General features: G+C 56.3%; 53 protein-coding genes and 8 pseudogenes (2 of these 61 cut by a window edge). 44 read left to right on the top strand and 17 right to left on the bottom strand.

The annotated features are described in order from the left end of the window. The 4 genes from otnK to otnI all read left to right on the top strand — a co-directional run. Window positions 1-811, top strand: partial view of a 3-oxo-tetronate kinase gene (gene otnK / locus ACA057_RS16160; protein ID WP_497340339.1) — the 3' portion only. Its footprint begins 482 nt before the window's first position; the window shows 811 of its 1293 coding nt (coding positions 483-1293); its start codon lies off the left edge, out of view; the stop codon is at window positions 809-811. Further along, a complete protein-coding gene (otnC, locus tag ACA057_RS16155; RefSeq protein WP_497340337.1) occupies window positions 808-1446 on the top strand; it encodes a 3-oxo-tetronate 4-phosphate decarboxylase in 639 nt (212 codons plus the stop codon). The genes otnK and otnC overlap by 4 nt, the downstream gene beginning before the upstream one ends. A gap of 192 nt (window positions 1447-1638) precedes the next feature. After that, a complete protein-coding gene (locus ACA057_RS16150) occupies window positions 1639-3099 on the top strand; it encodes a GntT/GntP/DsdX family permease (RefSeq protein WP_497340335.1) in 1461 nt (486 codons plus the stop codon). A 101-nt stretch (window positions 3100-3200) separates the two neighbouring features. Next, window positions 3201-3983 carry a 2-oxo-tetronate isomerase gene (otnI, locus tag ACA057_RS16145; RefSeq protein ID WP_497340333.1) on the top strand — a complete coding sequence of 261 codons (783 nt, stop codon included), beginning with the start codon at window positions 3201-3203 and terminating at the stop codon, window positions 3981-3983. 52 nt (window positions 3984-4035) lie between these two features. Here otnI and ACA057_RS16140 read toward each other — a convergent pair whose 3' ends face one another. After that, the gene (locus tag ACA057_RS16140) at window positions 4036-4857 is read right to left on the bottom strand and encodes a DeoR/GlpR family DNA-binding transcription regulator (RefSeq protein ID WP_497340331.1); all 822 of its coding nucleotides are present in this window, start codon (window positions 4855-4857) and stop codon (window positions 4036-4038) included. Between the two features lie 294 nt (window positions 4858-5151). Between ACA057_RS16140 and ACA057_RS16135 the strand changes: the two genes are divergently transcribed. Both ACA057_RS16135 and ACA057_RS16130 read left to right on the top strand, forming a co-directional pair. Then, a complete protein-coding gene (locus ACA057_RS16135) occupies window positions 5152-6675 on the top strand; it encodes a CoA-acylating methylmalonate-semialdehyde dehydrogenase (RefSeq protein ID WP_497340329.1) in 1524 nt (507 codons plus the stop codon). Between the two features lie 110 nt (window positions 6676-6785). Next, a complete protein-coding gene (locus ACA057_RS16130) occupies window positions 6786-7070 on the top strand; it encodes an enoyl-CoA hydratase-related protein (protein ID WP_497340327.1) in 285 nt (94 codons plus the stop codon). Window positions 7071-7152: 82 nt separating this feature from the next. On the opposite strand, the gene ACA057_RS16125 is transcribed toward ACA057_RS16130, so the two are convergent. Then, complete coding sequence (locus tag ACA057_RS16125; RefSeq protein WP_497340325.1) at window positions 7153-7542, bottom strand: tautomerase family protein; 390 nt, start codon at window positions 7540-7542, stop codon at window positions 7153-7155. 125 nt (window positions 7543-7667) lie between these two features. On the opposite strand from ACA057_RS16125, the gene ACA057_RS16120 reads away from it, so the two are divergent. Beyond that, window positions 7668-8606, top strand: a complete 939-nt coding sequence (locus tag ACA057_RS16120; protein WP_497340323.1) for a LysR family transcriptional regulator — start codon at window positions 7668-7670, stop codon at window positions 8604-8606. Between the two features lie 226 nt (window positions 8607-8832). Here ACA057_RS16120 and ACA057_RS16115 read toward each other — a convergent pair whose 3' ends face one another. Next, on the bottom strand, window positions 8833-9255 hold the full coding sequence (locus ACA057_RS16115; RefSeq protein WP_497340321.1) for an MAPEG family protein: 423 nt from the start codon (window positions 9253-9255) through the stop codon (window positions 8833-8835). An 80-nt stretch (window positions 9256-9335) separates the two neighbouring features. Continuing rightward, window positions 9336-10289: pseudogene (locus tag ACA057_RS16110) on the bottom strand (hypothetical protein). Between the two features lie 187 nt (window positions 10290-10476). Here ACA057_RS16110 and ACA057_RS16105 point away from each other — a divergent pair. The 3 genes from ACA057_RS16105 to gbdR all read left to right on the top strand — a co-directional run bounded on the left by ACA057_RS16105 (window position 10477) and on the right by gbdR (window position 14428). Then, a complete protein-coding gene (locus ACA057_RS16105) occupies window positions 10477-11460 on the top strand; it encodes an AraC family transcriptional regulator (RefSeq protein WP_497340319.1) in 984 nt (327 codons plus the stop codon). A 354-nt stretch (window positions 11461-11814) separates the two neighbouring features. Then, complete coding sequence (gene gabP, locus ACA057_RS16100; RefSeq protein WP_497340317.1) at window positions 11815-13221, top strand: GABA permease; 1407 nt, start codon at window positions 11815-11817, stop codon at window positions 13219-13221. Window positions 13222-13336: 115 nt separating this feature from the next. Further along, complete coding sequence (gene gbdR / locus ACA057_RS16095; protein ID WP_497340315.1) at window positions 13337-14428, top strand: choline metabolism transcriptional regulator GbdR; 1092 nt, start codon at window positions 13337-13339, stop codon at window positions 14426-14428. Window positions 14429-14480: 52 nt separating this feature from the next. Here the strand turns inward: gbdR and ACA057_RS16090 are convergent, their stop codons facing one another. Further along, entirely contained in the window at window positions 14481-15377 is an 897-nt protein-coding gene (locus ACA057_RS16090) for a LysR substrate-binding domain-containing protein (protein WP_497340313.1), read from the bottom strand. A gap of 221 nt (window positions 15378-15598) precedes the next feature. Between ACA057_RS16090 and ACA057_RS16085 the strand changes: the two genes are divergently transcribed. The 11 genes and pseudogenes from ACA057_RS16085 to ACA057_RS16035 all read left to right on the top strand — a co-directional run. Continuing rightward, a complete protein-coding gene (locus tag ACA057_RS16085; RefSeq protein WP_497340311.1) occupies window positions 15599-16675 on the top strand; it encodes an ABC transporter substrate-binding protein in 1077 nt (358 codons plus the stop codon). A 69-nt stretch (window positions 16676-16744) separates the two neighbouring features. Next, window positions 16745-17818, top strand: a complete 1074-nt coding sequence (locus ACA057_RS16080) for an ABC transporter ATP-binding protein (RefSeq protein ID WP_497340309.1) — start codon at window positions 16745-16747, stop codon at window positions 17816-17818. Next, window positions 17805-18677: an ABC transporter permease gene (locus tag ACA057_RS16075; protein WP_497340307.1), complete on the top strand. Its 873-nt coding sequence runs from the start codon at window positions 17805-17807 to the stop codon at window positions 18675-18677. Before ACA057_RS16080 ends, ACA057_RS16075 begins: the two co-directional genes overlap by 14 nt. Window positions 18678-18683: 6 nt before the next feature. Next, complete coding sequence (locus ACA057_RS16070) at window positions 18684-19481, top strand: ABC transporter permease (protein ID WP_497340305.1); 798 nt, start codon at window positions 18684-18686, stop codon at window positions 19479-19481. Then, window positions 19478-20620, top strand: coding sequence for an NAD(P)/FAD-dependent oxidoreductase (locus ACA057_RS16065; RefSeq protein WP_497340303.1), 1143 nt, complete (start codon window positions 19478-19480; stop codon window positions 20618-20620). The genes ACA057_RS16070 and ACA057_RS16065 overlap by 4 nt, the downstream gene beginning before the upstream one ends. Next, complete coding sequence (locus tag ACA057_RS16060; protein WP_497340301.1) at window positions 20610-20963, top strand: (2Fe-2S)-binding protein; 354 nt, start codon at window positions 20610-20612, stop codon at window positions 20961-20963. The genes ACA057_RS16065 and ACA057_RS16060 overlap by 11 nt, the downstream gene beginning before the upstream one ends. Then, entirely contained in the window at window positions 20960-22336 is a 1377-nt protein-coding gene (locus tag ACA057_RS16055) for an FAD/NAD(P)-dependent oxidoreductase (RefSeq protein ID WP_497340299.1), read from the top strand. Before ACA057_RS16060 ends, ACA057_RS16055 begins: the two co-directional genes overlap by 4 nt. Continuing rightward, complete coding sequence (locus ACA057_RS16050) at window positions 22329-23507, top strand: NAD(P)/FAD-dependent oxidoreductase (protein ID WP_497340297.1); 1179 nt, start codon at window positions 22329-22331, stop codon at window positions 23505-23507. The genes ACA057_RS16055 and ACA057_RS16050 overlap by 8 nt, the downstream gene beginning before the upstream one ends. A 9-nt stretch (window positions 23508-23516) precedes the next feature. Continuing rightward, window positions 23517-23870: a RidA family protein gene (locus ACA057_RS16045; protein WP_497340295.1), complete on the top strand. Its 354-nt coding sequence runs from the start codon at window positions 23517-23519 to the stop codon at window positions 23868-23870. Between the two features lie 216 nt (window positions 23871-24086). Beyond that, a complete protein-coding gene (locus ACA057_RS16040) occupies window positions 24087-24695 on the top strand; it encodes a dTMP kinase (protein WP_497340293.1) in 609 nt (202 codons plus the stop codon). Between the two features lie 255 nt (window positions 24696-24950). Continuing rightward, window positions 24951-25175 (top strand): annotated as a pseudogene (locus ACA057_RS16035) (bifunctional diguanylate cyclase/phosphodiesterase); the annotation flags it as partial. A gap of 202 nt (window positions 25176-25377) precedes the next feature. On the opposite strand, the gene ACA057_RS16030 reads toward ACA057_RS16035, so the two are convergent. The 4 genes from ACA057_RS16030 to ppk2 form a co-directional block, all read right to left on the bottom strand. Then, complete coding sequence (locus ACA057_RS16030; protein WP_497340291.1) at window positions 25378-25560, bottom strand: hypothetical protein; 183 nt, start codon at window positions 25558-25560, stop codon at window positions 25378-25380. Between the two features lie 118 nt (window positions 25561-25678). Continuing rightward, window positions 25679-25891 carry a hypothetical protein gene (locus ACA057_RS16025; RefSeq protein ID WP_497340289.1) on the bottom strand — a complete coding sequence of 71 codons (213 nt, stop codon included), beginning with the start codon at window positions 25889-25891 and terminating at the stop codon, window positions 25679-25681. Between the two features lie 67 nt (window positions 25892-25958). Then, entirely contained in the window at window positions 25959-26252 is a 294-nt protein-coding gene (locus ACA057_RS16020) for a DUF6388 family protein (RefSeq protein ID WP_497340287.1), read from the bottom strand. 202 nt (window positions 26253-26454) lie between these two features. After that, the gene (gene ppk2, locus ACA057_RS16015) at window positions 26455-27363 is read right to left on the bottom strand and encodes a polyphosphate kinase 2 (protein ID WP_497349928.1); all 909 of its coding nucleotides are present in this window, start codon (window positions 27361-27363) and stop codon (window positions 26455-26457) included. 246 nt (window positions 27364-27609) lie between these two features. Between ppk2 and pstS the strand changes: the two genes are divergently transcribed. From pstS to ACA057_RS15985, 6 genes are all read left to right on the top strand, one after another. Next, the gene (gene pstS, locus ACA057_RS16010) at window positions 27610-28641 is read left to right on the top strand and encodes a phosphate ABC transporter substrate-binding protein PstS (protein WP_497340285.1); all 1032 of its coding nucleotides are present in this window, start codon (window positions 27610-27612) and stop codon (window positions 28639-28641) included. 73 nt (window positions 28642-28714) lie between these two features. Further along, window positions 28715-29680 carry a phosphate ABC transporter permease subunit PstC gene (gene pstC, locus ACA057_RS16005; protein ID WP_497340283.1) on the top strand — a complete coding sequence of 322 codons (966 nt, stop codon included), beginning with the start codon at window positions 28715-28717 and terminating at the stop codon, window positions 29678-29680. Beyond that, window positions 29680-30573, top strand: a complete 894-nt coding sequence (gene pstA / locus ACA057_RS16000; RefSeq protein ID WP_497340281.1) for a phosphate ABC transporter permease PstA — start codon at window positions 29680-29682, stop codon at window positions 30571-30573. Before pstC ends, pstA begins: the two co-directional genes overlap by 1 nt. Window positions 30574-30649: 76 nt before the next feature. Beyond that, complete coding sequence (pstB, locus tag ACA057_RS15995; protein WP_497349926.1) at window positions 30650-31411, top strand: phosphate ABC transporter ATP-binding protein PstB; 762 nt, start codon at window positions 30650-30652, stop codon at window positions 31409-31411. Window positions 31412-31510: 99 nt separating this feature from the next. Beyond that, window positions 31511-32209 (top strand): hypothetical protein, encoded by a 699-nt coding sequence (locus tag ACA057_RS15990; RefSeq protein WP_497349924.1) that lies wholly within the window; start codon window positions 31511-31513, stop codon window positions 32207-32209. Beyond that, on the top strand, window positions 32209-32844 hold the full coding sequence (locus ACA057_RS15985) for a hypothetical protein (protein WP_497340279.1): 636 nt from the start codon (window positions 32209-32211) through the stop codon (window positions 32842-32844). Before ACA057_RS15990 ends, ACA057_RS15985 begins: the two co-directional genes overlap by 1 nt. 256 nt (window positions 32845-33100) lie before the next feature. Here ACA057_RS15985 and ACA057_RS15980 read toward each other — a convergent pair whose 3' ends face one another. Then, window positions 33101-33349: a hypothetical protein gene (locus tag ACA057_RS15980; protein WP_497349922.1), complete on the bottom strand. Its 249-nt coding sequence runs from the start codon at window positions 33347-33349 to the stop codon at window positions 33101-33103. Window positions 33350-33496: 147 nt separating this feature from the next. Between ACA057_RS15980 and ACA057_RS15975 the strand changes: the two are divergent. From ACA057_RS15975 to ACA057_RS15950, 6 genes and pseudogenes are all read left to right on the top strand, one after another. Continuing rightward, window positions 33497-33661, top strand: a pseudogene (locus ACA057_RS15975) (ParA family protein); the annotation flags it as partial. Between the two features lie 173 nt (window positions 33662-33834). Then, window positions 33835-34248 (top strand): arsenate reductase ArsC, encoded by a 414-nt coding sequence (locus ACA057_RS15970; RefSeq protein WP_497340277.1) that lies wholly within the window; start codon window positions 33835-33837, stop codon window positions 34246-34248. 835 nt (window positions 34249-35083) lie between these two features. Beyond that, entirely contained in the window at window positions 35084-35863 is a 780-nt protein-coding gene (gene rimA / locus ACA057_RS15965) for a S6 modification regulatory phosphodiesterase RimA (protein ID WP_497340275.1), read from the top strand. Window positions 35864-36243: 380 nt separating this feature from the next. Further along, entirely contained in the window at window positions 36244-36603 is a 360-nt protein-coding gene (locus ACA057_RS15960; RefSeq protein ID WP_497340273.1) for a hypothetical protein, read from the top strand. 2 nt (window positions 36604-36605) lie between these two features. Continuing rightward, complete coding sequence (locus ACA057_RS15955; RefSeq protein ID WP_497340271.1) at window positions 36606-37895, top strand: sensor domain-containing diguanylate cyclase; 1290 nt, start codon at window positions 36606-36608, stop codon at window positions 37893-37895. Between the two features lie 164 nt (window positions 37896-38059). Beyond that, window positions 38060-38200 (top strand): annotated as a pseudogene (locus ACA057_RS15950) (chemotaxis protein); the annotation flags it as partial. A 207-nt stretch (window positions 38201-38407) separates the two neighbouring features. Here the strand turns inward: ACA057_RS15950 and ACA057_RS15945 are convergent. The 4 genes and pseudogenes from ACA057_RS15945 to ACA057_RS15930 all read right to left on the bottom strand — a co-directional run bounded on the left by ACA057_RS15945 (window position 38408) and on the right by ACA057_RS15930 (window position 40511). Next, a pseudogene (locus tag ACA057_RS15945) lies at window positions 38408-38842 on the bottom strand (PAS domain-containing protein). A 38-nt stretch (window positions 38843-38880) separates the two neighbouring features. Next, window positions 38881-39448 (bottom strand): annotated as a pseudogene (locus ACA057_RS15940) (oxidoreductase); the annotation flags it as partial. 138 nt (window positions 39449-39586) lie between these two features. Continuing rightward, on the bottom strand, window positions 39587-39997 hold the full coding sequence (gene uraH / locus ACA057_RS15935; protein ID WP_497340269.1) for a hydroxyisourate hydrolase: 411 nt from the start codon (window positions 39995-39997) through the stop codon (window positions 39587-39589). A 10-nt stretch (window positions 39998-40007) separates the two neighbouring features. Further along, window positions 40008-40511 carry a GlcG/HbpS family heme-binding protein gene (locus ACA057_RS15930; protein WP_497349920.1) on the bottom strand — a complete coding sequence of 168 codons (504 nt, stop codon included), beginning with the start codon at window positions 40509-40511 and terminating at the stop codon, window positions 40008-40010. 150 nt (window positions 40512-40661) lie between these two features. Here ACA057_RS15930 and ACA057_RS15925 point away from each other — a divergent pair, with 150 nt between their 5' ends. The 4 genes and pseudogenes from ACA057_RS15925 to ACA057_RS15910 all read left to right on the top strand — a co-directional run. Continuing rightward, window positions 40662-41333, top strand: a complete 672-nt coding sequence (locus ACA057_RS15925; protein WP_109631435.1) for a heavy metal response regulator transcription factor — start codon at window positions 40662-40664, stop codon at window positions 41331-41333. Then, the gene (locus ACA057_RS15920; protein WP_497349918.1) at window positions 41330-42700 is read left to right on the top strand and encodes a heavy metal sensor histidine kinase; all 1371 of its coding nucleotides are present in this window, start codon (window positions 41330-41332) and stop codon (window positions 42698-42700) included. The genes ACA057_RS15925 and ACA057_RS15920 overlap by 4 nt, the downstream gene beginning before the upstream one ends. Before the next feature lie 374 nt (window positions 42701-43074). Beyond that, window positions 43075-44637 (top strand): diguanylate cyclase domain-containing protein, encoded by a 1563-nt coding sequence (locus ACA057_RS15915; protein ID WP_497340266.1) that lies wholly within the window; start codon window positions 43075-43077, stop codon window positions 44635-44637. A 569-nt stretch (window positions 44638-45206) separates the two neighbouring features. Next, window positions 45207-46130 (top strand): annotated as a pseudogene (locus ACA057_RS15910) (TerC family protein); the annotation flags it as partial. Between the two features lie 332 nt (window positions 46131-46462). On the opposite strand, the gene ACA057_RS15905 reads toward ACA057_RS15910, so the two are convergent. Beyond that, complete coding sequence (locus tag ACA057_RS15905) at window positions 46463-46927, bottom strand: hemerythrin domain-containing protein (RefSeq protein ID WP_497340264.1); 465 nt, start codon at window positions 46925-46927, stop codon at window positions 46463-46465. A gap of 584 nt (window positions 46928-47511) precedes the next feature. Between ACA057_RS15905 and ACA057_RS15900 the strand changes: the two are divergent. Continuing rightward, window positions 47512-47751, top strand: a pseudogene (locus ACA057_RS15900) (DUF3429 domain-containing protein); the annotation flags it as partial. Window positions 47752-47892: 141 nt separating this feature from the next. On the opposite strand, the gene ACA057_RS15895 reads toward ACA057_RS15900, so the two are convergent. Further along, the gene (locus tag ACA057_RS15895) at window positions 47893-48417 is read right to left on the bottom strand and encodes a cupin domain-containing protein (protein WP_497340262.1); all 525 of its coding nucleotides are present in this window, start codon (window positions 48415-48417) and stop codon (window positions 47893-47895) included. Between the two features lie 274 nt (window positions 48418-48691). After that, entirely contained in the window at window positions 48692-50119 is a 1428-nt protein-coding gene (gene arcD, locus ACA057_RS15890) for an arginine-ornithine antiporter (RefSeq protein ID WP_497340260.1), read from the bottom strand. A gap of 386 nt (window positions 50120-50505) precedes the next feature. Here arcD (ACA057_RS15890) and arcD (ACA057_RS15885) point away from each other — a divergent pair, with 386 nt between their 5' ends. From arcD (ACA057_RS15885) to ACA057_RS15860, 6 genes are all read left to right on the top strand, one after another. Beyond that, window positions 50506-51933 (top strand): arginine-ornithine antiporter, encoded by a 1428-nt coding sequence (arcD, locus tag ACA057_RS15885; protein ID WP_497340258.1) that lies wholly within the window; start codon window positions 50506-50508, stop codon window positions 51931-51933. Between the two features lie 34 nt (window positions 51934-51967). Then, window positions 51968-53224 (top strand): arginine deiminase, encoded by a 1257-nt coding sequence (gene arcA / locus ACA057_RS15880; RefSeq protein WP_497340256.1) that lies wholly within the window; start codon window positions 51968-51970, stop codon window positions 53222-53224. A gap of 71 nt (window positions 53225-53295) precedes the next feature. After that, entirely contained in the window at window positions 53296-54306 is a 1011-nt protein-coding gene (locus ACA057_RS15875) for an ornithine carbamoyltransferase (RefSeq protein ID WP_497340254.1), read from the top strand. A 182-nt stretch (window positions 54307-54488) separates the two neighbouring features. Beyond that, window positions 54489-55418, top strand: a complete 930-nt coding sequence (gene arcC, locus ACA057_RS15870) for a carbamate kinase (RefSeq protein ID WP_497340252.1) — start codon at window positions 54489-54491, stop codon at window positions 55416-55418. 66 nt (window positions 55419-55484) lie between these two features. After that, a complete protein-coding gene (locus ACA057_RS15865) occupies window positions 55485-55847 on the top strand; it encodes a DUF5064 family protein (RefSeq protein ID WP_497340250.1) in 363 nt (120 codons plus the stop codon). A gap of 321 nt (window positions 55848-56168) precedes the next feature. After that, window positions 56169-57070, top strand: the 5' portion of a protein-coding gene (locus ACA057_RS15860; protein ID WP_497340248.1) for a DUF3300 domain-containing protein. 556 nt of this gene lie beyond the right edge of the window; only the first 902 of its 1458 coding nucleotides appear in the window; it begins with the start codon at window positions 56169-56171; its stop codon lies off the right edge, out of view.

Genomic DNA, 57070 nt, shown 5'->3' with positions numbered 1-57070 from the left:
TCTGGTGCGCGTGCTGCAATCGCAGACTCAATTGAATGTCGGCCTGTTGCGCTACGACACCATTGCCCTCGGTACCGAGCAGGTACGTGCGCGAATCGCCGAGTTGAAATCGCAAGGTGTCGGCATGGCCATCGCGGATGCCTTGTCGGACAGCGATCTGTACACCCTCGGCACCGCTTGTGCCGATTTGCCGCTGTTGACCGGTGGTTCGGGTCTGGCTTTGGGCCTGCCGGAAAACTTCCGTCGCGCCGGCAAGCTGCGCAACCTCGATGCTTCGAAACTTCCGACAGTGTCCGGTGGGGAAGTGGTATTGGCGGGCAGTGCTTCGATCGCCACCAATGGGCAAGTGGCCGCCTGGCTCGAAGCCGGTCGCCCGGCGTTGCGCATTGATCCGTTGGCCTTGGCGGCAGGTGAACCGGTGGTGGCGCAAGCCTTGACCTTCGCCCGTGATAACCCACACACCGTATTGATCTACGCCACCAGTTCACCGGATGAGGTCAAGTCGGTGCAACAGCAACTGGGTGTCGAGCAGGCCGGCAGTCTGGTGGAAAACGCCTTTGGCGAAATTGCCCAAGGTCTGCGCGACAGCGGCGTGCGCCGCTTCGTCATTGCCGGCGGCGAAACCTCGGGCGCGGTGGTCAAGGCGCTCGGCGTGCACCTGCTGCAGATCGGCGCGCAGATCGATCCGGGTGTGCCCGCGACCGTCAGCAGCACTGACGAGCCTTTGGCGCTGGCACTCAAATCGGGCAATTTCGGTGGTCGGGATTTCTTCAGCAAGGCCCTGAATCAACTCGCCGGAGGTGTGCAATGAGTAACGAAAACGCCCTGCGCGAAGAAATCTGTGAGGCTGGCCGCAGCCTTTATCAGCGCGGCTACACCGTCGGCAGCGCCGGCAATATCAGTGCGCGCCTGGACGACGGTTGGTTGATTACGCCGACTGACGTCTGCCTGGGGCGACTCGATCCGGCGACCATCGCCAAGGTCAATCTGGCCGGCGAATGGGTCTCTGGTGACAAGCCTTCGAAGACTCTTGCGCTGCATCGCCAGGTCTACGACCGCAACCCGAGTGTCGGCGGCGTGGTGCATACCCATTCCACCCACCTGGTGGCGTTGACGCTGGCCGGTGTCTGGCGGCCGGACGACATTTTGCCGCCGCTGACGCCGTATCAGGTCATGAAAGTCGGGCATATCCCGTTGATCACCTACCAGCGACCCGGTTCGCCGAAGGTGGCTGAACAGGTCGCCCAACTGGCCAACAGCGTGCGCGGCGTGATGCTTGAGCGGCTGGGCCCGGTGGTCTGGGAAAGTTCGGTGTCCCGGGCCAGCTACGCCCTGGAAGAACTCGAGGAAACCGCGCGGCTCTGGCTGATGAGCAACCCCAAGCCCGAACCGCTCGATCAGGCGGCGCTGGACGAGTTGCGAGAGACCTTCGGCGCGCACTGGTAACGCGCAGGCGTCACACGATACATCGATCACTCAGGCATTACCCGGGAGACGCGCAACGACTCTCGACGGCCCCGGCTTGCCTGAAAAAACAATAACAACAGGACCTCCCAGCATGATTTTTTACCTCCACGGCGGCATTTTCAGATCCAGTGGCACAACCCCTTCGTTTACCCGGCGTGGAGGGCAGCTGAAATGAGCCCGTTCATCCTGATGATTACCGCCGGGGTGGGCATCGCGCTGTTGTTGTTCCTGGTGCTCAAGTACAAATTCCAACCCTTCGTCGCCTTGATGCTGGTGAGCATTCTGGTGGCGCTGGTCGCCGGCGTGAAACCGGCCGATCTGGTCGCCACCATCGAAGGCGGCATGGGCAAGACCTTGGGCCATATCGCGATCATCATTGCCTTGGGCGCGATGATCGGGCGGATCATCGAGCTCTCCGGCGGCGCCGAGGCGCTGGCGAAGACACTGATCAGCCGCTTTGGTAATCGGCGTACGCCCCTGGCGTTGACGATTGCCGGTTTCATGGTCGGGGTGCCGGTGTTCTTCGAGGTCGGTGTGATCATCCTGATGCCACTGGCTTACAGCGTCGCTCGCAGTGCGCGCAAGCCGCTGCTGGTATTCGCACTGCCAATGTGTGCGGCCTTGCTGACCGTTCACGCCTTTCTGCCGCCGCACCCCGGCGCCGTTGCCGCGGCCAGTCAGTTGGGCGCGGACCTGGGTCGCGTGTTGATGTTCGGTCTGCCGATCACCGCGTTCCTTTGCTATGTCGGCTACCGCGTGGCGGGGCGCATGACTCGTCGGGTGTACCCGATGACCGACGATATTCGTGCCGAGGTTTATGGCCCGCATGTCACCAATGAAGATCTGGCCGCCTGGGCCAATGGCAACGACACGAACACCGCGCAAGCGGCCGTGGCCGTCTCGCACATGGGCCTGGAAGAATCCACCAGCAGCATCGTTTCCAAGCTGCCGCCGGCACCCGCTCCGGGTTTTGGCCTGATTGTCAGCCTGATCCTGCTGCCGATCATTCTGATTCTGCTCGGCACGCTGTCGACCTCGTTGCTGCCTGCCGAATCGGTCCTGCGCGGCATCATGACCGTGCTCGGTGCGCCGTTGGTGGCGTTGCTGATCGACACCTTGCTGTGTGCCTGGTTGCTGGGTTCGCGTCGGGGCTGGAGCCGCACTCAGGTGTCTGATGTGATCGGTTCAGCGTTGCCTGGTGTGGCCATGGTGATCCTGATTGCCGGTGCCGGCGGAGTATTCGGTAAGGTGCTGGTAGACACCGGAATCGGTGCCGTGGTGTCCGATTTGCTGCGCACCACCGGTCTGCCGGTGCTGGCGCTGGGCTTTCTGTTGACCATGCTGTTGCGCGCGGTGCAGGGTTCGACCACGGTGGCGTTGGTGACCACGGCCGGCATCATCAGCCCGCTGATCGTGACCCTCAATCTCACCCCGAACCATATGGCCTTGTTGTGTCTGGCCATGGGCGGTGGCGGGTTGGCCATGTCGCATATCAACGACGCCGGCTACTGGATTTTCACCAAGCTGGCCGGCCTGAACGTGGCCGACGGCTTGCGGACCTGGACGGTATTGACCACGTTGCTCGGTACGTTGGGTTTCTGTATTACCCTGCTGATCTGGCCCTTTGTCTAACGAACTGTAGGCGCATGGCTTGCTGGCGATGGCGTATTTGAGATCGCCTTCGCGAGCAAGCTCTGCTCCTACAAACAAAAAAGCCATCTATAGGAGCTACCATGCCTCGTTTTGCTGCCAACCTCAGCATGCTTTACCCGGAACATGAGTTTCTGGACCGTTTCGCCGCCGCGGCGGCCGATGGGTTCGAAGCGGTGGAATTTCTGTTCCCCTACGACTACAGCGCTGAAGCACTCAAGCAACGCTTGAACGACAACGGCCTGGTGCAGGCCCTGTTTAACGCGCCGCCCGGAGATTGGGCGGCGGGCGAGCGGGGCACCGTATCGTTGCCGGGTCGGGAGGCTGAATTTCGCAGTGGTTTTGATCGCGCCCTGGAATACGCCGGCGTGTTGGGCAACACACGCCTCCATGTCATGGCCGGCCTGTTGCCCTCCGAAAACGATCGGGCGCGGCACCACGGCATCTACCTGGAAAACCTCGCCTACGCCACCGCGCAGGCGGCCAAGGTCGGCATCACGGTATTGCTCGAACCGATCAATACGCGGGACATGCCGGGCTTTTTCCTCAACCGTCAGGATCAGGCCCAGGCCATCTGCAAAGAAGTCGGCGCCAGCAACCTGAAGGTGCAGTTCGACTGCTACCACTGCCAAATCGTCGAGGGCGACCTGGCCACCAAACTGCGTCGGGACTTCGACGGCATCGGCCATATCCAGATCGCGGGCGTACCGGATCGGCATGAGCCGGATTTGGGCGAAGTGAACTATCCCTATCTGTTCGAGCTGATCGACCAGTTGGGGTACGACGGCTGGGTAGGGTGCGAGTATCGGCCGCGCGGCAACACGTCGGCGGGCTTGCAGTGGTTGCGCGACTGGAAAGCACGCTAGGAAACCTGTAGGAGCGAGCTTGCTCCTACAGATCAGGCCAGTAGCCGTCGTTTCAGGCCGAAGCAGTGTCAGACGGCAGCATCAATTCGACACCCTGCTTGCGAATGCCATCGGCCGCGGCAGGGGTCAGCGCGTCGTCGCTGAGGATGATGTCGAACTGCTCCAGCCCGGCGATCCTGTACATGCTGAAGGTGCCGTACTTCGAACTGCTTGCCACCAGCACCACTTGCGAAGCCGATTCCATCGCCGCTTGTTTGACTTCCACCTTCAGCGCCGAAGGCGTGGTGAGACCGCGACGCAAATCCCAGGAACTGGTCGATATGAACGCGATATCGGTGACGACCTGACGCAAGGTGGCCACCGCCAGGCCGCCCACGCACGATTGGTTGGAATGATCCAGCTGCCCGCCGGTATGAATCACCGTGACATGGGGCGCGTCGATCAGTGCCTGGACAATACCGAAGTCGTTTGTCACCACGGTCATGCCGGACAGCGCCTTGATATAGGGGACGATTTCCAGTGTGCTGGTTCCTGCGTCCAGGTAAACCGTCATGTCGGCATGCAAAAGCTTTGCGGCAAGCTTGGCCATGGCCTGCTTCTGCGGCAACTCGACCACCGCCTTGAGCTGATGACTCGGCTCACTGTGCAGCTGGCTGGCGATCCGCACCCCACCCGTTACCGAATAAGCACGACCTTCCTGCTCCAGCAACGCAATGTCGCGGCGGATGGTCATGTGCGAACAGTCGAACATTTCCATCAATTGATGAACGCTCAGCACCTGATGCTTGCGCAATTGTCGCAGCATCAATTCACGGCGCTGCTCAGGAATCATCGGTGCGCCGCTGTCGGCGGCGATGTCCTTGGGACTAGGCATTCGGGCTCCAAATCAAGGAAAGCTGACGGTAAGGGTAACGGTCAAACATAGTAGCGAATCCGTGGCGGGATCAGTAGCAGCGACACACTCTTTGTAGCGGCTGGCGAAGCCTGCGTTCGGCTGCGAAGCAGTCGTGAAATCAGGCAATGCGGTGTGTCAGTCCTGCTAGTGTCCGGAACTCCTGATTGTTCGCTATAGCGAACAATCAATTCAGGTTTTTGCCGTAGTCAGGGCGATGACCGCTGCCTACTCTGGGGGTGAAATTTACCTTCCTTCACCGCAGCGAGACCTGTCATGACCATTGCCAGCGACAACCAAGAAATTGCCCAGTACATCCACGGCGTCCACGTCGCCGGCAGTGGTGTGCGCACCCAACCGATTTACAATCCGGCCACCGGCGCTGTCACTCGCTATGTGCGCCTGGGTAACTCGCAGGACGTAGACGCCGCAGTGGCGTCCGCCGAGGCTGCCTTTCCCGCTTGGTCGAACACGCCGCCGATTCGCCGCGCCCGGGTATTGTTCAAATTCTTGGAGCTGTTGAACCAGCACAAAGACGAACTGGCGCACCTGATCACTGCCGAGCATGGCAAGGTCTTCACCGATGCCCAGGGCGAAGTGGCCCGAGGGATCGACATCGTTGAGTTCTCTTGTGGCATTCCGCAGTTGCTCAAGGGCGACTTCTCCGATCAGGTGTCCACCAACATGGACAACTGGACACTGCGTCAACCCTTGGGTGTCGTCGCCGGCATCACGCCGTTCAACTTCCCGGTGATGGTACCAATGTGGATGTTTCCGGTGGCCATCGCGGCGGGCAACACCTTCATTCTCAAGCCAAGCCCAACCGATCCTAGCGCCAGCTTGTTCATGGCTGATCTGCTGAAGCAGGCCGGTCTGCCGGACGGTGTGTTCAACGTGGTGCAAGGCGACAAAGAAGCAGTTGATGCGCTGCTGGTTCACCCGGATGTGAAAGCGGTGTCCTTCGTCGGCTCCACGCCAATCGCCAACTACATCTACGAGACCGGTGCCCACCACGGCAAACGCGTGCAGGCCCTGGGCGGCGCGAAAAACCACATGGTGGTCATGCCTGACGCGGACATCGATCAGGTGGTCGACGCACTGATCGGCGCTGGCTATGGCTCGGCAGGCGAACGCTGCATGGCGATCTCGGTCGCGGTGTTGGTTGGCGACGTGGCAGACAAAGTCATACCCAAACTGCTGGAACGCACCAAGACCTTGAAGGTGCTCAACGGCACCAACCTGGCGGCTGAAATGGGCCCGATCGTCACCCCGGCCGCTCATGCCCGCATCACGGGCTACATCGAACAAGGCATCAAGGAAGGCGCGCAATTGCTGGTGGATGGCCGTCACTTCAATGCCGCGGACGCTGGCGAAGGTTGCGAGGAAGGTTTCTGGATGGGCGGCACGCTGTTCGACCACGTCACCCCGGACATGCGCATCTATAAAGAAGAAATCTTCGGCCCGGTGCTGGCCTGCGTACGCGTGCCTGATTTCGCCACCGCGGTGCAATTGGTCAACGACCACGAATTTGGCAACGGCGTGGCCTGCTTCACCCGCGATGGCAACGTCGCACGCGAATTCAGCCGTCGCATCCAGGTCGGCATGGTCGGCATCAACGTACCGATTCCGGTGCCTATGGCCTGGCAGGGCTTTGGCGGCTGGAAAAAAAGTCTGTTTGGTGACATGCATGCTTACGGAGAAGAAGGCGTGCGGTTCTACACCAAGCAAAAATCGATCATGCAGCGCTGGCCGGAAAGCATCGGCAAAGGCGCCGAGTTTGCGATGCCGACCGCGAATTAAAACCACTGTCTCAATAAGAGGGAGGCGAGCGTGGGAAATCAGTTGATTTATAAAAGACGATCAGTCTATTAATCGGCGCATGACGAACATGACTGCTATCCCTCGCAAGCGTGGTCGCCCGGCGAAAGCCGTCGGCGACTGGGCTGGTTGCCCGAGTCGTGCCTTCAGCTGACCTGCTGCAAACCGCACTCGAGGCTGCACACACCATCGCCGGCTACAACGCCCCGGCCGTGCGAATGGCCAAAGAAGCAGTCAATCGCGCCCAGGAACTGAGCCTGGCCGAAGGCATGCTGCATGAGCGCAGATTGTTCCAGGCGGCATTTGCAACGGATGGACAAAAGGAAGGCATGCAGGCGTTTCTCGCCAAGCGGGCTCCGGTTTTTCGGCATCGTTGAAGGGGTGGGAAGAGGGTTTTGCGCAGGAGGAGAGCGGGCTGCAAAGCCCGCTACACCGAGAGGAGACCGTGGCGGGTGAACCTTACAGTTCGCCCGTCAGGAACTGCGCGCGTCCGTTGCCGAAGCTCCAGTCGGCATCGTCATTGATCACAATGGAAACCATCACATCGCTGGGCTGGATGTTGCAATGGGCCTGTAGCTCTTGAGTGAGCAGCTCGTAGAATTTGATCTTCGAGGCTTCACTGCGCGGTCTGCTGGTGACGCTGATGATGATCACGTCTTTGGTTCTTGGAATATCCAGACCGGTATCTTCGACGATCATGCGGCTGGGACGGTGTTCGTTGACGATCTGATAGCGATCACGTTCGGGCACTTCAAACGCAACGACCATCGCACGATGCGCCGCATCCAGTAGGGCTTTGAGCTGCGTGTCGTCACGACCTTCTACGACATCGAATTTCATCAGAGGCATGTGGGTAATCTCCAGTGGATAGGTTGCCTGCATCGCAGGTCCTGAGGCCCACACTAAGCCTTTGCTTTGTTCATGACGAGGTGCAAAAATCGAATTCATTGTTTCCATACAAGAACAATCAGATCATGCCTAAAGTAGAAATCGAAAGACTCTGGACCCATGTGCACTGGCTGGCGATCCTTGCAGAGCAGGGCACGTATACCGCGGCAGCGATCAGGCTCGGGGTGAGCAAGTCAGCGGTGAGCCAGCGCATTGTCGAACTGGAAAAGGCCACGGGCCTGAGCCTGGTGCAGCGCACGACTCGTAGCGTGCGACTGACCGATGCGGGCAACGCTCTGGTGCGTGACGTGCGCAGTGCCTATGAGCAAATCTCCCGGAGTTTTTCCGATGTTCGAGACTCTGCAGGCGTCGCTCGGGGCCTGCTACGGCTGACGGCGCCGGTCGCATTTGCCCGTCAGCAACTGGTTCCGGTGCTGGCCGGTTTCTTCAACGACTATCCCGAAGTCCGGGTGCAGCTAGACGTTTCCGATCAGATTTCCGCCATCGCATCGGAGGGTTTTGACCTGGCGGTTCGGCACAGCAATCAGATCCCGGACACCCATGTCGCCTGGAAATTATGCGCGACGCATTCCGTGCTGGTTGCGACTCGCAGCTACCTGGACAAGTTCGGTGAACCCAAACGTCCAGAGGATCTCGCGGAACACAACTGTCTCTATTACCCGCGAGGCAACGACATGCCGGCCTGGGCTTTCGAAGCCCCCGACAGCTGCGAAGTGACGGGGAAACGGCTGACGGTTCCGATCAAAGGCACCTTCGCCACCAACAATAGCGAGGCGTTGCGTGACGCGGCGCTGACTGATTTGGGCATCGCGCTCTTGCCCGATTTCAGCGCCCAAGCCGGACTGAAGAACGGAAGCCTGGTGCCGGTGTTGCCGACGTGGAGATTGGTCGGCGCCTTCCCTGAGCACATTTACCTGGTGCGTCCTTATTCCACCCATGTGCCGAGAGCCGTCAGCGTTTTTGTCGACTACCTGCGAGGGCGGTTCGTGGCTGGTTTTAGCTGATACGCGTAGGTGCCCACTACTGGCACGTCGCTCGCGAGATCAGGCGGGTCTTTCCAGTTTCACGTTGGGTGCGCGATGGCGTCACGCTGTTCGCGCCAAAGTGTTTGGCGAGTCTGAAGGACATGGTGCCGAGTGAGTCGGTGGCGCTAAGCATTGCAGACCTGGGCGAGCCTGACGGTGGTCGGCAAGTTTGCCAACTTGATGGGTTTGACCTCTATTTGAGTATTCAGACGCCGTAACTGGCGGCTATCACAATGAGTGCGAGAAAACAGACCAACTGTACGAAAAAGAAGGCAAATCGAACCGCCACGAACGTATCGGTTTGCACATGGGCTACGTGGACCAGGGACTGGCACACGCGAGCGATCAGCACGACTATGGACACGTAGCTCACTGCAGGGCCGTCGATCCCAAGGGCTGAAATCACGAACACGATGACGCCAAAAACCGGCAGATTTTCCACACAGTTTGCGTGTGCCCTTGTCCCGCGCCGATACCAATCCTCGCCTTCGAGCTGATCGCTTTGGAAGGAGGCAATCGGAACATTCGAGAACAGGATTCTGATCCAGCGATACACCCCGACGGTGGCCATCAACAGCAGCAAAGTCCAGGTTGCAAATCCAAGCAACATCCACATCGGAATCGTCATGGCTGCCATCCTCAATCAAGCATGTTCAGCACGTTTTCCCACCGTAGTGCGACTGACGCGCGGTCGGTCGCCCCTACCGATCAATTGCTCATGATGGGTACCAATGCGGTCTGAATCCTGGACATCTGTGCTGGCGTTGTCATGCGCGTCAGCAGCCGGCCAAAGTGTGGATGCTGCACGCCCGAGATAATGTATTGCCAGCGGTAGGCGCTCAGCACGCAGGCCTTGATTTGCGCCGTCTCATCGACACTGAACGATCGTGAAGCATTGCGTATGAAGTAGTCCGCATCGGATGCTGATTGTGCCTGCAGGATGGCGTCGAGGGCCGCCACCAGCGCAATTAGATCGTTGACTCCCTCGTCGCGCTCGGCTGGCGAAAGTTTTGCGTGCTCCGCGTTCCACTACAGTTCATCGAGCACGACATGCCGGCTTTCATCCTTCCAGTGAAATTTGAAGACATCCTTGAACAGTGGGCACAGCTCCTCGCGCGGGGCGATGCTTTGCACGTAGTGCGTCTGAACAAACAGCTCGATATGACAGGTCAGCGCCAGTACCGACCAGGTGCTGGACGCCAGCACTGCGCGAGCCACTTCGTTGGGATCGGCTACTTGTCGATATCCGGCGGGCAATTGAGTACCCATCATCGTTTCGATGCGCCGGAACAGCTCCTGATGCTTGATCTCGTCGTTGGAAAATCGCACCAGCGCTTCGAGTGCGAACTGATCGTCAAACACATGGGCCCGACCTTGATCGAGCATTTTGGCACTGATAAAACGCTCGACCAGGCCAAAGAGATACGCATAGGTTCGGCCCTGAATCTGGCTAAGCAGGCGTGCCTCGTCCGCGGCGAGAAAGGTCAGGCGGTCGATCCGCGACAGTCCGTCGGGCAAGAATTTTCGCGAGAAGTCGAAGCGACGGTCCTGTAGCAAATCGCGATCGATCTGCCATTCCGCTTTCTTCGATGATCTGACGATTTGCGCATAACGGGCGATGTTGCCCGAATCCGGGCTGGGGAGGGTCGCGGCGGTGTTCATAGTGATCTCCGGCTTCCGTGGTCGAGTGGGAATGGGCCAATGGCGGCTGACGCGGGAGTCAATGACCCTCGGTGAAGCGTTCGATCACTGAGTCCACGTTGGTGCTAATCTAGGCCTCGCCGTTCAGGCGTTGAATGATCCGTGCGCCTGATTACATGCTCCGGACTCCGGAAAGGAGGGCTGGCCATTGTTAGATGCGCTTTCTGATGTTTTGCGTGTGATTCGGCTGTCTGGAGGAGTCTTCCTCGAGGCGGAATTCACCGCGCCCTGGTGCGTCAGCGGAAGAATCTCTGCAGACGATTGCAAACCGTTCCTGGCGGCACCCAGGCATATCATTGCGTCGCATTTTGTCGCGGCGGGGCACATGCAATTGCGCATCGACGAGGGTGCCACCCTCGACGTACGGGCAGGCGAGCTCATCCTGCTGCCTCGCAATGACGTTCATACGTTTGGCAGCGATCTACGTGTTGCGCCCATGTTGGCGCGCGAAGTCATTCAGCCGCCGGAAGTCGGCGGCATTTCACGAATCAAGTACGGCGGGGGCGGCGAATCCACGCAGTTATTGTGCGGATTCCTCGGCTCTGAAACACCGTTCAGTCCGTTGCTTTCGTCGCTGCCCTCCTTATTGAAGTTAGATGTGCGCGCGACGGCCTCGGGAGCCTGGATTGAAAGCTCATTCCGTTTCGCTGTCAGTGAGATCGCGGCGGGGCGCGTCGGCTCGACAACGGTCATCGCCAAGCTGTCCGAATTGCTGTTCGTCGAAGCCGTCAGCCAGTATGTCGCGAACCTCCCCACTGAGCAGCGCGGGTGGCTGGCGGGTTTGCGAGATCCGCCTATCGGGCGGGCACTGGCGCTGCTCCATGCGCGTCCAACCGAGGGCTGGACGGCAGAAGCGCTGGCGCTCGAAGTGGGCATGTCGCGCTCAGTGTTTGCGGAGCGATTCACGACAGTTGTTGGACAGCCACCGATGCAATACCTGACGCTCTGGCGTATGCATGTGGCGGCTCAACACCTGCGCGAAGGTCGCGGTAATGTGGCGCAAATCGGCTTTGCAGTTGGCTATGAATCCGAAGCTGCATTCAGTCGCGCCTTCAAGCGCCAGTTCGGCACATCGCCCGGCACCTGGCGCAGACAATCGGGCCCAGCGTCAGTCCCGGTCAGTGACCAATGAGCGAAGCACCCCCCGTTGAACGCCCTTGATCAGTGCCTCCGTCCTCGACTCATTGCCGAGTGGTCCCAGCACCGTTTCATTGGAGCATGGCTCGCACGGCCGCCACCGTGATATTTGCACGGGTGAATGTCGAGATCAGACGCGAAGGTGGCGCGCTCAGGCTACTTTCGTTACGGGTGAGACGCGTAAGGTGGCGCGTCATTCCCTGACAGTGAGCCGTTGTGAAGCCTGATGGGGAATGCTCAGAAGCGCTGAGGTTCGCCGCTTTCGATAAGAGGCAACAGGAAGGAATGATGATCGCCTGACCCTCAGTCAGCAGCTCTAACGTCGATCACCAGAGAACAAAAAAAAACAATGGATAGCCTGAACTCCAAAGATTCGAACGGTCAGTTGGCGCAGGGTTTCAAGCCGCGTCACGTCACAATGCTTTCTATCGCGGGGATTATTGGCGCGGGTTTATTTGTTGGCTCCGGTCATGCCATCGCTGCTGCCGGCCCAGCGGTATTGTTGGCTTATTTATGCTCCGGCCTGTTGGTCGTATTGGTCATGCGCATGCTGGGCGAAATGGCCGTGGCCAACCCGGACACCGGTTCCTTTTCTACCTATGCCGACCAGGCGATCGGGCGTTGGGCCGGCTTCACCATCGGCTGGCTTTACTGGTGGTTCTGGGTGTTGGTCATACCGATCGAAGCGCTCGCCGCCGGGCATGTCTTGAATCAATGGTTTCCCCAGATCGACACCTGGCTGTTTGCCTTGTCTTCCATTGTCCTGTTGGTCGTGACCAACCTGTTCAGCGTGTCCAAATATGGCGAGTTCGAATTCTGGTTTGCGATGGCCAAGGTCGTGGCGATCATCGGCTTTATCGGCCTTGGTTTTGCGGTGCTGATGGGTTGGATTCCCGAGCGGGAAGCCAGCGGGTTGAGTCGACTCATGGAGGAGCATGGCGGGTTTGCGCCCAACGGCTTGTCAGCGGTCGTAGGCGCGTTCATCACCATCATGTTCAGCTTCATCGGGACAGAAGCGGTGACCATCGCAGCCGCCGAATCCAGCAACCCCGCGCAGAACATCGCCAAAGCCACACGTTCGGTGATCTGGCGCATCGGCGTGTTCTACTTGCTGTCCATTTTCGTGGTCATTTCCGTGGTGCCCTGGAACGACCCGATGCTGGCGTCGGTAGGCTCTTATCAGCGGGCACTTGAGCTGATGAACATTCCCCATGCCAAGTTGCTGGTGGATATGGTGGTGTTGATTGCCGTGGCCAGCTGCATGAACTCGTCGATCTATATTTCCTCGCGCATGTTGTTTTCCTTGGGCAAGCGCGGTGATGCTCCGAAGCCGTTGAGGGTAACGTCGTCGGCGGGCGTGCCGAGGGCGGCGGTGATTGCCAGCACCGTACTGGGTGCCGGTGTGACCTTGTTCAGCTACTTCATGCCCGCTGGTTTATTCCAGTTTCTGCTCGCCAGTTCCGGTGCCATTGCGTTGCTGGTGTACCTGGTGATCGCCGTGTCGCAATTGCGCATGCGCAAGATTCTGCGTCGGCAGAACGTCACGCTGACCTTCAAGATGTGGTTGTTTCCCTGGCTCACCTGGTTGGTCATCGCCTTCATCTGCGCAGCGTTGGCGGTGATGATGGTGACGCCAGAGCACCGTCTGGAAGTGTCTTCAACCATCGGCCTGGCGTTGGTGATTTCTTTCATCGGCCTTGTGACCACGCGTCACCATGGGCGACCGCAGAGGGCGGTGTCGGCGCAACGTGCGTAGTCGTCATATTCCGCGCAAAAACCTGCTTGCGCTCTGATCAGTGCGCGAGCAGCGGCGGGGCGGTTAACACCGCCTGCGCCACGGGTCCTTACCGTTCGCTGCGAGAGTAACTTCGATGGCATACGACACCTCCAAGCCCGCACACCCCCAAACCATTGGCTTTTTGCTGCTGGATCAATTCACGTTGATCTCGCTGGCGTCTGCGGTTGAGCCTCTACGAATGGCCAATCAGTTGACCGGTCAAGAACTGTATCGCTGGCACACCTTCAGCTTGGGAGGCGAGCGGGTATGGGCAAGCGACGGCATGCCGATCACGCCGGATTCGTCGACGCATAACACAGCGATGCTTGATACGGTGATCGTCTGCGGTGGCATTGGCATTCAAGGCGCGGTGACTCGGGAGCACGTGACCTGGTTGCGATCCCAGGCGCGGCGCACGAAACGCATCGGGGGTGTGTGCACTGGTAGCTGGGCCTTGGCCCAGGCGGGGTTGCTGGATGGTTTCGACTGCAGCGTGCACTGGGAATTTCTGGCTGCCATGCAGGAAGCTTTTCCGCGCGTGAACCTCAGTTCCAGTCTATTCACCCTCGACCGTGACCGCTTCACCTGCTCTGGTGGAACCGCCCCCATGGACATGATGCTGCATCTGATCAGTCGCGATCATGGTCATGAACTGGCAGCGGCCATCTCCGAAATGTTTGTCTACGAGCGCATCCGTAACGAGCAGGATCACCAGCGAGTCCCCCTCAAGCACATGCTCGGCACCCATCAACCGAAGTTGCAGGAAATCGTCGCACTGATGGAGGCCAATCTGGAAGAACCGATCGAATTGGACGAACTGGCAAATTATGTCGGCTTGTCCCGTCGACAACTCGAGCGGTTGTTTCAGAAGTACTTACAGTCCTCGCCTTCGAGGTATTACCTCAAACTGCGCCTTATCCGCGCGCGTCAGTTGCTCAAGCAAACACCGATCTCCATCGTAGAGTTGTCTGTGGTGTGTGGTTTTGTGTCGACACCGCATTTTTCAAAGTGCTATCGCGAGTGTTTTGGCATTCCTCCCAGCGACGAGCGCTTGGTGACGCAAACGCTGCGGCAAGTGACAGTAAGGCAAACGACGCAGGCATTGCCATCGACACGGCCGATGAGCTTGCTGGATCAGGCACGTGATGAATCGACATTCGCAAGTGTCAAAATCGTGAAGTCCTGAACGATTCGGTGATCAGGGCCGGTGGGCTTTCGGCGGAGTGATCCGGGTCGAGCTAAACGGCATCCACCGCGTCTCGGTAGTACGCCTTCAGCGTATCGACGAACTCCTCGGCCAGTTGCGTCCTCGTTTGTGCGTTCGGCCAGATCACGTAGGTGGGAAAGAGGATGTCGGGTCTGAACGGTCTGATCACGATATCCCGATGCCGATAATCCTTGGCCACCAACGGATGGGCGAGGGTGACGCCCATGCCGAGTGCGACCATTTCGCAGTTGATCGCGCTGTATTGCGCTTCCACCGCCATCACCCGCTCGACGCCTGCCAGCTCGAACAAGCCATCCACCAGCGAGCGTGTGCCATCCCCGTGACAGAGCGAAACGAACGCTTGCCCTTCGAGGTCTTCGAAGGTGATCTGCGATCGTTCCGCCAGCGCATGTGAGCGAGGCAACACGCACACGGCTGCTATCTCGGCGAGCAACTCGACCTGTTGACTGTTGACGTCGCCGGGATGAACCACGATGCCGATGTCGCAGAACTGCGATTTCACCCATTGCTCCACCGTCGGCGAGGAGTTCACGTGCAACGACATCGTGAGTTCCGGGCGCGAGTCGGTGAAGGTCTTGATGACCCCGGGCAGCACGCTCATGCCGGTCGACGGGACGGCCGCCACACGCAAACGTCCGGTGCCCAGATTGCGGATGTTCTTCGCCGAATGCTTGAGGCTGTCGAGGCCGACATAAGCACGTTCCACTTCATGAAAGAACGCCTGACCTTCCTGGGTCGGGATCAGCCGCACGCCCGCGCGTTTGAACAGGGTCAGCCCGGTGCTCAGTTCCAGCTGTGCAATCAGCCGGCTGACATTGGGCTGCGAGGTGTACAGCACTTCCGCCGCCGCGGTCATCGAGCCCAATCGCATGACGCTGCGGAACGCTTCTATCTGCCTGAGATTCATGCCGACCATCCATATCAAATATGAATAACTAACCCGGATATTGTGATTTGACCCTATGGATAGTGCCTCGCAATACTTCAAACCAGCAACCCATAGCGCACATGAAGATGCGCCATCCCGTGATGTATTCGCCGGGACATGCACTGCGGTGCATGGCTTCGATTGACGCCGAAGCGACTGACGCATTGTTCGATCTGCCCCACGCACTTCGGAGATAGTCTGTGAATAGCCATAACTCGACCTCAGCAACACCGCCGTTTCGCCCTCTGAGCCGCATTACCACTGCTGTCGCTGTCGCCCTTGTCGGGCTGGGCAGTGGCGCCGCGTTTGCCGAGCCGACGCTGTATGTCGCCGGTGTCGGCGGTTCCACCGAGCAGATGTACAAGACCAAAGTCATCCCCGCGTTCGAGAAACAGCACAACGTCAAAGTGGTCTACGTCGCCGGCAACTCCACCGAAACCCTGGCCAAACTCCAGGCTCAGAAGGGCCGTCAGCAGATCAACGTGGCGATGATGGACGACGGGCCGATGTACCAGGCGCTGCAATTGGGCCTGTGCGAAAAACTCAGCGATGCCCCGGTCTACAAAGACCTCTATCCGCTGGCGCGCATCAGCCCTGAAGCCACCGGTGTCGGCATGGTCGCCACAGGCATCGGTTACAACGAAGAGGCGTTCAAGAAGCGTGGCTGGGCACCGCCCGATTCCTGGGAAAACCTCACCGATCCACGCTACAAGCAACTGCTGGGCATGCCACCGGTGACCAACACCTACGGTTTGCACACCCTGGTGGAAATGGCCCGTCTGCGGGGCGGCGGTGAGAAGGACATCAACCCCGGCTTCAAGGCGCTCAAGGATGAAATCGGCCCGAATGTCCTGGCCTGGGTGTCGGCCCCCGGTGAAATGGACGGGATGATGCAGAACGGCGACGTGGTCATGGCGGTGTATGGCAGCGGTCGTGCGGTGGCGCTGCAAGAGACCGGCTTCCCGCTCAAATTCATCTACCCCAAAGAAGGCGCGATTGCCTTGCAGATCGCCGCCTGTGGCATCACGCCCAATGCGCAGCCGGAGCTGTCGCAGCAATTCATTCAGTATGTGTTGTCACCCGAGGTGCAGACGATCCAGGCCCGGCAAAACGGCTTCGCGCCGGTCAACCAGACCGTCACGCTTGAGCCGGACATTGCCGCGCGCATGCCCTATGGCCCGGAGAAGGTCAGTGCGTTGATCAAGGTCGATTGGGACACGATCAACCAGCAGCGCAGCGAGTGGACGACGCGCTGGAATCGCACGGTCGAACGCTAGCCGCTCAGGGGTTCCGATCCTTCCCGAAATCATTCTGGAGACGCAGGCCCGCGCCTGCGTGGCAAGCCAATGGCATTTCTCACACTCGAAGGCATCGTCAAGACGTATGGCAGTTTCAGGGCCATCGACGGATTGAACCTGGAAGTCCGGCACGGCGAATTCATCGCCTTGCTCGGGCCTTCCGGATGCGGCAAAACCACCACCCTGCAATCCATTGCCGGCTTCGTCCAGCCCACCGAGGGGCGCATCGTCCTCGATGGCCGCGACATCACCCATGTGCGTCCCGAGCAGCGGGGCCTGGGCATCGTCTTTCAAAGCTACGCGCTGTTCCCGCACATGACCGTGGCGCAGAACATCAGTTTCGGCCTGGAAATGCGCGGCGTACCCAAGACCGAACGCAGCAAGCGTATCGACGAAGCCCTGGACCTGGTACGCCTCGGCGGCCTCGGCGAGCGTTACCCCAAGGCGCTGTCAGGCGGGCAACGGCAACGGGTGGCGATTGCCCGGGCCCTGGCCATTCGGCCCAACCTGTTGCTGCTCGACGAACCGATGTCCAACCTCGACGCCAAACTGCGCGAAGAGATGCACATCGAGTTGCGGGCGATTCAACGCGACCTGGGCATCACCACGATTCTGGTGACCCACGATCAGGTCGAGGCCATGACCATGAGCGACCGTATCGCGGTGATGCAAAAAGGCCGGATCGTGCAGATCGACACACCCTACGAAGCGTACGAGCGCCCGCATTCACCGTTTGCCTCGGCGTTCCTGGGCAAGACCAACGCCTTCGCGGGCGCGGTGCAAACCCGCAATGCTCGCTGCTGCAATGTGCAGGTCAAGGACACGCTGTTGCACGTACCTCACGAGGATCGCTCGCTGGGCAACGACGTCAACGTCTACATCCGCCCGGAAAAAATCCGCCTGACGGAGGCGGGCAGGGGACGTTTGAACGGGCGCATACGCCTGCGCGTGTTCCTCGGCAACCTGTGGTTGATCGCGGTGGAAAGCAGCTTTGGTGTGGTGCACATGACCCAGCCCAACCTGGGCTCGCCACCGCCCGATGAAAACGCTGAAGTCGGGTTGGACTGGTCAGACGACGACCTGCGTCTGCTGGATCGGGAGGTCGCCCATGGCCAGGTATGACGCCGAACACGTCGGCACGGCGCCGTGGTTGCTGAGCGGGCCGGCACTCTTGGTGTTCGTTGCGCTGTTGCTGGTGCCGCTGCTGTTGACCGCGGTGTTGTCGCTCAATTTGTTCAGCGACACCGAAGGCGTGTTGCCGGTCTACAGCCTCGGCAATTATCTGGAAGTGTTCAAGGACGGCTATTTCCACGAAATCTTTCTGCGCACCGGCGGCATGGCACTGGCGGTCACGGTCCTCTGCGTGCTGCTCGGCGTACCGGAAACCATCATCATTGCGCGCATGGCGCCGCGCTGGCGTTCGTTGTTTTTGCTGGTGGTGCTGGGGCCGTTGCTGATCTCGGTGGTGGTCCGCACGCTCGGCTGGGCGATCCTGCTGGGTAACAACGGTCTGATCAACGATGCCTTGCAGGCGCTGGGGATTACCGATCAACCGGTGAAGATGTTGTTCACCCAGCTCGGAGTGATTATCGCGCTGACCCACGTGCTGGTGCCGTTCATGGTGATTGCCGTATGGGCCACTTTGCAGCGCCTGGACCTGCAGGTGGAATGGGCCGGCCTGTCCCTCGGCGCGTCGCGTCTGACGGTGTTCCGCCGCATCATCCTGCCGCAGATCATGCCCGGCATTCTCTCCGGCTCGATCATTGTCTTCGCCCTGGCGGCGTCAGCCTTCGCGACCCCCGCGATCATTGGTGGTCGACGTCTGAAGGTGGTGGCGACGGCGGCCTATGACGAATTCCTCGGCACCCTCAACTGGCCGCTCGGCGCCGCCATCGCAATGCTCCTGCTGGTTGCCAACCTGATCATCATTCTGGGTTGCAGCAAGCTGGCCGAGCGTCGCTTCAAGCAAGTCTTCGAGTAACCCGCCATGCACAAGAACGGATTTTTCTCGCTGCTGTTTCATCTGCTGTTCATCACGTTTATCGTCGCGCCGCTGGTGGTGGTCATGGCGATGGCGTTTACCGACAAGGGCTATCTATCGCTGCCCACCAACGGTTTGTCGTTGCGCTGGTTTCGGGCGTTGCTTGCGAACCAGGAAATGCTCGATGCGCTCTTCCTGTCGCTCAAGCTGGGCCTGGTCTCGGCCACCGTCGCCACGTTGCTGGCGGTCCCGGCGGCATTGGCGATCAGCCGATACGAGTTTCCAGGGCGCGGCACACTGACTGGTTTTCTGCTGTCGCCGCTGATGATTCCCTCCGTGGTGCTGGGCATTGCCTTTCTGCGATTTTTCTCCATGGCGCAGATTGGCGGATCGTTCTGGGCGCTGAGCATTACCCATGTAATCGTGGTGCTGCCTTACGCATTGCGGTTGACGCTGGCCTCGACCATTGGCCTGGAGCGCGACATCGAACAGGCGGCCTTGTCCCTCGGCGCGCGGCGCTGGACGGCTTTCTACCGGGTGGTTTTGCCACGTATCCGCACCGGTGTCATCGGCGGCTGGATGCTGGCATTCATTCAGAGCTTCGACGAACTGACCATGACCGTGTTCGTCGCCACGCCCGGCACCACCACCTTGCCGGTGGCCATGTACAACCAGATTTCCCAGACCATTGACCCGTTGATCACCGCCGTCTCCACGGTGCTGATCGTCGGCACCGTGTTGTTGATGCTGGTGCTGGATCGCCTGGTCGGGCTGGATCGGGTACTGATCGGAGAAGGCAAATGAGCCAGGACAGACACAACGTCGTGCAGTCGGACGTGATTGTGATCGGCGGAGGGCTGGTGGGGACGGCGGTGGCCTATGGGTTGGCCCGCAGCGGTGTCGACACCGTGGTCCTCGATCAGGGCGACGATGCGTTTCGCGCTTCGCGGGGCAATTTCGGCCTGGTCTGGGTCCAGGGCAAGGGCCATGACCTGCCGGATTACGCGCGCTGGACGCGCTCTTCGGCGAGTCGCTGGCCGGCGCTTGCCCAAGCGCTGATGGCCGACAGCGGCGTCGACGTGCAGCTCAAGCAACCGGGTGGTTTTCACCCGTGCTTCAGCGACGAAGAACTGCTGGAGCGCCAGTCACGCTTACAGACCTTGCAGGATGCGTTGGGTGATTACCCGTTCGAGATGCTGGACGCCGCCGACGTGAAAGCGCGTTTGCCGCTGATCGGACCGGCCGTGATCGGCGCCAGTTACACGCCGCAGGATGGCCACGTCAATCCATTGAAACTGCTGCGGGCCTTGCACACGTCGGCGCAGGCCAAGGGCACACGACTGCATGGCAACGTGCAGGTCGATCGCATCGATTGCGCCCCCGGAGAATTTCGTGTCAAGGCCGGTCAGCGTTGCTTTGTCGCGCCACGGGTCGTGCTGGCTGCCGGGCTCGGCAACGCGGCGTTGGCGCGGCAGGTGGGCCTGTATGCACCGGTCGCACCCAATCGCGGGCAGGTGTTGATCAGTGAGCGGGTGCGGCCCTTTCTCGATTACCCGACCCTCAATGTCCGGCAGACCGACGAAGGCACGGTGCAGCTGGGCGATTCGATGGAGGAGGTGGGTTTCGATGACGGCACTTCCACTGCCGTGTTGGCCGCCATCGCCAAACGCGGCGTCTCGACTTTTCCGTTGCTGCGTGATGTGCGGCTGGTCCGTGCCTGGGGCGCATTGCGGGTGCTGAGCCCGGACGGATTTCCCATCTACCAGCAATCCAGCGCCCACCCCGGTGCCTTCGTGGTCACCTGCCACAGCGGCGTGACCCTGGCGGCGGCCCATGCCTTGCGCATCGCGCCGTGGATCATGGGCGGGGCTCCCCCCGATGAGCTGGAGGTGTTTACCGGTGATCGTTTTCTAACTGATAAGGTGTTTTCACATGCGCACTGATCCGCTGTTTCAACCCGTCATCAGTGAAGTCAGGGCGACGCGGACCGTGAGCCTGACCTTCAACGATCAACCGCTGACGGTGCCCGCTGGCATCAGCGTCGCCGCGGCATTGCTGATGTCCGGCATCAGCCGGTTTCGCGCCACACCGGTCAGCGAATCGCCCCGTGCCCCGTATTGCATGATGGGCGTGTGCTTCGAGTGCCTGGTGGACATCGACGGCGTTCCCAATCGCCAAAGCTGCCTGATCGAAGTGGTTGACGGCATGCGCATTCGTTCCCAGGAAGGCGCCCGGGATTTGATCTATCAACCGATGAATGTCCAGGCCGTGGAGGTGCAGTCATGAACCGCGAAACCGTCGATGTCGTGGTGGTGGGTGCAGGCGCGGCCGGCATGGCCGCCGCGACGCACATGGCCGGGCTGGGCTTGCAGGTGGTGTTGCTGGATGAGCAGGGCAGTCCGGGTGGTCAGATTTATCGGGGCATCACCCTGGCGCCGCTGTCGCGACGGGACCTGCTCGGGCCGGATTATGCTCACGGCAATCAACTGGCTCAGGCCCTGGCATCGTCCAGCGTGCGCTATGAAAAAGACGCCTCGGTGTGGCAGGTGACCCGCGATCATCAGGTCAGTTATCTGCGCGACGGGCGTCTGTATACCCTGGACGCCAAAGCCGTGTTGCTGGCGACCGGTGCCATGGAGCGGCCGTTTCCGATTGCCGGCTGGACCTTGCCCGGCGTGATGAGTGCCGGTGCTGCGCAGATCCTGCTGAAAAGCTCAGGCCTGGCGCCGAGCGAACCGGTGGTCTTGGCCGGTTGTGGCCCGCTCCTGTATTTGCTCGGCTGGCAGTACCTGCGGGCTGGCGTGAAGATCAAAGCCCTGGTCGACACCACGCATCCCGCCGATTACTGGCGTGCCCGTCGGCACCTGTTTGCTGCTCTGCGCGCCTGGCCTTATCTGCGCAAGGGGCTGGAACTGATGCGCAGCCTGCGCAGTGCCGGGATCGCTCATTACAGCGGTGCCGAGCAACTGGCGGTCGAGGGCGAAGAGGCGGCACAGGCCCTGACCTTCAGCGTGTCCGGCAAGGCGCAGCGCATCGCCACCCGTTGCGTGCTGCTGCATCAGGGCGTGGTGCCGAATATCCAATTCAGTCAGGCATTGCGCGCGCGGCATGAATGGGATCTGGATCAGCTGTGTTTCAGGCCGGTCACCGATCCGTGGGGTGAACTGGATGTGCCGGGTGTCTACGTCGCCGGAGACGGTGCCGGCATCGGTGGCGCTCAGGCAGCGGCCGTGCAGGGCCAGTTGGCGGCGCTGGGGATCGCCTCACAACTCAAGACCCTCAGCACCGCTGAACGTGATGACAAGGCTCGCGTGTTGCGCGTGCAGCTTGAGGCCAACTTGCGGATTCGGCCTTTTCTCGATGCGCTCTATCAGCCCAAAGAACAAAACCGCATTCCGGCCGATGAGGTGATGGTGTGTCGCTGCGAGGAAGTGACGGCGGGCGAACTGCGCGGCTTCGTCGCCCTGGGGTGTTCGGGCCCGAACCAGGCCAAGTCATTTGGTCGTTGTGGCATGGGGCCGTGTCAGGGGCGCATGTGCGGCCTGACCGTGACCGAAGTCATCGCCAAGGCCCGTGGCGTATCGGCGGCGCAAGTGGGTTACTACCGCATTCGTCCGCCGATCAAACCCATCACGTTGGGAGAGCTGGCCGGTGAGTGAGTCGAGCAAACGCCAGGCTGATGTGCTGGTCATCGGTGGCGGTATCCATGGCTTGAGCACGGCGTTTTATCTGGCACAAGCCGGGGTCAAGGTGACCGTGCTGGAAGCGGAGTATTGCGGCCGCCATGCCTCCGGCGTCAATGCCGGTGGCGTGCGCACGTTGGGCCGTCACATTGCGGAAATTCCATTGGCGCTAGCCTCGCGTGATCTGTGGCATGAACTGAAAAACACGCTGGGCGATGATGGCGGTTTTGTCCCCAGCGGCCAGCTCAAACTGGCGGAGAACGTGGCGGAACTGGAGGCGTGCCGGCAGCGGGTCGAGCACCTTCAGGCGTTGGGTTTCAGCCATGAAGTGTTGATCGATCAACACCAGGTGTTCAACAAAGTACCGGCCGTAGCGCGGCACGTGACGGGCGGCATCTGGGTCGAGGACGACGGTTACGCGGTGCCTTACAAAACCGTCACCGCGTTTCGCCTGGCCGCGGAAAAACGCGGCGTACAGATTCACGAAAACACGTGCGCGCAACGCATCGAGCAGACAGGTACCCGGTGGCGAGTGTCGACGCCTACGGGCAGTTTCACTGCCGAACACCTGGTGGTGACGGCAGGCGCCTGGGCCGCAGGCCTGGCGGCCAAGATTGGCGAGCCGGTGCCCGTGCACCCGGAAGGGTTGATGCTGATGGTCACCCATCGCGTGGCACCTTTCTGTGCCCCCGTGCTGGGAGCCACAACCCGAGCACTGTCGTTCAAACAGTTTGCCAATGGTACGGTAGTGATTGGTGGCAAGCTGATCGGGTCACTGGATTTTCTCGCGCGCCATGGCGAGGTCGACATGCAGCGACTGGGCAGCAGCGCGCGCACGGTCACTGATTTGTTTCCACATTTAAAACACTTGGGTGTCAATCGCGTCTGGGCCGGCGTCGAAGCATTCACGGCCGATGATCTGCCGGTGATCGGCGCCAGTCGCAAAGCCAGTCACTTGAGTTATTCATTCGGTTTCTGCGGCAGCGGCTTTCAGATGGGCCCTGGCACCGGCAAGCGTCTGGCCCAACTCATTCTTGGCGAGCATTCGGACATCTCACTGGAACCGTTCGCCATCGATCGATTTACCGTAGCCGCCAGCGCGCTGGCGTCTGCTTTTCCTTACGCTTCAACCATCCCGCAACATTGAGGAGTTCACATGCTCGACATTACACGCATCGAAACCAATCAGCGCATGAGCCGCGTCGTTCAATGCAACGGCTTCACCTTCCTCGGCGGCCAGACAGCCACCGACCGGACCCAGGACATCAAGGGCCAGACCGCTCAGGTACTGGCGAAAATCGATAACTTCCTGGCTCAGGCAGGCCTGGACAAAACCCGCATTCTCACCGCCCAGGTCTGGTTGAAGGACATCCAGGCCGACTTCGCCGGCATGAACGAGGTGTGGGACGCCTGGGCGCCAGAAGGCCATGCACCTGCGCGTGCCACCGTTGAATCGCGTCTGGCGGCGCCGGACTTGCTGGTGGAAATCACCGTCGTCGCGGCGGGCTGATCGCGAGCGGCTCATGGAGTGAACCGGGATTACCGGTTGACTCCATGTTCACATAACGGCTCATCGCCATTGTGAGACCCGTTAGCCAGAAATCAGGTTAGAGTGTTCATCAACGTCTGTTCACAACGGCCCGCCACTTGATTCGCGAAATCGCGCCAAGTGCTTGCAACAAAAGAACCGGGCAAAAAAAACCATCTATCAATCGTTATGTGAAGAATGAATCCTCCGCTGTTTATTTCTCTAGACGGGCCCAAGGGAACCGGCAAAACCACACTGTTGGAGGCCGTTACGAAAGTACTGAGGGCAGACAACAAAAAGGTGATCCGACTCTGCGAGAGCAAAAGCGATCCCTATCGGGGGGAAACAATGGCCCTCGTTAACAAACTCGTCAGAAATCCCACTCGGGATATAGAGTTGGAGGTGTGTGAGCGCTTTGCTGACAGCCGTACCTGGATTTCCGAGCACGTGCTGACTAAACAGCCTTTAGGCAGCATCATCTTGATCGATCGCTGGTACCCGTCTGATGCCGCTTTCCGCCGGACAATCCCGTTTGCAGAGATTCTCCAGTTAAACATTGATCGAAACGTGCGAGTGCCAGACCTGCATGTCGGGGTTGTCGCCGACCCTGAAATTTCATGGGCGAGGGCGGTGGCACGCCGGCGTGGGCTGAGCAGTACGGTGATCCATAAGCTGGAAGAACATGTCGCTTGTACCGAGGCCTTTGAGCGAGCGATTGCCGATCATGGCTGGGTTTTATGCCGTAATGAAGGAACCATCGAAGACGCAACGATGCAGGTGGTTTCTGAGATCTACAGAGTCCTGTAGATGCTCCGTAGACAGCGAACGCGAAGCCGTACAGGAGGGGGATGAAACTGGCCGAGAAATAGCCGCGAGTCGAGCAAGCGAAGTCAGCCAAACGGCGGCAATCTGATACTGTTTTTTATGTTGGATCTGAGCCTTTTTTTAGCGGGTCGGTGCTCTATAGAGTGCGCGTCCGACGCACTAGTGGACAGTGATCGGCTGCCCACTATTTCAGGCTCTCTGAAGACCGGACGACCTCGAGAGTCTTCAGGAAACACCATGAATACTCGTCCAAGCTTTCACAGCAAGACCTTCCCCGAGTCGCAACGTGACATTCTCGGTATGATCGCGACCGATCATCACCTGGGCGACATACTCTGCGCCATCTGCCAGATGCTTGACGATCAGGCCCCCGAAACCTTCTGCTCTATCCTGCTCACTGATGCCGAGGGCAAACGCTTGCTGAGCGGCGCGGCGCCCAGCCTGCCGGTCGAATACAGTGACGCGATTCAGAGCTGCGCAGCTACCGCACTAGAAAAAGCTGAGATCCAGTTGAAAGACTTGGCAACACGGCTGCCAAAATCTTCGGGCAAAAAAAAGCTGCCTAAAGTGGCAGCAGAAGAATGAGCGCGTTTTGAATGGTCTGAGTATTGCGGGCCGAAATTTACAAATCGATGATGGTTTTTTGTCCATCGATGCCTGCACCTTAAGACAGCTCAACGACAGGTCTGTTTATGCTGATAGGCCAACGGTGGGCTGCATTTACACGATCTTCCAGCGTTTTTACGAACGCTTCAGCTTCGGCATAGCTGCAAAATTTGACGCACCATGCATCCATCCACACAAGCCAACCTTCGGGCGTGCTCGCTTCTTCGATTCTGATCAGCATCACGAGAATCCTTTCATGAGGTAACTCGGATCAATGACGAGCCTAAACAAAAGAGCTCGTACCCTTTCGACGCCTAAGTATCGACTCTCAAGTGATCCAGAGAATTGGGCGGTAGGATTCATCTGATGGCTTTTCTCAGTGCCTCAATGCCCTTTCTGACGGATTCGGCATTCAAGTCGAGCGTGGCGATTGCGCCAAGGGCGTTGCTGGAAACGCCAGTAGATCCCCTTTGATCTATCCACATTGCTATCGACTCAATGGGATCGGCCAGCGCGAGTTGGTTTTCGTGGAGGGTTTCGAGTATGTCCGGTAGTTGGGGAGGGGATGACATGGCGACATTTCCTCAGAATGAACTGAAAGACTAGCAGCGTCAGAGAGGACGTGCAGAATCATCAAAGCTATCCCGTTATGTTGTGCAACCGACAGTAATCAGCCCATGACACGTTGACCATTTCGGCTATCTCCTTGTGCGCGGCAAGAATACGTTGGTGCGCCTGTTCTTCGGAGGTCGCAATCAATTGCAGTGTCAACTCCCAAGAGCCTACACCCAGTCTCTCGGCTTCATTCTCGTATGCCTGCTCAATCAGCTCCTGCTGTTCATTGGTACTCAGCATGCGGATGCGTTTCTTGAAGGTCGGGTTGTTGCTCAAGAAGCGAGCGCGTGCGTCCTGGGATTCTTTCAGAGTCAGCAAGCAGTCTCCCTGTCGCGATTCAACGACCCGAATTTTGGCCTTCGAATGCGATGAGTTTTCTGGTGTAGCTGTTTATTGTCTGCTCCTATGTAGAGGCGGTGAGCAGCAGCCCCTTGCCCAGCGCTGTAATACCACCAAGGATACTCATGCTCGGCTTGCGTAGGCGGGGTGCTCGTTGCAGGGCGCCCCTGTTCGACCTGACTTAGTAGACCTGAGGCACGATGAGTTCCGATGGCGTCGGGTTGCGGGAGTAGTCCTCCTGCCGCACGCGCTGAGGCAGTTCAATCATAGGTAGCTCCACTTCTTCGTAGGGCATCTGCCCGAGCAGATGATGGATGCAGTTGAGGCGGGCTTTTTTCTTGTCGTCGGCTTGCACCACCCACCATGGTGCTTCGGCGATGTGGGTGCGTTCGAGCATGATTTCCTTGGCCTTGGTGTAGGCCTTCCAGCGCCGACGGGATTCCAGATCCATGGGGCTGAGTTTCCACTGCTTAAGCGGGTCATGGATGCGGCTGAGAAAGCGCAGGTGCTGTTCTTGGTCGGAAATGGAAAACCAGTATTTAATCAACTGAATGCCGGAGCGAGCGAGCATCCGCTCAAACTCTGGCACCGTGCGAAAAAACTCTTCGTACTGATCGTCATTGCAAAACCCCATGACCTTTTCGACCCCGGCGCGGTTGTACCAACTACGGTCGAAGAGCACTATTTCACCAGCTGCCGGCAGGTGCGAGACGTAGCGCTGGAAGTACCATTGGGTACGTTCGCGGTCATTGGGTGCAGGCAGAGCGGCGACACGACAGACCCGAGGATTGAGTCGTTGGGTAATGCGCTTGATAACACCACCTTTGCCGGCTGCATCACGTCCTTCGAACAGAATCACTACTTTGTGACCAGTCTTGACCACCCAGCTTTGCAGCTTCACCAGTTCGCCTTGCAGGCGGAACAGTTCGCTGAAATAGAGTCGTCGGGCTTCCTTCTCACTTCCGGCCTCGGCGTGTTCATCGAATAGCGCATTCAGGTCATGCCCGTCTTCGGATAATTCCAGTTCCAGCTCTTCGTCACTGTGATCGAGCAGCTCGCGGTGGATGCGCTGTATCAGGGTGTCTTCGATTGAGGGTATGGGACAAACTCGTGTCGGGAAGGGCCTGGCAAAGTGTTAGTCGTAACTTGTTACGAATTAATTACATCAACTTGTGATTTGGGGCAACCAGATAAGGAGTGTGGCCACCAGCGCCATGTGATAGCTGCCTAGATAGACAAGTGATGTCAGCGACATTTTTATGCCATTCGATTTTCATAAAAACGTCACAAAATTGTTGCAGAGTTTGGGAGCCCGATATCACAAGGAGTTCCTTCGATGAAAAGTTTCATGAAGTCTGCTGCGCTCGCCATTACGGTTTCTCTTTGTGCCACCTCAGTGTCCTTTGCTGCGGAAAGCGTTCGCCTGACAGGTTCCGGCGCCAGTTTTCCGGCTCCGATTTATCTCACCTGGTTCAAGGATTTCAGCAAGAAAAGCGCTGGCGTCACTGTGGATTACCAATCCAAGGGCAGCGGTGCGGGTGTACAGGACTTTTTGAACAAAACCGTTGATTTCGCGGCCAGTGACTCGGCGATGAAAGACGAGGACATCGCCAAGGTGGCCGAGGGCGCGCAATTGCTGCCGATGACTGCGGGTGAAATCGTGCTGGCGTATAATCTGCCGGGCAGTCCCAAAGGGCTCAAACTGCCACGCGACGTTTATTCCAACATTTTCCTCGGCAAGATCACTCGATGGAATGATCCTCAGCTCGTCGCGGCCAATCCCGAGCTGAAACTTCCGGATATGCCGATCACCATTGTCGTGCGTGCAGACTCCAGCGGTACTACCGCAGTCTTCACAAAACACATGGCAGCAATCAATCCAGAGTTCAATAAGGCGTTAGGTGAAGGCAACACCGTCAACTGGCCGGCCAGCGACAAATTCATCAAATCGCCCAAGAACGATGGTGTGACGGCCACCGTACGCCAGACCCCGGGCGCCATTGGGTACATCGAATACGGCTTCGCAAAACTGGCCAAGGTCGACTTTGCCCAGTTGCAGAACAAGGCCGGTCAGTACGTTGTGCCAAACGCAGAGAGCGGTGCCGAGGCTCTCGCTGCGGTGAAGATGCCGGAGAGCCTGGTTGCTTGGCTGCCTGACCCGGACGGTGCCAAGTCTTACCCGATCACTTCCTATACCTGGATGATCTTCCGTAAGCAAAACGAGAACCCGGCCAAGGCCAAAGCCATGCGTGAGATGGTCGAATACAGTCTGACAGAGGGTCAGAAAATTGCCGATTCGATGGGTTACATTCCCCTGCCGCAATCGGTCATCGATCAAGTTCGCAAGGCTTCCGCCAACATTCAGTGACACTTGCGAGGCCTCTTTCGGCGTGTGCTTTTAGCCTCGCCGAAGAGATTTCCCCTACGCTGCGGAATAGCCCATGAACAAGCCATTTGTCGTACCGGTTAATCCGGATTCTGCCTGCCGCCCCCCATCTGCGAAAGATTTTCTGGTCGATCGCACCTTCCGCGCGCTTGCGCGCATAGGTGTAGTTCTCGTTCTGGCGCTGGTATTTGCCTTGGTATTCGAGGTAGGGCGCAAGGCACTACCAGGCATGGAGAAACACGGTCTGGACGTCCTTTTAGGTACCGTCTGGGATGTGAATCAGGGCAAGTACGGCATTCTGCCGGCCATTTGGGGCACGCTCTACAGCGCCTTTATAGCGTTAGCGATCGCAGGTTTTTTCGGCGTCAGCATGGCGATTTTCCTGACCCAGGATTTCCTGCCTGCGCAACTCGCGGCCATTTTTCGCACCATTGTCGAATTGCTCGCGGCCATTCCCAGCGTCGTTTATGGTCTGTGGGGAATCTACGTGGTAATCCCGGCCATTCGCCCCCTCACGGATTGGTTAAACAGCGAACTTGGCTGGATACCCTTTTTCGGTACGACCTTGAGCGGGCCGGGACTGTTACCTGCAGCATTAGTACTTGCCATCATGATCCTGCCGACTATTGCTGCCGTTTCACAGGATGCCCTCACCGGCGTTCCGATGAAAACCAAGCAGGCGGCCTACGGGATGGGTACCACCCATTGGGAAGCGATTCTCAAAGTAATGGTGCCCTCCGCTGCTACAGGCATTTTTGGCTCGCTGGTGTTGGGTCTGGGCCGGGCCCTGGGTGAAACGATGGCCCTGGCTATGTTGGTAGGAAACTCAAACAATATTTCTCTCTCTCTGTTTGCACCAGCCAATACGCTGGCGGCGTTGTTGGCGCTGAACTTTCCCGAAGCGGGGCCGACCGAGATTGAGGTTTTGATGTATGCCGCACTGGTGCTGATGTTGATCACTCTCATAGTGAACGTCATCGGATCCATGATAATGGTCTATGCCCAGCGTGGTACTAAATGATGAGAGACCTCACTTCTCCTACAGCCGCTTTGCCAAGTCTGCAGCGCAAGTTTGAAGGCCGCGCCTTGCGCAGCCTGGTGTTGACCACGCTGGTCTGGGGCGGTGCTCTGCTGGCCAGTGTGCCGCTGATTTCCGTGCTCTATATGCTCATCACGCGAGGCGGTGCTCGCCTTAGTCTAGAGGTATTCACCGAACTACCGCCGACCGGATTCGAGACGGGCGGCGGCTTCGGCAACGCGATGGCCGGCACCTTTGTCATGGTCGGTATCGCAGCCGCCATCGCGGTTCCCGTTGGCATCATGGCGGCGATCTTTCTGGCGGAGCTGGGCCCGGACAGCAAGCTGGCTAACGCCGCGCGCTTTGCCGCCAAGATGCTCACGGGGCTGCCTTCGATTTTGGCCGGGGTTTTTGCCTACGCGCTGGTGGTGATGACCACCGGTACCTACTCGGCACCTGCAGGTGGCGTGGCACTGGCGGTACTGATGCTGCCCATCGTTGTGCTGACCGCTGAAGAGTCGATGCGGATGGTGCCAAAAATCATGAAGGATGCCGCCTATGGCATGGGCTGCACCCGCTCGCAGGTGATCTGGAAAATCGTATTGCCAACGGGCCTGCCGGCGATCCTCACCGGCGTCATGCTGGCCGTGGCTCGCGCAGCGGGCGAGACGGCGCCGTTGTTGTTTACTGCGCTGTTCAGCAACTACTGGATCTACCACGACGGCAGTCTGGCGGTGATGAATCCGACCGCATCGCTTGCCGTGCTGATTTACAACTTCTCTGGTATGCCGTTCGACAATCAGCTTGAGCTCGCATGGGCGGCCTCGCTGGTGCTGGTGATGATCGTGCTGGTCGTGAATGTTGTCAGCCGTATTTTCGGCAAGCCAAAGTTTTGAGAATGGGAGCATCTGAACTGTGAATGTATTATCCGTGCAAAAAACTGCCCCGTTTGAAATCCAGGCACCATTGGTCATGGACTGCAAGCTGGACAAGATTTTTTATGGCAACTTCATGGCCGTGCGCGACAGCCATGTACCGATCGAAAAAAACAAGATTACCGGATTCATCGGCCCCTCCGGCTGCGGCAAGAGCACTGTCCTGCGCAGCCTCAATCGGATGAATGATCTGGTAAAAGGCTTTCGTTTCGAGGGCCATGTGCAGTTCCTCGGGCAAGACGTCTATGGCAAGGGCGTTGATCCAGTGGTGGTGCGCCGCTACATCGGGATGGTATTTCAACAACCGAACCCGTTCTCGATGAGCATTTTCGATAATGTTGCTTTTGGCTTGCGCCTCAATCGTTACCAGGGTGATCTGGGTGATCGCGTAAAGCACGCCCTGCAGGGCGCGGCGCTTTGGGATGAGGTCAAGGACAAGCTCAAGGTCAGCGGTCTGTCCCTTTCGGGAGGCCAGCAGCAACGGCTTTGTATCGCCCGCGCTATCGCGACCGAACCTGAAGTGCTGTTGCTGGATGAGCCCTGCTCGGCACTCGACCCGATTGCCACCCGCCGGGTCGAAGAACTGATGGTCGAGTTGAAGAAGGATTACACCATTGCTCTGGTAACTCACAATATGCAGCAGGCGATCCGTGTTGCTGACACGACAGCTTTTTTCTCGGTTGATATTTCGCAGGGAACGCGCACAGGCTATCTGGTTGAGATGGGCCCGACTGCCCAGATTTTCGACAGTCCGCGCGAACAACTGACGAGCGACTACATAAGCGGCAAGTTTAGCTAACCGACGTTCAACCAATGCCGCATGCCGCCAATGGCCAAGTCGCCTTGGCGTTCATCCGGTCGTTTTACTTTCTCACACATGATTTCTTCGAGATTGCCCATGCCTGCAAAGCGTCGTCTTGATTTGCCAGCGATTGAGCGTGCGCTACGTGAAGTGCAGGGTCGCTTCGCTGAACTCAGCAGGCATTTTACCGAGCCGCGTGATCCCTTGACTGACGAAGTGCTGTGCAATGTACTTGATGGCTATGCACTGATTGACGACTACGTTGCACGTGGCGTCGACCTGTTTGATCTTCAGCACCTGAACCTGATGCTGGAGATCAATGCCACGGTTCTCTGTGGCCGAGATCCGGCGCGCCGACTGGAATTCGCTCAACACCTTGCGGCTACCGAGGAACACTTCTTCAACAACGTTGAGGGCGGCATCAAGGACTTGTTCAATTGGTATTGCGCGTATCGCAGCGAATCTGTCTGGAAGCGTGCCGCCGGTGTCTATGTTCGCATTCTCAGCAAGCCGCAATTGTTCATTGAAGGTAATAACCGCAGCGGGTCGCTCATTGTCAGCTATTTGCTCATGCGCGCAGGTTTGCCGCCGTTTGTGCTGTCGCTGGAAAACGCCGAGGGCTACTTCAACCCGTCTTCGGTCATACGCAACTCTGCCAAGCACGGGGTGAAGGCGTTGTACGAATTGCCCAAGATCAAGAAAAAATATGCGGCCTTCCTGGAAGAGCAGTCCCCGGATCTGATGGAGTTTTTCCTGAGCGAAACACCGCTGTCCGTTTATCAGGGAGGCCATTGATGCGCTGGTATCCGACGCTAAAAAAATGCCGAACTTCCAGCAATCGCGTGTGGCAGGCAATCCAGTGTGCAATCCCCATGCACCTGTTCAGGCGTCAGCGTCTACGCATTTCGTTCGATATAGATGACACGTTGGCCTGTCAACTCCATCACTGCGCAGTCGAGCAAAGCAGGCTGCCGGCATTTGTTCATCGTTGGCTGGGCGAGCCATTGCGTATGGGAACACGCGACCTGACCCGAGAGTTACGCAGACAGGGATGCAGTGTCTGGGTCTACACGTCGTCCGGTCGGACACCTTCGTACATCAGGCGCTGGTTATTACTGCATGGTATCCACGTTGACGGTGTGGTCAACAGTGTTCGGCATAACCGTGCCCTGACGGTACATGGGCTTTCGAACGCCCCCTCGAAATTCCCGCCAGCATTTGATATCGACTTGCATGTCGATGATTCCGAGGGCGTGCAAATTGAGGGCTATGATCACGGTTTTCGCGTCGTTGTAGTACGTCCGGATGATGAGAACTGGGCGAAGAGAGTCTTGGATGCAGCAGCTGAAGTCCAGGCACAGCTAGTTTGGCAGCAACCGCTCAGACACAAAAAACCATCGCAACAACGCACAGAGGTTTTTTCCTCCTGATGTCGATACGTCTGAATTTTTTGGATCATTCGCAGCGGCATCTGGCGTCTCAGGGGGCACCGCTAGCAAAATTGAACATCCATGCGGTACGTCATCGATATGTGCCACTGACGAGGGCCAGGCGCACCGCCGAAGCGATACGCGAATTCCTGTACCAGCAGCACAGGGATGAAGGGCCCGCACCGATGATCGCCAACGGCATGTTCAAGTCACGCCCACCGGAAGCTAGGGCGTAAAGCCCTGCGGATAGTAGATGTCACTTTTTCTTTTTCTCCGGCTTTTCTGCCTTCTCTGATTTCTTAGCCTTTTCTGGCTTGCTATCAGCTTTTTTTGCAGATTTCTTCGGTTCGGCATCTTTTTTCTTGTCTTTCTTTTCGGAAGATTTCGAAAGAGCCGAGGCAGCAGCTGATTTCTTTGCCGGTGATGACTTTTTGTCTTTTAATTCCTTGCTGGCTTTGGAAGCTTCACCTTTGCTTTTCTTCTCGTCTTTAGCCACGTTGCCCACCTCTCGGAGTATGCCGCTATTGGCAAAATTGCCTGTGGGATGATCCACAAGCTGATCATTAGGCGAGCGCGTCTAAAAGCGGTTCAAATTATTTTGAAGCGTCGAAATAGGCTTTGGGTGATGGGCTTCCACCGCAATCTGTTGTAAGAGCTCATTAAGGAAGGGTTGCCGATTCTCCCGGTGTATCTCGGCAACTCGGTTAAGATGCGTGAATCCCATGAGCGGTGCCTACCCTTGATTCATCTCGACAGGCATCACAAGCTGACAGGCCAGTTCGTTGAGCTCTTGAATGTGTTGGAGGAAGCAAACTGAATCAGCGCTGCTCAATCTGACCTGTCTACCGCCACCGCAATGCCCACCGATGACGCGGGCATTGAAAGATTTGGAAATAGTACATTCCATCGACTTGAAGCCGGGTGATCACAAACGCTGCTTAACTGAGATTGTCGTTTTCTCAGATCACTGTTCGAGCGGAGGAGAAAGGAATGACTGGCAAAATGCGGGTGCTGTTTGTCTGCGCCAAGAATGATGTCCGTTCCGTGTGGGCAGAAGCGCTGCTTCGCCACACTGACTCCTCAAACTTTGAAGCTTTTAGTGCTGGCCTTGAGCCTGGTGAAGTTGACCCTAGAACCTTGGAGTCTCTCGAGCACATAGGCATAGAGACCAATGACCTGCGCAGCAAATCAATAGGTGAATTTGAGGGGCAGGAGTTCCATTACGTGATCACACTGTGTGACAAGTCTTCCGAGGAGGCAGCACGGATGCCGACCTCCGGCGAGGTCATCGTGTGGAGTTTTGAAGACCCGACGACCAGTGAGCGACATGAACCTTTTCGCCATGCGCTTCAGGAGATTCACGACCGGATTAAGATGTTTGTCACGGTAAAGACTAGGCAGTGAAGATATGAGCGCTCAGCAAATTTCTCTGCAATAAGGATGAGCTGATTCGACTTCCATTTATGCATGCAACGTAATGTCTCGTGCCAACGAGCCTCAACTCGATTGAACGCTTTAGCCCGAAAGATCAGCGATGAGTATTCGGGGCGGGTGGGGAATATCTTTGAGGTGAGTGGCGATCACCTTGAGATCGAAGAGCGATTGAAAGAATTCGATGGGATTGGCCTGAAGACTGTTAAAATTTTCATGCGTTAAGTAAGCAGGTTGCTAGCCTAATCGTGCGTGCTCACCTCATGAGTTTGTACGCCCTCGGAGGTGCGTTTTGTAAATTCGGATAATCATCGAGCGCAAGTCTGAGCACGTCTCTATCCTCAGGTTCGAGCTTCGGCTTGTGAATCACTCCTACTTCAGCGTCAAGTGGCTACCGCCTCATAGCTATCCGCTGAAGAGTCTAAGTAGCTGGGAGCGACTCACTCAGCACGTTACCCCAAGCCCCCTTATCTGACGCTCTCCTTCTGATTATTTTGATCTCTATTTTCGCCGCATAGCGCCTTGCAATCAGCGACTGACAGTTCCCTGTGTCAAAAAGTCCGGCGGTATGAAATAAGGTTAAGTGTCTAAGCCATAACCGTTTTTGACCTCGTCGTGGTATTTCGAAGGCTAAAAATCGAGCATTTATCAGCTAGAAAGAAGCAATACAAGAATAAACTGCTACAATCAAAGCGGCCCAGCCGAGTCATTATAAGTCCTTCCTAAGTTTATTTAATGTTTGTTGCGATGCTCAGGCATTAATTGGAATAGCCACCATAAAAATAGTATTAATTTTTTGGAGTGCGACGTGACAATTTTTCCGAACTCATTGACTTCGTCCAATGGTTGCCAAGGTTGCAAAAGCACTCTTGAGCTGGATTTAGATTTTACTTTCGCTTTTCAACCAATAGTGGACGTTCGCGATCAAACAATTTTCGCACATGAGGCGTTGGTGAGAGGCATTAATGGAGAGGGGGCGTTGTCAGTGCTGGAGAAAGTAAACGATCAAAACCGTTATCGATTCGATCAGCTTTGCCGCATGCGTGCTATTTCAACTGCTTCGCAACTTGGAATGACTCAACACCTATCAATTAATTTTCTACCCAACGCGGTTTACCGTCCAGAATTGTGCATTAGAAGCACGTTGGAAACCGCACGTACTCACGACTTCCCGCTCGATCGGCTGATTTTCGAGACAGTCGAAAGCGAATACATTGAAAATAATCACCATCTGACCAACATTCTACGTGTATATCGGGAGTTCGGTTTGAAAATAGCAATTGATGACTTTGGATCTGGTTATTCGGGACTGACCCTGTTGGCAGATTTTCAACCTGATCTTATAAAGCTCGATATAGCTTTAGTGCGTAATATCCATCGTGATCGCTCCCGTCAGGCTATCGTCCGTGGTGTTGTCATAATATGTGCGGAAATGGGTATTGAAATCATTGCAGAAGGAATCGAACATGCTGAGGAACGGGATTTTCTTACCGACTGCGGGGTTTATCTGATGCAGGGGTATTGGTTCGCCAAGCCTGCATTTGAAGCAATGGCTCTGGTCACTGCCAAGTCTTGGCATAAAGCATAGATTGCCTCAAATGCGCCGTGGCCAAGGCGCTAAAGATAAAGCTCTTTGTATCTGAGTATCAATACAAAAAACTCCAAAGGGATCGATAGCTTCCAGGATGACAGATTAAGGGGCTACTAAAAATACAATTAGTGGACGGCATAATAAAAAATGAGTAGCTATGCTTGATTTGATACTAGGCTCTTTCTGCAACGTTCCGAAGGTTAGCACTTGACATGCGAGACATTGGAGTAGAGGGTAAGGTTAAATTGGAAGATAGCCATCCGTTCTTCATAATTGAATGCTAAAAGGGGAGGGGACTTATTGCTATATGGCAGGGTGGATACAGTCCGACTGGGGCGTTTAAAAATTAATATTGTACTTTGCGAGTGAGTAGGAAAATGAATCTTACGTTCGAAGAAGCATCGATTCAAGCATTGTTGGACGCACTCGATCAACTGGATACTCTAAACTTCGGGATAATTGGCTTTAGCGACGCGTCAGAAGTGGTGATTTACAATACTTTTGAAGCTACAAGTGCGGCCTTACGACAGGCGCGTGTTTTAGGTAAGAATCTATTTTTGGAGATTGCTCCCTGCTTGAATAACGCAATGGTCGCTCAAAGATTTGAGAATGAACCTGAGTTGGACGTGATTATTTCTTACGTTCTAGCACTTAGAATGAGGCCCGTCCCAGTAAGATTAAGACTGCTTAAAAAGATTGATAATAACACCCGCTTCCTACTGGTTGAGTGGGCGTAAAAATGAGTAGCATAGAGCTGACCAATGACTCAATCGAGTCAGAGTACGAAGCATTAATTTCATTCATGTATCTATCGCCAGTAGGGCTGGTAAGAACCGACCCCGGCGGGAAAATTGATATGCTTAATCCCATGGCAACACAATTGTTGATGCCATTGGTTAAGTCTATTGGCCTTGAAAATCTGTTTGAAACACTTGCTTCCGTTGCGCCTGAGCTACGTAACTTAGTGACAAGTTTTAGAGAGCCATGCGGATCAATATGTGTAAATCATAGAATCCACGTGTCGTCCGCAGCCGACGGAGGTATTGTTCTCGCATGTACAATTGTAAAGGTCAATGACGAGGTTCTAATAACAGTTCTAACTGATATTTCTTGCCAAGTTGCAACTGAAAGGAGGCTAAGGCAGACAGACTCATGGCTGGACGCCATCTATACGATTGTTAACGATTTCGCAGTCCTCGGCTTGACTGAGCAGGGAGTAATTAATAGCTGGAGCCCTTCGGCAGAGCGTTTAACAGGTTACACGGAGTCCGAGGCTATTGGTGAGACGTTGGGCCGCTTCTATAGTTTGTCCGCTTTGGAAGTGGATGTTTTGAAGGAGCAACTCACGTTCGCACGTGAAGAAGGTTGGCACTCACGAGACTATAGCTGCCAGCACAAATCAGGACACAATTTTTTTGCTCAAACAATGATCGCCGTTTTGCGTGACGAAGATGACAAGTTTTCTGGCTATACGGTGGTGTTTCGAGATATCACCGAGCGAAAGGTGTCGAGTGATAATCTGGCCAATTTGCTCACTAAAGACCACCTCACAGGCGCAATTAATCGTGCCCACTTTTTCAACTTGGCAGAGAAAGAGTTTGCGCGGGCAAGTCGATACGAGCACTCAATATCTATAATCATGCTAGACGCCGATCACTTCAAGCATGTTAATGATAGCTGGGGGCATCCCATTGGCGATGAAGTTCTTAAGTCGATAGCCAAAATTGCCGAGGGGGTTCTTCGCCCCGGAGATACTATAGCTAGGTTTGGAGGCGAAGAATTTGTCGTTATGTTGCCTAAGAGTAATAGCCTCGAGGCTTCAGTTATTGCGGAGCGACTAAGGAGCAGCATTGAAGCATCTAGTGTCGATGCTGGTGGCGAGGAAATCAAAATCACAGTCAGTATTGGGTGTGCCTCGATGAGTCAATCGCGATCCACTCTCAAGGAACTGTTAATCTCCGCAGATAGTGCTCTCTATCATGCAAAATCCAAGGGTAGGAATTGTGTAGTTGATATTGATGACTGCTAATGTATGGCATCACCTGGGTTAACAAGAGATATGTCGCAAAGACATTAATGAAGATATTGAGGAGATGTGCCACCTGTTCCCGATACTGAAGAAGACGCAAGCAGCATGCGGGCACGATTGACCCGACGCACAACTCGGTTTAGGACACCGTATGCATGCTCTGAAAGGTGGTTAGGTTTGCGACGGTAGTCACGGATCAGGTTGCGTGTGAACTCCAAGTCAGTAAGGTAACTGAAACGGCATATGAGATTTCTCAGCAGACCGATGGTAGTGTTCAACACGGCGCGGTCGTAGGGATGACCACCTTTTATCTCCAGTCGAATCGAAGCTCTGCAGCAATTTAGGCGATTTTTGCAGAGAAGAAATCCTGGCGGCCGGTAACTTGGACTCGGAGTTAGAACCTTGCTAAACGACAACCAATATTTGGTGTTTGAACAGGGGACTTTATTAGACCGGACATTGCTGGAGCGTTAATTTATCAAGTCCGTACGGAGTTAATCTTTGCGCTCCAACTATCCGAGTTGCTTCTTCAACAGTGCGAGTTCAGCTTCCAGTTCGCGCACTCGCTCGCTAGCCTCAACCTCGACGCTGACGTCCTTCTGTATACCGATGAAGTAGGTGAGTTGATCTGCGTCGTTGAACACTGGGGTAATCGACAGTTCGTTCCAGAAGGCGCTGCCGTCCTTGCGATAGTTGCGAATGACTTAGCGGCAGGGGAGAAGGTTCCTTATCGCCTCGCGGATTACTGTCAAACCAGCTTGGTTGCGGTCATCACCCTGCAGGAAGCGGCAGTCCTGGTACAGGATGTCGTCAACGCTGTACCCCGTAAGGCGCTGAAAGGCGGGGTTGGCATAGATCAGGATGTTTTCGTCGCCTTCCTGCTCTGCTACCACGATGCCGTCGTTGGATGCTTCAACCACCAGTTTCAGCAGTTCTGCGTCGATCATTTTCAGAGCCCCAGTGAGTGACATCTCATTTTTAGCGGTTACCCGCCATACATGAAGTAATCAGTATAACCCTCGGCATACCGCCATACAGTATGGCTGAGTTCAGAGGGTTCAGCGGCCAATCGTTCGCGATTCTGGCTGGTAGATCCGGGTTGGCTTACGGCCGAAAGCGACAAGGTCGGCCAGTCCTGAATCCAGCAACTGCGTAGCGCTTTGTGCAGTGTAACGACCGGCGTAGATGATCGCCCCGCTGAAGGAACTACGGACTGCGCGACGGAACGATTCCGGCATCCGTGGTGCATTATTTCAGTCCGCTTCGGCGATGCAGAGGTAAGCAATCCCAACATCCTCAAGTACTTTGATCGCTTCGATGTAGGTGTTATGAGGATCGTCTTCAACCATCCCTAGGTAAGTGCGCTCCTCATTGTTGCTGCTAAACAATGGGGCGAAACGGGCGCCAACCTTCTCTTTGCCAATACATTCGGCTACCCCAGCAATCACCTCACGCAGAAACCGCAGGCGGTTTTGAATGGAACCGCCGCACTGGTCTTCTCGATAATTGCTGTGGGCTGAAATGAACTGATTTACCAGATAACTGTTGGCGCAAACGTGAACTGACTCTAAGGAGTGATCCAGGTTATCGCTGAAGGTTTTGATGCGGAAAAGTCGGGCGACAGTGCCGCCCTTTCGAGTAGGGCGGCTGTCTTCACGTTCGTGCGGTATCTATTTGGTATCGTTTAACGATCAATTTCCTCGGTATGTGGAGAAGCCGTAAGGGCTGAGAAGCAACGGGATGTGATAGTGAGGAACGGTACCGTCCACTTCAAAAATGACGGGCACCTCCGGAAAGAAGCTGGACGTTTTGTGCGCCTTGAACCACTCGCCAGTCTTGAAGGTGACACGGTAGGTACCTTTCTCCAGACCCCGACCTTCCGGATACAGCCCGGTGATACGACCTTGCTCGTTGGTTTTCGCGCTGTTGAGCATGTCCCAGTCTTTCCCATGCTGTTTTTCCAACGTGACATTGACTCCCGGGGAGGGCAGGCCATCCTGCAAGTTGAGTACATGCACGCTCAATGGATTTGCTGCCGCTGATGCAAGGGCTGAAAGGGCACTCAATACAGCGCCAGCGAAGAAACTTTTCAATACAGTCATGGTGATGTCCTTAGTTTTTAACGGCAGGTAAAACTTTGTTGATAGCGACCTCTGCACAACCTTCATCGTTTGCAGCGCCGCCTGCACCGGCCACTCCGATGGCGCCGATGACCTGACCATCGAATTTCAATGGCACGCCTCCACCGAGAAGTAACAACTCATCGAGGGTGTTGAGGTTTTCAGCATCTGGATTAGCGCGAGCGCGCTCAGCTAACAACCGCGTCGAAGTCTTGGTCGACAGGGCGGTATAGGCTTTGCGTTGCGCGGCTAACGTGTTGTGCGGGCCGACATTGTCATCGCGTTGCACGGCAACCAGATTGCCGCCACGGTCGACAACTGCGGCAACGGCTGTGCGGCCATCGGCGTGACAGGCGGTCAGCGCGGCCGTTAGCAAATCGTTGGCCATTGCAAGTGACACGTCCTTGCGCTGCGCAACTTGATCCGGGGCTGCAACGGCGAATGCAGAGTTCATTGCGAGTGTGATCAGCAATGAAGTCGATAGGCTTGTACGCATGCTGTTTCCTTGGTTGATTGAGTCTGTCTGGGTCATTGCCAGACATCATGACCAGCCCGCTCCGTCAGAATGATTACTTCCTGATTACCAATATGTAATGTGAGAAATCAGCGAAGCGGGCTAGCCTGTGCGCCAGTCCTGGAGGAAAAAATGCGTATCCTGGTGGTTGAAGATGAAACGAAAATGGCGGATTACCTGCGTAAAGCCCTGACTGAATCGGGCTATGCGGTAGAGATCGCCCTTGACGGGCTGGACGGCCAGCATTTGGCACAGGAGAGTGAGTTCGATCTGATCATTCTGGATGTCATGTTGCCGGGGTTGGACGGCTGGCAATTGCTGCAAATCATCCGGCGTAAGTGGCAGACCCCGGTACTGTTTCTTACCGCACGTGATTCGGTTGATGATCGGGTCAAAGGGCTGGAGTTGGGGGCTGATGATTATCTGGTGAAACCCTTTTCCTATGCCGAGTTGTTGGCACGCGTACGCACTTTGCTGCGCCGTGGCCCGCCTCGCGAGGTGGAGCATTTTGTGGCTGGCGACCTGAGCCTGGACTTGTTGCGACGCAAGGTAACGCGCAACGGCGAGCGCCTCACCCTGACCAACAAGGAATTCGCCCTACTGCACTTGCTGCTTAGTCGTGAAGGGGAAGTGCTATCGCGTTCGTTGATTGCCTCACAGATCTGGCAAATGAACTTTGACAGTGACACCAATGTGGTAGATGTCGCTATTCGTCGCCTGCGGGCCAAGATTGACGATCCATACTCACTTAAGTTGATACACACAGTGCGTGGTATCGGTTACATGCTCGAGGTGCAATCCTGAAACTGTTTCCGCGCACTCTGAGCCTGCGCCTAGCGATCATGTTCGCAATTGTCAGCACGCTTTTACTGGGCTCCATTGGTTTTTATCTTTATCAATCGTTGCAGCGAGAGATTGCCTGGCGCGATGATCAGGCCCTGCTGGGGCGCCTGGAGCGAATGCAAGCCTTGATCAGCGATAGTGACAGCATCGAGCAACTGCGAGGTCGGCCCAAGCTCTATGAAAACATGTTGGGCAATCGCGACAGTCTGCTATGGATCGTCGATGACACTGGCAAAGTATTAATCGAAATCAATCCAGTGCGAATGACTTTGCCGAAGTTGCCCGCTGCACCCCATGCTCGCCTCGTTGACGATCACTCCTCCGAGCCATTGCGGCTTGCTTGGCATGATGTCATGCAGGGTGATCGCGGTTTGACCCTGATTGCTGGCAAGTTGTTGGGGGAGCGCGAGCAGATGCTGGGGGCTTACCGGCTCAAGCTCTGGCTGGCCATGTCCGTCGGTGCGCTGCTGGCTTTCGTATTCGGCTGGTGGGTCAGTCAACGAGGCTTGCACCCGGTGCGCCTGCTTGCTAAGCGCGCTGCCGCAATTGACGTGCAGCACCTGCACCTGCGGCTGGATGAGTTCAATGAACTGAATGAACTCAAACTGCTCTGTAGTGCCCTTAACCAGATGCTTGCACGCCTTGAGGACGGATTCGCCCAGCTTTCACGCTTCTCGGAAGACCTCGCCCATGAGATGCGAACCCCGCTTGGCAACCTGATGGGTCATACCCAGCAAGCCCTGAGGCGCAGTCGCTCTATCGAGGACTATCAGAACCTGCTGGTTTCCAATCAGGAAGAATATGAACGGTTGGCCCGAATGATCGACAGCATGCTGTTTCTCGCTCGCACCGAGCAGCCAAACGCCTGCGCAAAATTCGAGCAAATCAACCTGCACGATCTCATTGAGCAACTATGTGAGTATTTCGAAGGCGTGGCGCAAGAGCGAGATGTGCAACTGCTAAACCAGACCCGGCATCAGTTGCTGGGGGATCCAGGTTTGATCCGTCGAGCATTGGCTAACTTGCTGGCTAATGCGCTGCGCTACGCAACTCCCGCCTCTGCAGTGACGATCAGCAGCGAGATTTCGGAGGACACGCTCGACATCACGGTGCACAACCACGGCGAGGCGATTGCAGCGGAACATCTTCCACGATTGTTTGAGCGCTTTTACCGGTGTGACCCATCACGCAATCAACCCGACGATTCCGGTGGTCTGGGATTGGCCATCGTTCGTTCGATTATGCAACTGCATGGCGGTTGTATAACCGTTGATAGCACTGACGCAGGTACGAGCTTTCACTTGGAGTTTCCCCTTATAAAATCCTGAGCTCGAACCGAAGGTATTGCACCCAACACAGCGAATGATGGCAAATTGCCCTATAGTGGGGTTTCTTGCAGAGATGACCGCGTAGGAAGCATGCAAATGGGGCTCGAAAAGTTTTCTTTCGGGCAGATGCTAAAGGGGAGACGTAATGATGAGCATGAATCCGAAAGCCTCCTACGTCATTTTTGGGGAGGTAACCTTGCCCAGCATCATTTTTGAATCGCAAATATGCGCATCAGACCTGATCCCTTGGAATTTGTTTTCAATACTAAACGACCTTCGAATCTGCATGTCATCGGTCGTTCACCCCCAATCACGTTTGGCTGCAACGGTGCTTGCCAAGGCACGGCTCTCGTTCTGCGCGTTGGAAAATTAAAGTGGCGTTTACTAAACGGCGCAGCTCCCTAGTAGGGTTCATTATTCTGGCTGTCGGCCTGGTTGGCTTTTCTGCCCTGTTACTGCTGAAGTCCGAAACTCAGCGCAGAGAAAAGCGTTTCTCGGAATACGTGCAAAATATTTCCGGAGTCGTGCGCAATCAGCTTGATACTAATGAGGCTGTGTTGGCCGGTTTCTCTGCATTTCTCCAGGCTGTCGATCAAAGCGATACGGATGCGGCGGCCCGTTACGCGGCGGCCGTTTTAACCGCTTACCCTCATATTTACATGCTCGAGGCGGCGAGGGCGGTACCTATTGGCGAAGAGGCTGCGTTCGAAGATCTATTGCGTAGTACTTGGCGGCCAGACTTTGAACTCAAGGACTTTCCGAGCCTCACTCATCAACCTGCACAACATCAGGTCTATCTCAACGAGACTTGGCCTGTATTGTTCATGTACCCATTACTCCCTGAATCCAGCTCGATCTATGGCGTCAGGCTGGAAACCGTCGCCTATCTCTCCTATGCGCTGGCTCGAACCCACAGTAACCAGAAACCTGTGGTATCGCCAGTCTTCTCAATGTACGAGGGCGGTAGCGCTTACATTCTGATGCAGTCAGTCACTCGACCTGAACAGGCGCGAGAGAACACCCGTCCCAACTTCTTTGGCAGCACGATGGTGTCTTTGCTTTTGATCAAGACGGGGTCGCTACAGGATGCTGTGATTTATGCGAACGTAGATCCTCTTGTTCACGTCAGCGCTGTCCTGAAAACCGCTGCGGGGTCTGAAAGCAATGTCTTTTCAACGGAGACCGAGCAAGCCGGTATCCTGGATCGCCTCCTGTTACCGGCTTTGTCCGACAGAGTCGAGATCAGGAGTGTTTCACAACCGATGACCTTGTCATTCGAGCGTCAGTTGCGATTAGGAGATGTACTGACTTCGGAAACATTGATAATCCTTGCAGTTCTCGCGGGGGCGTTCGTATTGATGCCTGTGGTGCTAATTCGGCATTTCAAAGCGATTGAAAGAGCAGAGGTTGAACACGAACGCTCGGCTTATCTCGCAACCCATGATGTTCTAACCCAATTGCCGAATCGCTACCTCTTCGCCGATCGTTTTGACCAGGCCCTCTCAAACTGGACAGTGAGTGGGACTGCGTTTGCCGTTCTGTTGATCGATCTGGATCATTTCAAGGACATTAACGATAAGCATGGCCATGAGGTTGGTGACCAGGTTCTCAAGGCAGTCGCCAATCGCATGCTTCAGGTCACTCGTTCTTGTGACACCGTCGCACGCTACGGTGGAGACGAATTCGTGATTCTGATCACGGATCTTATCAACTCAGAGCGTGCTGAGCTCAACGCTGAGCGGGTGCTGGAAGCCATTGCGCAGACAGTAGCGACAAGCGCAGGAGCGCTGTCACTGTCGTGCAGTATCGGAGTCTCTCTGTGCCCTAACCATGGCCAAAGTTTGGGCTCATTGCTGAAAGCAGCGGATCAGGCAATGTACGGTGTTAAACAACTGGGACGTAAAGGAGTCGCGATGACTGAGTCCCCGGAAGCTTGAGATGCTTACAAACACCACTTGCTCACAAACACCGCTAGTCGCTTAGTCAAGGCTAAGGAACCATCGCATGTAAATTTACTTGAGCGTGCCGTTGGCCTCGATGCGGCGATAGCGTTCGTCATATCTAAACTCGCAGCGCGCGCCCACTAAAAACCGGGCGCCCGACAAGGCGTCCGTTTTATTTTCGCAATTGCGTTATTAACTTAGAGGATCTTTTCCGTTCGCGGTTTTTTCTTAGCTATCGAGTCTTTCATCTAGGATATTCAGGCTCATTTAATCGTTAAGTTTGGCATAAATAACATAGGTGATCTGTCATGTTCTACTTGAGATTCTCTGGATGCAAATATCATATCGGCATTCCGATGGGGCATACCCACTTGAAATACCTTGCAACCCTTGCGTGATTGAGAAAACCCACGCGTCTCTCTAGATTTAATTTCGCAATGCCGGGCCCCTCTGACAGCTAACCGCTGCCATGTCGGAGTTGCAGTTTTTATAACTTCGACACTTAGAGGAGGGGATCATGACTGCCCTAGAACCGTTCTTCCTGGCCGAGTTCTTCGGCACCGATAAGCATCGTGATAGGCCTGTTGGTCTTCGACCTCGGGGTTCTCCACCGTGAGCAGCGAGAAATCGGCGTTACTGAAAGTCTGCTGCTGTCTGCTGGCTATATCACGGCTGGCTTGCTGTTCGGCCTCTGGGTCTGGCAGGTCAAGGGTGTTGACGCCGGGATGGATTTCTACACCGGTTTTCTGATCGAGAAATCGTTGTCGATGGACAACGTGTTCCTGATGGCGATGATCTTCAGCTTCCTCTCTATCCCGCGTAGGTATCAGCACGAGGTGCTGTTCTGGGGCATTCTCGGTGTCATCGTGCTGCGCGCGATCATGATTGGCCTGGGTGCGGCGCTGATCGCCGAGTTCAGCTGGATTCTGTATGTGTTCGGCATCTTCCTGCTGTTAACTGGAGTGAGGATGCTGTTCAGCAAGGTCGATGCCCATCCGAACCTTAGCGAAAACCTGCTGGTGAAGTTCCTGCGCAAACACATGCGGGTGACCGAGCAACTGCATGAAGGGCGCTTCTTTGTCCGTCAGGCGGATGCCAGCGGCAAGTCCGTGGTCTGGGCGACGCCGTTGTTCTTAGCCTTGGTGCTGATCGAGTGTGCCGACCTGGTGTTCGCCGTGGACAGCGTGCCAGCGATCTTCGCCATCACCCAAGACCCCTTCATCGTCTACACCTCGAACATCTTCGCCATCCTTGGCCTGCGTGCGTTGTATTTCGCCCTGGCGGCGATGATTCACCGCTTCGCCTACCTCAAGTACGCGCTGGCACTGGTGCTGGTGTTTATCGGTGGCAAGATCTTCCTGGTCGGCATCATCGGCAAGATTCCGGCGGGCATTTCCCTGAGCGTGACCGTGGGGCTGTTGCTGGGCGGTGTGCTGCTGTCGCTGTGGAAAACCCGCGACCAAGCCTCTGCTGGCTCGCAGGAGTAAATCTAAAAAATTGGCTGCCTCCTAGCGAATTGGCGACTTTGAGAAATGGGGACAGTGACCGTCTCAGCATTAGTCGGGCGTGGGATAGCGCCAAGGCGGTACTGGAAACGCCAGTGGATCCCCTCTAATCACTCCACATTGCTATCGACTCAATGGCGTCGGCAAGCGCGAGCTGGTTTTCGTGAAGAGTTTCGAGTATGTCCGGCAGTAAGGGAGAGGGTGACATGGCGACATTTCCTCAGCGCGAAGTTGAAGCCTAGCAGTGTCAACCGAGCTTGTTAGATCGCGGACTAAGTAGTAGCTAAATTTTTAAGGTCTACGGTGAGACTCAATTAATGCCACTGACGCTTTATTTCCTGCCACTGCTCGTCTGACAGCCACTTATCTGCCAACGGAAAGAAAATATTTTCCTCCGAGTCCATATGATCGAAATATTTTTTGATAAAGTCATCGATAGTGTCAGCAATTACTCTCGTTTCCTGAGGTGTGTCCTCCAACATCTTCAACTGTCCAGCAATGCGCCCAAATGCTTGATGATCTCGCTCGATATCCTTGACCCGTTGGTGGATCGGTGCCTCAGTCGCTAGCAATGCCAGCCGAATAAGTTCTTCATTTTCATGGTGGTGTCGTTCTGCATCACCATGCATGGCTTCCAGCATCTCGAACAATAGCTTGCAGTCATCAGCGCCATCGGATTCGGATTCATGCCTCATCTTCCTCAGCAACTCTTTGATCTGAGTGATTTTTATAGCCACCTCATGATGATATGCCTGAAGTTCCTTCAACAAGATGTTCATATCAAAACCTCTTCACGACACCAAACCATCACAGAGAAATATTTCTTAACCCGCGACCTCCAAGGCAAACAATTTTTTAAATCTCCATATTTATCAATGCCTTGTTAGCCGAGCTCACCAGCATGATTTAACATTATTAGTATAGGCGAGCACAGAGTTCGCGCTTTGCCTCGCTGAAGGGAGGCCTGTAAACATCTTAAACTCGCCGCAGGGCAGGGAGCCTTGGACGACTAGGCAAAGCAAAGCTGGCGCGGTTTTCCTATTAATTTTGGTTTCAAGAATCTGTTCATTGCATTGGAACGCTTTAAAAAACCGCTCACGAAGAACTGAAGGCTGGAAGGCTGGAAGGCTAGAAAGCTTCTAGGGTGCGGTCGACTTGGTAAATGCAGGCACTGAGCTTGATCTCAAGGATGCGAAGCTCCTCATATGCAGTCGCCTGCTTGCCCGAAAAGGAATGGGGCTATGACCTAATTCTACAAAGCGACTCATTACGCTGACCCCAGCTTAGGATCGCCATCAATATCTCGCCCAGGCGGGGCTTTTGGGCCTACAGTTTTGATTGTCGCTCACTGCAAGGAATACAAATGAACGCGTTGCCTTCAACCTCTCTGCCAAAGCACGTCAACCTGCTGGGTTATGGTGGTCTGTTGCCGTTTATTTTCCTGGCGCTGCTGATCCCGTTCTCTCTCGACTATCGGCCGTTGTTTGCGATTGCGCTTGTTAACTATGGCGCAGTCATCCTTAGCTTCGTCGGCGCCTTACACTGGGGCTTCGCCATGACCGTGCAAGACATGAGCGCCGAGCAGGGCCGCGACAGGTTCATATGAGCACCAAGGGCAAGCGCGCCTCATGAACATATCTGACATAGCATCTGGTTTAACATAATATACATTACACGTAACACGATGTTTCCAGATTAGCCCGATTGCACGCAGATCTTGAAGACCTCATTTCCCCTAAACCCTTCATTCTTGGGTCAGCCTCTGAACCAGCTCCAAATGCTCTGGAAACTGCTCGCCGAGTTTGCGCTGACTGCCCATCTCCATGTCCGCACAATCAAACCCTGGTGAAACCGCTTCACTGATCAATCCGAATCCCTTCGTCCCATCCATCAGCTGCGAAGCTTTCCAGACGCCGCCCGGTACGTGCAGCTGCAAACATTGTCCGGCGAGTATGTCGCTGCCCATCACGACCGTTTTCAATGTGCCGTCCGGGAAAATCAGGCGGTACTGAATCGCGTCTCCCAAATGGTAGTAATGCAGGATGTCGGATCGGTTCAGATGAAAGTATCCAATTGGCGACTCGCGGGTCAGCAGATAATAGATGGAGGACATCAAATAACGTTGGCCACCGGCGGTCTCGGCCATTGGTTGGTGATCGGTCTGGAAGGTTCTGCGAAAGTAACCACCTTCGACGTGGGGTTCCAGGTTGAGTGCAGCGATCACGTCTTGAGCGTTTTGAAAGTGTTTGTCGCGCCCGTTTTCTGTCATGTCGCAAGCTTCCCGTGGTTCAAGAAGTCGTACCAGATCTGACAATAACCCTTACCTGCTTAAAAGGGTTATTATAATCTAAAGATATAACTACACTAAATAGATGTTTAGTTTAGTTATATGTAGAGGCGCTTCCTGATGGGTTATTTCGCCCTCAAATTCAGCTTTACGGACTTCATTTCTCGATAAAACGCTGCTTTTAAGTAAACACACGGCAGCCCCCTCCTCCAGCATCGTCACCCAAGCATAAGTTGCGGGTACTTCAGCAACAACCTCACAAGCTCAACAATCCGCTGTACAGCCCGTACGCCGCCAGCCCCGCGCCGCTGATAACGCAGGTGAAGATTCCTTTCTCGACCGAGGTGAACAAAGGCTCGCCCTGTTCATGCCTGGCCTTGGCAAACAGGATCACCCCCGGCGCATACAGCAATGCAGAAAGCAGCAAATATTTAAGCCCTGCGGCGTACAGCAACCACGCCGCATAGCTCAGGGCTATGCCACCGATCAGCAAGTCTTTGCTCCGTTCTGTCGACGCATGTTCGTAGGTCTCACCACGCCCGCTCAACAGCACCGCATAGGCCGCCGACCACAGATACGGCACCAGGATCATCGAGGACGCGAGGTAAATCAGACTGGTGTACGTTCCAGCGGAAAACAGCGTGATCAGCAGAAAAATCTGGATCATCACGTTGGTCATCCACAACGCATTGACCGGCACATGATTGGCGTTTTCCCTGGTCAGGAACGCGGGCATGGTGTTGTCTTTGGCCGTGGCAAAGAGGATTTCGGCACACAATAAAGCCCAGGACAACAAAGCACCCAATAGTGAAATCGCCAGGCCGATACTGATTAGCAATGCGCCCCAAGGGCCGACGATATGTTCCAGCACCGCCGCCAACGAAGGATTCTGCAACGTGGCCAGTTCTGGTTGGCTCATGATTCCCAATGACAGTACATTCACCAGCACCAGTAACGCCAATACGCCCAGAAAACCGATGACCGTCGCCCGGCCAACGTCCGACCGTTTCTCCGCCCGGGCCGAGTACACACTCGCCCCTTCGATACCGATAAAAACAAATACGGTGACCAGCATCATGTTCCGGACCTGATCCATCACGCTGCCAAAATCCGGGTTGCTGCGCCCCCAGATGTCACGGGTAAAAATGTCTGCCTTGAAGGCGACCGCGGCAATGACGATGAACATGATCAGCGGCACGATCTTGGCCACAGTGGTCAACTGATTGATGAAGGCGGCTTCCTTGATCCCGCGCAACACCAGAAAATGCACGGCCCACAGCAGGGCTGAGGCACAACCGATGGCGATGGGTGTGTTGCCATGGCCAAAGACCGGAAAAAAGTACCCGAGGGTACTGAACAACAGCACAAAGTAGCCGACGTTACCCAGCCAGGCGCTCATCCAGTAACCCCACGCAGACGAAAACCCCATGTAATTTCCGAACCCGGCCCTGGCGTAGGCGTAGACCCCGGAATCCAGATCGGGTTTGCGATTGGCCAGTGTCTGGAACACGAAGGCCAAAGTCAGCATTCCCACGGCGGTGATCGCCCAACCGATCAATATTGCGCCAGCATCGGCATGGGCTGACATGTTCTGCGGCAAAGAGAAGATCCCGCCGCCAATCATCGATCCCACGACAAGGGCGATGAGCGCGCTCAGGCGAAGCTTGTGCGTCGATTGCGACATTTCGGGAGCTCCTGTTCCCCGAAATGCCGGGGGCAGACCTGCATGGGCTAAACAGAGCGTAATAACGGTTATTCGATAACGCCAATAATGGTGCTTATTTAACGTTTATATTTTTATCGTAATGCATATATTTATTAGCTTTATTTGTGTTTTTTAATAATCCCAATTCTGTGCTTTAAAAGTCATTTTAAAATTTGCTTAAAATCAAAAAAGAACTAGCTTAATAACTCACTGTAATGCGTGATATTCCGACCGTGCCTTAGGCTCTAAAACGCTGGTGTCAGAAAGGGTGTCACGTATTTTTTACATCCCTCCAGACTAGGTCGCCTTATAAATAATGGCACGCTAACAGCAGAAACCCTCCTCCCCTGCAATGGAGTGATGCAATGTCTGAATCACCGGGCAAACTGAAACTCGGCGCACTGGTTGCTTTAGTCGTGGGTTCAATGATCGGAGGCGGAATTTTTTCCTTACCACAGAACATGGCTGCCAGTGCGGACGTCGGCGCCATTCTGATTGGCTGGGCGATCACCGCCGTCGGCATGTTGACCCTCGCGTTTGTTTTCCAGACGTTGGCCAACCGCAAGCCAGATCTCGACGGCGGGGTCTACGCCTACGCCAAGGCCGGTTTCGGCGACTACATGGGTTTCTCGTCCGCCTGGGGGTATTGGATCAGCGCCTGGCTGGGCAACGTGGGTTACTTCGTGCTGCTGTTCAGCACGCTCGGGTATTTCTTTCCGGTCTTTGGTGAAGGCAACACAGTCGCGGCGATTATTGGCGCGTCGGTGTTGCTCTGGGCGGTGCACTTTCTCGTATTACGCGGGATCAAGGAAGCGGCGTTCATTAACCTGGTCACCACCGTCGCCAAGATCCTGCCGCTGCTGTTGTTCGTGTTGATTGCGGTGTTCGCGTTCAAACTGGACATTTTCACCGCCGATATCTGGGGCTTGAAAAGCCCCGATCTGGGCAGTGTGATGAATCAAGTGCGCAAGATGATGCTGGTCACCGTCTGGGTGTTCATCGGCATCGAGGGCGCGAGCATTTTTTCGGCCCGGGCGGAACAACGCAGCGACGTGGGTAAAGCCACGGTGATCGGTTTCGTTACCGTGTTGCTGTTTTTGGTGCTGGTGAACGTGTTGTCGCTGGGCATCATGACCCAACCGGAACTGGCCAAGCTGCAGAACCCTTCGATGGCCGCAGTGCTCAAACACGTGGTCGGGGAATGGGGCGCCGTGTTGATCAGCGTCGGTCTGATTATCTCGCTGCTGGGGGCACTACTGTCGTGGGTGCTGCTGTGTGCGGAGATCATGTTCGCCGCCGCCAAGGACCACACCATGCCGGCGTTCCTGCGCAAGGAAAACGCCAACCATGTACCGGTCAACGCGCTGTGGCTGACCAATGCCATGGTCCAGGTGTTCCTGGTCATCACCCTGTTTTCTGCAAGCACTTACCTGTCACTGATCTACCTCGCCACCTCGATGATTCTGGTGCCTTACCTGTGGTCGGCGGCTTACGCCTTTCTGCTGGCCGTGCGTGGCGAAAGCTACGAAGGCGCGCCGGGCGAACGGCAGAAGGATCTGATCATCGGCGCTGTGGCGCTGATCTATGCGGTCTGGCTGCTGTATGCCGGGGGCATCAAATACCTGCTGCTGTCCGCCCTCCTCTATGCCCCCGGCGCGATTCTTTTCGCCAAGGCCAAGCTTGAAATCGACAAGCCTGTTTTCACCCACGTCGAGAAGCTGATATTTGCCGCAGTGGTGGTGGGCGCCCTGGTGGCGGCCTACGGTCTCTATGACGGCTTCCTGACCTTGTAGCCGCCCTGTTTTTAACCTCTGGAGGATCACTGAAATGACCACGGAAAAAGTTAAGTACGGCGTGCATTCGGAGGCCGGCAAACTGCGCAAAGTCATGGTTTGCTCCCCCGGTCTGGCCCACCAGCGGCTGACGCCCAACAACTGTGACGAACTGCTGTTCGATGATGTCTTGTGGGTGGCCCAGGCCAAGCGCGACCATTTCGATTTCGTCACCAAAATGCGTGAACGCAACGTCGAAGTGCTGGAAATGCACAACCTGCTGACCGACATCGTCGCCATCCCTGAAGCCCTGAACTGGATCCTGGAGCGCAAGATCACCGCGAATTCGGTGGGTTTGGGCCTGGTCAACGAAGTCAGCTCGTGGCTGCGCAGCCTGGAGTCGCGCAAGATTGCCGAGTTCCTGATTGGCGGCGTGTCGGCGGATGATCTGCCGGACAGCTTCGGCGGCAAGACCATTCAGATGTTCCGCGATTTCCTCGGCCACTCGAGCTTCATTCTGCCGCCGTTGCCCAACACCCAGTTCACCCGCGATACCACCTGCTGGATTTTCGGTGGCGTGACTCTGAATCCGATGCACTGGCCGGCGCGCCGTCAGGAAACGTTGCTGGCCAGCGCCATCTACAAATTCCACCCGGAGTTCACCAACGCTGACTTCCAGATCTGGTATGGCGATCCGGATCAGGAACACGGCAACGCCACACTCGAAGGCGGCGACGTGATGCCCATCGGCAACGGCGTGGTCTTGATCGGCATGGGCGAACGGTCGTCGCGCCAGGCCATCGGTCAACTGGCGGTGAACCTATTCAAAAATAAAGCAGTAGAACGGGTGATCGTCGCCGGCCTGCCAAAATCCCGCGCGGCCATGCACCTGGATACCGTGTTCAGCTTCTGTGATCGCGATCTGGTGACCATCTTCCCGGAAGTGGTGAGCCAGATCGTCGCCTTCACCCTGCGCCCTGACGAAAATAAACCGGGCGGTATCGATATCCGCCGCGAAGAAACCAACTTCCTCGACACCGTCGCCAAAGCCCTCAACCTGAAAACGTTGCGCGTGGTGGAAACCGGTGGCAACAGCTTCGCCGCCGAACGCGAGCAATGGGACGATGGCAACAACGTGGTGGCCGTGGAACCCGGTGTGGTCATCGGCTACGACCGCAACACCTACACCAACACGTTGCTGCGCAAAGCCGGTGTCGAGGTCATCACCATCAGTGCCGGCGAACTCGGGCGCGGCCGTGGCGGTGGCCATTGCATGACCTGCCCGATCATCCGCGACCCGATTGACTATTAATGTTCCCGCCAAGGCCGGCGCTTGATAGAGCGCAGGCCTTGGGGATATCTGAAATTCAAGGAGATCCGATCATGGCTTTCAATATGCGCAATCGAAGTCTGCTCTCGCTGATGCACCACACCACCCGCGAGCTGCACTATTTGCTGGACCTGTCCCGAGACCTCAAACGCGCCAAGTACACCGGCACCGAGCGTCCACACCTGCAAGGCAAGAACATCGCGCTGATCTTCGAAAAAACCTCGACCCGCACCCGTTGCGCCTTCGAAGTCGCGGCCCACGACCAGGGCGCCCACGTCACCTACATCGATCCGGTGTCGTCGCAGATCGGCCACAAGGAAAGCATGAAAGACACCGCCCGCGTGCTGGGGCGGATGTTTGATGCCATCGAGTACCGCGGCTTCGAACAGGAAATTGTCGAGGAGCTGGCCAAGTTCGCAGGTGTGCCGGTGTTCAACGGCCTGACCGCCGAATTCCACCCGACGCAAATGATCGCCGACACCCTGACCATGCGCGAGCACAGCGACAAACCGCTGCATGAAATCAGCTACGCCTACCTCGGTGACGCCCGCTATAACATGGGCAACTCGCTGTTGATGATCGGGGCCAAGCTGGGTATGGACGTGCGCATCGCTGCACCGAAAGCGCTGTGGCCAACGGAGGACTTTATCGCCCAATGCAAAGCCTTCGCCGAAGACAGCGGCGCACGCATCACCATCACCGAAGACCCGAAAGAAGCAGTCAAAGGCGTGGACTTCATCCACACCGATATTTGGGTGTCGATGGGTGAACCGGTGGAAGCGTGGGACGAGCGCATCGAGCAACTAATGCCGTATCAGGTCAACGCCTCCATGATGAAGGCTTCGGGCAACCCGCGCGTGAAATTCATGCACTGTTTGCCCGCGTTCCACAACAGCGAAACCAAGGTCGGCAAGGACATTGCCGCGCGGTATCCGCACTTGGCCAATGGCGTTGAGGTGACTGAAGAGGTCTTCGAATCGCCGGCCAACATCGCCTTCGAGCAAGCGGAAAACCGTATGCACACCATTAAGGCGATCCTGGTGTCGGCACTGGCGGATATCTAATAGCCCGACCCGCCTCCTGACTGAACACCGTCCTGTGGGAGCTGGCTTGCCTGCGATGGCATCGCCTCGGTCTGTCAGAGGCACCGAGGTGACCCCATCGCAGGCAAGCCAGCTCCCACATTGACCGAGTTCCAATTGGGAACCGAGTCGCTAGCAATTTCTCTGTTTAGAAGGACTGCATTATGCGTATCGTCGTCGCTCTGGGCGGTAACGCCCTGCTCCGCCGGGGGGAACCCATGACCTCGGACAACCAGCGCGCCAATATCCGTATCGCCACCGAGCAAATTGCCAAGATCCATCCCGGCAATCAACTGGTCATCGCCCACGGCAATGGTCCGCAGGTCGGGCTGCTGTCCTTGCAGGCAGCGGCCTATACCTCGGTGTCGCCCTATCCGCTAGACGTGCTCGGCGCCGAAACCGAAGGCATGATCGGCTACATCATCGAACAGGAACTGGGTAACCTGCTGGACTTCGAAGTCCCCTTCGCCACCCTGCTGACCCAGGTCGAAGTCGACGCCAATGACCCGGCCTTCCAAAACCCCACCAAACCCATCGGCCCGGTGTACACCAAAGCCGAGGCGGAAAAACTCGCGGCCGAAAAAGGCTGGGCCATTGCCCCGGATGGCGACAAGTATCGCCGCGTGGTCGCCAGCCCCAAACCGAAACGCATTTTCGAAATACGCCCGATCCAGTGGTTGCTGGAAAAAGGCAGCATCGTGATCTGTGCCGGTGGCGGCGGCATTCCGACCCTGTACACGGCACCAGGCAAACTGGAAGGCGTCGAAGCGGTCATCGACAAAGACCTGTGCTCGGCGCTGCTGGCCGAACAGCTTGACGCCGATCTGCTGGTGATCGCTACCGACGTCAGTGCCGCCTTCATCGATTTCGGTAAACCCACACAGAAAGCCATCGCTCAGGCTCACCCGGACGACATGGAAAACCTCGGCTTCGCGGCGGGCTCCATGGGACCGAAGGTGCAGGCAGCCTGCGAATTCGCCCGCCATACTGGAAAGACCGCGGTGATCGGTTCTCTCTCGGATATCGAAGCGATCGTCCAGGGCAAGGCCGGCACCCGCATCAGCACCGCGACACCTGGTATCTCGTACTTGTAGACGCGTGAACATAAGGGGCAGGCCCGGTCTGCCCCGATTCAAGGTCTTTTTGGAGGAGAGTCGACAATGGCTACGTTCGAACCCGGTCACCTGCACATCGAGCGACACGCACTGAACGACAAGGATGTCAGCTACAACCTGCACATAGATTATGAAGTCACCCAGGATCCCAAGGAAGGCAAAGGGATGCAGTTCACAATGCACGGCAGCATCCTGGGCAAGGACATGACGGAATCCTTTTTCCTGCCCAAGGACCAAGCCTATAACTTCGCCAGCAACGTCACAAAAATCGCCGAGAAGTACGGGATCCCGAAGGCGCATAGCAACATTGGTTCGATCCACAAACATTACGACCAGATGTTCGAAGATGTGCGGGTCCAGCTGAACATGCAGTCCGGAGACCCCATCAATCCTGAGCGCTTCGAGTGACTCGATACTCACGCGAAAACCCAAACGCCTGCCAACCTTCCTATCTCTTGGTGCAGGTTGCAAAAGAATGAAGAAGCTCCAGGTGGGTCAGACGATCGATGCCGTCTATACCGAAGTCCTGAAGGTCAAGACTTCACGCTAGCGACGCTCGCCGACATGCGTGGCCTGTGGTCTCGAACAACAGGACGTGAGTTCGGCAGAGCCGTTTCCATGAGTACCGCAGGATGAATGGCAAGGCCTTACTCTGCAAAGCGTCTGAAACTCAGCTGTACTGAGCATTATCCGATCATCGCCAGCCTGCCTGGTCACATGGGGGGCGCAATGCGCATTCCATTGTTTTACGCGGTGTCAGTTGTACTGTTTTTGCAGGGCTCTGCTTGCCTGGCGCAGTCACCGGATGCCACTGCTGCCGATGCGCCACCCGTGGCGGCGGCCGCCAAGGATGCAGTCTTCACTCAGGAGCAGCTGGATCAGATGCTGGCTTCGATTGCCCTTTATCCGGACCCACTCCTTGCACAGGTGCTGATGGCCAGCACCTACCCAGGGGAAGTCGCCGAAGCCGTCACCTGGTCTAAAGCGAACCCCAAAGCCAAAGGCGATGATGCAGTCAAAAAAGTAGCAAGTCAGCCCTGGGACCCTAGCGTGCAAGCGCTGGTCGCCTTCCCGCAGGTGCTGGTTACGCTGGGGCAGGATCCCGCCTGGGTTCAGCGACTGGGCGACGCCTTTCTGGCCCAGCCCGACGATGTGATGGGCGGCGTGCAACGCTTGCGGCATCAAGCGCAGGCTGCGGGCAACCTGCAGAGCAACCAGTATCAGAACGTGACGGTGCAGAATGTGACGGCCCCCGCTGCGGCACCGGCACCTGCATCGGCCCCGGCCAGCACCTCTTCCACCATCATCATTCAACCCGCCGATCCGCAGGTGGTGTACGTTCCAGCCTACAACCCGACAACCACCTACGGCACCTGGGCCTACCCGGCTTCGCCCCCCGTCTACTACCCACCGCCCCCCGCCTATTACCCCGGTTCGGCATTGGTGGCCGGGCTGGCGTTCGGTACCGGCGTCGCGATCATCGGCTCGCTATGGGGCGACTGTGACTGGGGCAATAACGACATCGACATCGACGTCAATCGCTACAACAACATCAATCGCAACAACCAGATCACCAACAACCAGAACAAGTGGCAGCACAACGCAGTCCATCGTGACGGTGTTCCCTATCG

The organism is Pseudomonas sp. LBUM1661, assembly GCF_059695925.1.
Note: the sequence above shows the minus strand (reverse complement) of the source record. Positions and strands in the feature narration are given on the sequence as shown.

Excerpts from the sequence above, each read along its gene's own strand:
- otnC (WP_497340337.1), top strand. The coding sequence starts at position 808 with ATGAGTAACGAAAACGCCCTGCGCGAAGAAATCTGTGAGGCTGGCCGC.
- ACA057_RS16150 (WP_497340335.1), top strand. The coding sequence starts at position 1,639 with ATGAGCCCGTTCATCCTGATGATTACCGCCGGGGTGGGCATCGCGCTG.
- otnI (WP_497340333.1), top strand. The coding sequence starts at position 3,201 with ATGCCTCGTTTTGCTGCCAACCTCAGCATGCTTTACCCGGAACATGAG.
- ACA057_RS16140 (WP_497340331.1), bottom strand. The coding sequence starts at position 4,857 with ATGCCTAGTCCCAAGGACATCGCCGCCGACAGCGGCGCACCGATGATT.
- ACA057_RS16135 (WP_497340329.1), top strand. The coding sequence starts at position 5,152 with ATGACCATTGCCAGCGACAACCAAGAAATTGCCCAGTACATCCACGGC.
- ACA057_RS16125 (WP_497340325.1), bottom strand. The coding sequence starts at position 7,542 with ATGCCTCTGATGAAATTCGATGTCGTAGAAGGTCGTGACGACACGCAG.
- ACA057_RS16120 (WP_497340323.1), top strand. The coding sequence starts at position 7,668 with ATGCCTAAAGTAGAAATCGAAAGACTCTGGACCCATGTGCACTGGCTG.
- ACA057_RS16115 (WP_497340321.1), bottom strand. The coding sequence starts at position 9,255 with ATGACGATTCCGATGTGGATGTTGCTTGGATTTGCAACCTGGACTTTG.
- gabP (WP_497340317.1), top strand. The coding sequence starts at position 11,815 with ATGGATAGCCTGAACTCCAAAGATTCGAACGGTCAGTTGGCGCAGGGT.
- gbdR (WP_497340315.1), top strand. The coding sequence starts at position 13,337 with ATGGCATACGACACCTCCAAGCCCGCACACCCCCAAACCATTGGCTTT.
- ACA057_RS16090 (WP_497340313.1), bottom strand. The coding sequence starts at position 15,377 with ATGAATCTCAGGCAGATAGAAGCGTTCCGCAGCGTCATGCGATTGGGC.
- ACA057_RS16080 (WP_497340309.1), top strand. The coding sequence starts at position 16,745 with ATGGCATTTCTCACACTCGAAGGCATCGTCAAGACGTATGGCAGTTTC.
- ACA057_RS16075 (WP_497340307.1), top strand. The coding sequence starts at position 17,805 with ATGGCCAGGTATGACGCCGAACACGTCGGCACGGCGCCGTGGTTGCTG.
- ACA057_RS16070 (WP_497340305.1), top strand. The coding sequence starts at position 18,684 with ATGCACAAGAACGGATTTTTCTCGCTGCTGTTTCATCTGCTGTTCATC.
- ACA057_RS16065 (WP_497340303.1), top strand. The coding sequence starts at position 19,478 with ATGAGCCAGGACAGACACAACGTCGTGCAGTCGGACGTGATTGTGATC.
- ACA057_RS16060 (WP_497340301.1), top strand. The coding sequence starts at position 20,610 with ATGCGCACTGATCCGCTGTTTCAACCCGTCATCAGTGAAGTCAGGGCG.
- ACA057_RS16055 (WP_497340299.1), top strand. The coding sequence starts at position 20,960 with ATGAACCGCGAAACCGTCGATGTCGTGGTGGTGGGTGCAGGCGCGGCC.
- ACA057_RS16045 (WP_497340295.1), top strand. The coding sequence starts at position 23,517 with ATGCTCGACATTACACGCATCGAAACCAATCAGCGCATGAGCCGCGTC.
- ACA057_RS16040 (WP_497340293.1), top strand. The coding sequence starts at position 24,087 with ATGAATCCTCCGCTGTTTATTTCTCTAGACGGGCCCAAGGGAACCGGC.
- ACA057_RS16030 (WP_497340291.1), bottom strand. The coding sequence starts at position 25,560 with ATGCTGATCAGAATCGAAGAAGCGAGCACGCCCGAAGGTTGGCTTGTG.
- ACA057_RS16025 (WP_497340289.1), bottom strand. The coding sequence starts at position 25,891 with ATGTCATCCCCTCCCCAACTACCGGACATACTCGAAACCCTCCACGAA.
- pstS (WP_497340285.1), top strand. The coding sequence starts at position 27,610 with ATGAAAAGTTTCATGAAGTCTGCTGCGCTCGCCATTACGGTTTCTCTT.
- pstC (WP_497340283.1), top strand. The coding sequence starts at position 28,715 with ATGAACAAGCCATTTGTCGTACCGGTTAATCCGGATTCTGCCTGCCGC.
- pstA (WP_497340281.1), top strand. The coding sequence starts at position 29,680 with ATGAGAGACCTCACTTCTCCTACAGCCGCTTTGCCAAGTCTGCAGCGC.
- pstB (WP_497349926.1), top strand. The coding sequence starts at position 30,650 with ATGGACTGCAAGCTGGACAAGATTTTTTATGGCAACTTCATGGCCGTG.
- ACA057_RS15990 (WP_497349924.1), top strand. The coding sequence starts at position 31,511 with ATGCCTGCAAAGCGTCGTCTTGATTTGCCAGCGATTGAGCGTGCGCTA.
- ACA057_RS15985 (WP_497340279.1), top strand. The coding sequence starts at position 32,209 with ATGCGCTGGTATCCGACGCTAAAAAAATGCCGAACTTCCAGCAATCGC.
- ACA057_RS15970 (WP_497340277.1), top strand. The coding sequence starts at position 33,835 with ATGACTGGCAAAATGCGGGTGCTGTTTGTCTGCGCCAAGAATGATGTC.
- ACA057_RS15960 (WP_497340273.1), top strand. The coding sequence starts at position 36,244 with ATGAATCTTACGTTCGAAGAAGCATCGATTCAAGCATTGTTGGACGCA.
- ACA057_RS15955 (WP_497340271.1), top strand. The coding sequence starts at position 36,606 with ATGAGTAGCATAGAGCTGACCAATGACTCAATCGAGTCAGAGTACGAA.
- uraH (WP_497340269.1), bottom strand. The coding sequence starts at position 39,997 with ATGACTGTATTGAAAAGTTTCTTCGCTGGCGCTGTATTGAGTGCCCTT.
- ACA057_RS15930 (WP_497349920.1), bottom strand. The coding sequence starts at position 40,511 with ATGCGTACAAGCCTATCGACTTCATTGCTGATCACACTCGCAATGAAC.
- ACA057_RS15925 (WP_109631435.1), top strand. The coding sequence starts at position 40,662 with ATGCGTATCCTGGTGGTTGAAGATGAAACGAAAATGGCGGATTACCTG.
- ACA057_RS15905 (WP_497340264.1), bottom strand. The coding sequence starts at position 46,927 with ATGAACATCTTGTTGAAGGAACTTCAGGCATATCATCATGAGGTGGCT.
- ACA057_RS15895 (WP_497340262.1), bottom strand. The coding sequence starts at position 48,417 with ATGACAGAAAACGGGCGCGACAAACACTTTCAAAACGCTCAAGACGTG.
- arcD (WP_497340260.1), bottom strand. The coding sequence starts at position 50,119 with ATGTCGCAATCGACGCACAAGCTTCGCCTGAGCGCGCTCATCGCCCTT.
- arcD (WP_497340258.1), top strand. The coding sequence starts at position 50,506 with ATGTCTGAATCACCGGGCAAACTGAAACTCGGCGCACTGGTTGCTTTA.
- arcA (WP_497340256.1), top strand. The coding sequence starts at position 51,968 with ATGACCACGGAAAAAGTTAAGTACGGCGTGCATTCGGAGGCCGGCAAA.
- ACA057_RS15875 (WP_497340254.1), top strand. The coding sequence starts at position 53,296 with ATGGCTTTCAATATGCGCAATCGAAGTCTGCTCTCGCTGATGCACCAC.
- arcC (WP_497340252.1), top strand. The coding sequence starts at position 54,489 with ATGCGTATCGTCGTCGCTCTGGGCGGTAACGCCCTGCTCCGCCGGGGG.
- ACA057_RS15865 (WP_497340250.1), top strand. The coding sequence starts at position 55,485 with ATGGCTACGTTCGAACCCGGTCACCTGCACATCGAGCGACACGCACTG.